General features: G+C 56.3%; 48 protein-coding genes and 1 pseudogene. 31 read left to right on the forward strand and 18 right to left on the reverse strand.

What is annotated here, in order from left to right:
- The first annotated feature begins 336 nt into the window (after positions 1–336).
- Positions 337–1,317 (forward strand): integron integrase, encoded by a 981-nt coding sequence (locus tag IQ254_RS10400; RefSeq protein ID WP_193966113.1) that lies wholly within the window; start codon positions 337–339, stop codon positions 1,315–1,317.
- A 444-nt stretch (positions 1,318–1,761) separates the two neighbouring features.
- Entirely contained in the window at positions 1,762–2,052 is a 291-nt protein-coding gene (locus IQ254_RS10405) for a hypothetical protein (protein WP_193966114.1), read from the forward strand.
- 190 nt (positions 2,053–2,242) lie between these two features.
- On the opposite strand, the gene dnaK is transcribed toward IQ254_RS10405, so the two are convergent.
- Both dnaK and IQ254_RS10415 read right to left on the reverse strand, forming a co-directional pair.
- On the reverse strand, positions 2,243–4,153 hold the full coding sequence (gene dnaK / locus IQ254_RS10410) for a molecular chaperone DnaK (RefSeq protein WP_193966115.1): 1,911 nt from the start codon (positions 4,151–4,153) through the stop codon (positions 2,243–2,245).
- A 318-nt stretch (positions 4,154–4,471) separates the two neighbouring features.
- On the reverse strand, positions 4,472–4,939 hold the full coding sequence (locus IQ254_RS10415) for a hypothetical protein (RefSeq protein ID WP_193966116.1): 468 nt from the start codon (positions 4,937–4,939) through the stop codon (positions 4,472–4,474).
- Between the two features lie 166 nt (positions 4,940–5,105).
- Between IQ254_RS10415 and IQ254_RS10420 the strand changes: the two genes are divergently transcribed.
- From IQ254_RS10420 to IQ254_RS10430, 3 genes are all read left to right on the forward strand, one after another.
- Positions 5,106–7,427 carry a tetratricopeptide repeat protein gene (locus IQ254_RS10420; RefSeq protein ID WP_193966117.1) on the forward strand — a complete coding sequence of 774 codons (2,322 nt, stop codon included), beginning with the start codon at positions 5,106–5,108 and terminating at the stop codon, positions 7,425–7,427.
- 182 nt (positions 7,428–7,609) lie between these two features.
- On the forward strand, positions 7,610–8,188 hold the full coding sequence (gene hemJ, locus IQ254_RS10425; protein WP_193966118.1) for a protoporphyrinogen oxidase HemJ: 579 nt from the start codon (positions 7,610–7,612) through the stop codon (positions 8,186–8,188).
- A gap of 188 nt (positions 8,189–8,376) precedes the next feature.
- The gene (locus IQ254_RS10430) at positions 8,377–9,108 is read left to right on the forward strand and encodes a TIR domain-containing protein (protein WP_193966119.1); all 732 of its coding nucleotides are present in this window, start codon (positions 8,377–8,379) and stop codon (positions 9,106–9,108) included.
- A 2-nt stretch (positions 9,109–9,110) separates the two neighbouring features.
- Here IQ254_RS10430 and IQ254_RS10435 read toward each other — a convergent pair whose 3' ends face one another.
- Both IQ254_RS10435 and IQ254_RS10440 read right to left on the reverse strand, forming a co-directional pair.
- Complete coding sequence (locus tag IQ254_RS10435; protein ID WP_193966155.1) at positions 9,111–9,893, reverse strand: ABC transporter permease; 783 nt, start codon at positions 9,891–9,893, stop codon at positions 9,111–9,113.
- Positions 9,893–10,651, reverse strand: a complete 759-nt coding sequence (locus tag IQ254_RS10440) for an ABC-2 family transporter protein (protein WP_193966156.1) — start codon at positions 10,649–10,651, stop codon at positions 9,893–9,895. Before IQ254_RS10440 ends, IQ254_RS10435 begins: the two co-directional genes overlap by 1 nt.
- A 344-nt stretch (positions 10,652–10,995) precedes the next feature.
- Between IQ254_RS10440 and IQ254_RS10445 the strand changes: the two genes are divergently transcribed.
- Complete coding sequence (locus tag IQ254_RS10445) at positions 10,996–11,964, forward strand: sialate O-acetylesterase (RefSeq protein ID WP_193966120.1); 969 nt, start codon at positions 10,996–10,998, stop codon at positions 11,962–11,964.
- 316 nt (positions 11,965–12,280) lie between these two features.
- Here IQ254_RS10445 and IQ254_RS10450 read toward each other — a convergent pair whose 3' ends face one another.
- Positions 12,281–12,955 (reverse strand): response regulator transcription factor, encoded by a 675-nt coding sequence (locus IQ254_RS10450; RefSeq protein WP_193966121.1) that lies wholly within the window; start codon positions 12,953–12,955, stop codon positions 12,281–12,283.
- Positions 12,956–13,000: 45 nt separating this feature from the next.
- The gene (locus tag IQ254_RS10455) at positions 13,001–14,458 is read right to left on the reverse strand and encodes a cell wall metabolism sensor histidine kinase WalK (RefSeq protein WP_193966122.1); all 1,458 of its coding nucleotides are present in this window, start codon (positions 14,456–14,458) and stop codon (positions 13,001–13,003) included.
- A 204-nt stretch (positions 14,459–14,662) separates the two neighbouring features.
- Between IQ254_RS10455 and IQ254_RS10460 the strand changes: the two genes are divergently transcribed.
- The 8 genes from IQ254_RS10460 to IQ254_RS10495 all read left to right on the forward strand — a co-directional run bounded on the left by IQ254_RS10460 (position 14,663) and on the right by IQ254_RS10495 (position 23,668).
- Complete coding sequence (locus tag IQ254_RS10460; RefSeq protein WP_228040484.1) at positions 14,663–15,496, forward strand: TVP38/TMEM64 family protein; 834 nt, start codon at positions 14,663–14,665, stop codon at positions 15,494–15,496.
- 30 nt (positions 15,497–15,526) lie between these two features.
- Positions 15,527–16,174 carry a TVP38/TMEM64 family protein gene (locus tag IQ254_RS10465; protein WP_193966123.1) on the forward strand — a complete coding sequence of 216 codons (648 nt, stop codon included), beginning with the start codon at positions 15,527–15,529 and terminating at the stop codon, positions 16,172–16,174.
- Between the two features lie 84 nt (positions 16,175–16,258).
- Entirely contained in the window at positions 16,259–17,899 is a 1,641-nt protein-coding gene (locus tag IQ254_RS10470) for a mechanosensitive ion channel family protein (protein WP_228040486.1), read from the forward strand.
- A gap of 206 nt (positions 17,900–18,105) precedes the next feature.
- Complete coding sequence (locus IQ254_RS10475; protein ID WP_193966124.1) at positions 18,106–19,287, forward strand: hypothetical protein; 1,182 nt, start codon at positions 18,106–18,108, stop codon at positions 19,285–19,287.
- Between the two features lie 255 nt (positions 19,288–19,542).
- Positions 19,543–21,021, forward strand: a complete 1,479-nt coding sequence (locus IQ254_RS10480; RefSeq protein WP_193966125.1) for an alpha-amylase — start codon at positions 19,543–19,545, stop codon at positions 21,019–21,021.
- Positions 21,022–21,186: 165 nt separating this feature from the next.
- On the forward strand, positions 21,187–22,329 hold the full coding sequence (locus IQ254_RS10485) for an acyl-CoA dehydrogenase family protein (RefSeq protein WP_313887419.1): 1,143 nt from the start codon (positions 21,187–21,189) through the stop codon (positions 22,327–22,329).
- Entirely contained in the window at positions 22,317–23,081 is a 765-nt protein-coding gene (locus IQ254_RS10490) for a PIG-L deacetylase family protein (RefSeq protein ID WP_193966126.1), read from the forward strand. Before IQ254_RS10485 ends, IQ254_RS10490 begins: the two co-directional genes overlap by 13 nt.
- Positions 23,078–23,668, forward strand: a complete 591-nt coding sequence (locus IQ254_RS10495; protein WP_193966127.1) for an SAM-dependent methyltransferase — start codon at positions 23,078–23,080, stop codon at positions 23,666–23,668. Before IQ254_RS10490 ends, IQ254_RS10495 begins: the two co-directional genes overlap by 4 nt.
- 296 nt (positions 23,669–23,964) lie before the next feature.
- Here the strand turns inward: IQ254_RS10495 and IQ254_RS10500 are convergent, their stop codons facing one another.
- The 3 genes from IQ254_RS10500 to msrA all read right to left on the reverse strand — a co-directional run bounded on the left by IQ254_RS10500 (position 23,965) and on the right by msrA (position 27,159).
- Complete coding sequence (locus IQ254_RS10500) at positions 23,965–25,221, reverse strand: glycosyltransferase family 2 protein (RefSeq protein ID WP_193966128.1); 1,257 nt, start codon at positions 25,219–25,221, stop codon at positions 23,965–23,967.
- A 377-nt stretch (positions 25,222–25,598) separates the two neighbouring features.
- Positions 25,599–26,507 carry a tRNA pseudouridine(55) synthase TruB gene (truB, locus tag IQ254_RS10505; protein ID WP_193966129.1) on the reverse strand — a complete coding sequence of 303 codons (909 nt, stop codon included), beginning with the start codon at positions 26,505–26,507 and terminating at the stop codon, positions 25,599–25,601.
- Positions 26,508–26,586: 79 nt separating this feature from the next.
- Positions 26,587–27,159: a peptide-methionine (S)-S-oxide reductase MsrA gene (gene msrA / locus IQ254_RS10510; protein WP_278000314.1), complete on the reverse strand. Its 573-nt coding sequence runs from the start codon at positions 27,157–27,159 to the stop codon at positions 26,587–26,589.
- A 510-nt stretch (positions 27,160–27,669) separates the two neighbouring features.
- Between msrA and IQ254_RS10515 the strand changes: the two genes are divergently transcribed.
- Positions 27,670–28,377: a GntR family transcriptional regulator gene (locus tag IQ254_RS10515; protein WP_193966131.1), complete on the forward strand. Its 708-nt coding sequence runs from the start codon at positions 27,670–27,672 to the stop codon at positions 28,375–28,377.
- Between the two features lie 59 nt (positions 28,378–28,436).
- Complete coding sequence (locus tag IQ254_RS10520; RefSeq protein WP_193966132.1) at positions 28,437–28,724, forward strand: DUF4090 family protein; 288 nt, start codon at positions 28,437–28,439, stop codon at positions 28,722–28,724.
- A gap of 833 nt (positions 28,725–29,557) precedes the next feature.
- Here IQ254_RS10520 and IQ254_RS10525 read toward each other — a convergent pair.
- Positions 29,558–29,812, reverse strand: a complete 255-nt coding sequence (locus IQ254_RS10525) for a hypothetical protein (RefSeq protein WP_193966133.1) — start codon at positions 29,810–29,812, stop codon at positions 29,558–29,560.
- Positions 29,813–29,934: 122 nt separating this feature from the next.
- Here IQ254_RS10525 and IQ254_RS10530 point away from each other — a divergent pair, with 122 nt between their 5' ends.
- The 5 genes from IQ254_RS10530 (at position 29,935) to IQ254_RS10550 (ending at position 33,428) form a co-directional block, all read left to right on the forward strand.
- On the forward strand, positions 29,935–30,456 hold the full coding sequence (locus tag IQ254_RS10530) for a helix-turn-helix transcriptional regulator (protein WP_228040490.1): 522 nt from the start codon (positions 29,935–29,937) through the stop codon (positions 30,454–30,456).
- Positions 30,457–30,586: 130 nt separating this feature from the next.
- Complete coding sequence (locus tag IQ254_RS10535) at positions 30,587–30,988, forward strand: hypothetical protein (protein ID WP_193966134.1); 402 nt, start codon at positions 30,587–30,589, stop codon at positions 30,986–30,988.
- A 14-nt stretch (positions 30,989–31,002) separates the two neighbouring features.
- Positions 31,003–31,635 carry a DUF1822 family protein gene (locus IQ254_RS10540; RefSeq protein WP_193966135.1) on the forward strand — a complete coding sequence of 211 codons (633 nt, stop codon included), beginning with the start codon at positions 31,003–31,005 and terminating at the stop codon, positions 31,633–31,635.
- A 30-nt stretch (positions 31,636–31,665) separates the two neighbouring features.
- The gene (locus tag IQ254_RS10545) at positions 31,666–33,009 is read left to right on the forward strand and encodes a CHAT domain-containing protein (protein WP_193966136.1); all 1,344 of its coding nucleotides are present in this window, start codon (positions 31,666–31,668) and stop codon (positions 33,007–33,009) included.
- Positions 33,010–33,143: 134 nt separating this feature from the next.
- A complete protein-coding gene (locus IQ254_RS10550; protein ID WP_193966137.1) occupies positions 33,144–33,428 on the forward strand; it encodes a hypothetical protein in 285 nt (94 codons plus the stop codon).
- A gap of 180 nt (positions 33,429–33,608) precedes the next feature.
- Here IQ254_RS10550 and IQ254_RS10555 read toward each other — a convergent pair whose 3' ends face one another.
- Together IQ254_RS10555 and IQ254_RS10560 are read right to left on the reverse strand one after the other, a co-directional pair.
- A complete protein-coding gene (locus IQ254_RS10555) occupies positions 33,609–34,433 on the reverse strand; it encodes a TlyA family RNA methyltransferase (RefSeq protein ID WP_193966138.1) in 825 nt (274 codons plus the stop codon).
- Between the two features lie 11 nt (positions 34,434–34,444).
- Complete coding sequence (locus tag IQ254_RS10560) at positions 34,445–34,882, reverse strand: hypothetical protein (protein WP_193966139.1); 438 nt, start codon at positions 34,880–34,882, stop codon at positions 34,445–34,447.
- Between the two features lie 196 nt (positions 34,883–35,078).
- Between IQ254_RS10560 and IQ254_RS10565 the strand changes: the two genes are divergently transcribed.
- Positions 35,079–35,840 carry a FecR domain-containing protein gene (locus IQ254_RS10565; protein WP_193966140.1) on the forward strand — a complete coding sequence of 254 codons (762 nt, stop codon included), beginning with the start codon at positions 35,079–35,081 and terminating at the stop codon, positions 35,838–35,840.
- A 309-nt stretch (positions 35,841–36,149) separates the two neighbouring features.
- Here the strand turns inward: IQ254_RS10565 and IQ254_RS10570 are convergent, their stop codons facing one another.
- The 3 genes from IQ254_RS10570 to IQ254_RS10580 all read right to left on the reverse strand — a co-directional run bounded on the left by IQ254_RS10570 (position 36,150) and on the right by IQ254_RS10580 (position 36,992).
- Positions 36,150–36,389 carry a hypothetical protein gene (locus tag IQ254_RS10570; protein ID WP_193966141.1) on the reverse strand — a complete coding sequence of 80 codons (240 nt, stop codon included), beginning with the start codon at positions 36,387–36,389 and terminating at the stop codon, positions 36,150–36,152.
- Positions 36,379–36,585: a hypothetical protein gene (locus IQ254_RS10575; RefSeq protein ID WP_193966142.1), complete on the reverse strand. Its 207-nt coding sequence runs from the start codon at positions 36,583–36,585 to the stop codon at positions 36,379–36,381. The genes IQ254_RS10570 and IQ254_RS10575 overlap by 11 nt, the downstream gene beginning before the upstream one ends.
- A 179-nt stretch (positions 36,586–36,764) precedes the next feature.
- A complete protein-coding gene (locus tag IQ254_RS10580) occupies positions 36,765–36,992 on the reverse strand; it encodes a hypothetical protein (protein WP_193966143.1) in 228 nt (75 codons plus the stop codon).
- A gap of 113 nt (positions 36,993–37,105) precedes the next feature.
- Between IQ254_RS10580 and IQ254_RS10585 the strand changes: the two genes are divergently transcribed.
- The 7 genes from IQ254_RS10585 to IQ254_RS10615 all read left to right on the forward strand — a co-directional run bounded on the left by IQ254_RS10585 (position 37,106) and on the right by IQ254_RS10615 (position 43,565).
- Positions 37,106–37,318: a DUF2283 domain-containing protein gene (locus IQ254_RS10585; RefSeq protein ID WP_193966144.1), complete on the forward strand. Its 213-nt coding sequence runs from the start codon at positions 37,106–37,108 to the stop codon at positions 37,316–37,318.
- 34 nt (positions 37,319–37,352) lie between these two features.
- Positions 37,353–37,562 carry a type II toxin-antitoxin system HicB family antitoxin gene (locus tag IQ254_RS10590; protein ID WP_193966145.1) on the forward strand — a complete coding sequence of 70 codons (210 nt, stop codon included), beginning with the start codon at positions 37,353–37,355 and terminating at the stop codon, positions 37,560–37,562.
- 349 nt (positions 37,563–37,911) lie between these two features.
- A complete protein-coding gene (locus IQ254_RS10595; RefSeq protein ID WP_193966146.1) occupies positions 37,912–38,169 on the forward strand; it encodes a hypothetical protein in 258 nt (85 codons plus the stop codon).
- Positions 38,170–38,405: 236 nt separating this feature from the next.
- Positions 38,406–38,669, forward strand: a complete 264-nt coding sequence (locus IQ254_RS10600; RefSeq protein WP_193966147.1) for a hypothetical protein — start codon at positions 38,406–38,408, stop codon at positions 38,667–38,669.
- A gap of 301 nt (positions 38,670–38,970) precedes the next feature.
- On the forward strand, positions 38,971–39,882 hold the full coding sequence (locus IQ254_RS10605) for an alpha/beta fold hydrolase (protein ID WP_193966148.1): 912 nt from the start codon (positions 38,971–38,973) through the stop codon (positions 39,880–39,882).
- Between the two features lie 78 nt (positions 39,883–39,960).
- Positions 39,961–40,167 carry a hypothetical protein gene (locus tag IQ254_RS10610; protein ID WP_193966149.1) on the forward strand — a complete coding sequence of 69 codons (207 nt, stop codon included), beginning with the start codon at positions 39,961–39,963 and terminating at the stop codon, positions 40,165–40,167.
- Between the two features lie 137 nt (positions 40,168–40,304).
- A complete protein-coding gene (locus tag IQ254_RS10615; RefSeq protein ID WP_193966150.1) occupies positions 40,305–43,565 on the forward strand; it encodes a glycoside hydrolase family 15 protein in 3,261 nt (1,086 codons plus the stop codon).
- Positions 43,566–43,631: 66 nt separating this feature from the next.
- Here the strand turns inward: IQ254_RS10615 and IQ254_RS10620 are convergent, their stop codons facing one another.
- Positions 43,632–44,855, reverse strand: a complete 1,224-nt coding sequence (locus IQ254_RS10620) for an MFS transporter (RefSeq protein WP_193966151.1) — start codon at positions 44,853–44,855, stop codon at positions 43,632–43,634.
- A gap of 13 nt (positions 44,856–44,868) precedes the next feature.
- Here IQ254_RS10620 and IQ254_RS10625 point away from each other — a divergent pair, with 13 nt between their 5' ends.
- Positions 44,869–45,861 carry an endonuclease/exonuclease/phosphatase family protein gene (locus IQ254_RS10625; protein WP_193966152.1) on the forward strand — a complete coding sequence of 331 codons (993 nt, stop codon included), beginning with the start codon at positions 44,869–44,871 and terminating at the stop codon, positions 45,859–45,861.
- Between the two features lie 63 nt (positions 45,862–45,924).
- Here the strand turns inward: IQ254_RS10625 and IQ254_RS10630 are convergent.
- Positions 45,925–46,089 (reverse strand): annotated as a pseudogene (locus IQ254_RS10630) (IS1 family transposase); the annotation flags it as partial.
- Between the two features lie 184 nt (positions 46,090–46,273).
- Here IQ254_RS10630 and IQ254_RS10635 point away from each other — a divergent pair.
- Complete coding sequence (locus IQ254_RS10635; RefSeq protein WP_193966153.1) at positions 46,274–46,762, forward strand: hypothetical protein; 489 nt, start codon at positions 46,274–46,276, stop codon at positions 46,760–46,762.
- Here the strand turns inward: IQ254_RS10635 and IQ254_RS10640 are convergent.
- Positions 46,753–47,134, reverse strand: a 382-nt coding sequence (locus IQ254_RS10640) for an IS30 family transposase (protein WP_193966154.1), incomplete at its 5' end; no start/stop codon positions are given. The genes IQ254_RS10635 and IQ254_RS10640 overlap by 10 nt on opposite strands.

Below are 47,134 nucleotides of genomic sequence, written 5' to 3' on the forward strand. Positions count from 1 at the left end.
AACCTCGTCTGCTGATGCTACCCTCCCATTACTGGTTGAATATTCCGATGCGGACATCTGCCTGAACACTGGCAGGGAAGGACTTTCAGGAGTCCTTCCAACTCCCCCGAACGACTTCGAGTCGCGCGGCTAACAATCTTATTAGAGAGAAAGTTTCCGTATATTATCCCTGTCAGGGTAGATAGGCAGAAAGTTTCGGTATATCTACCTCAATCTGCCAGATCGCGCGAAACTTTCCGTATATTATCCGGATCTGGGTGGATATCCGGAAACTTTCCGCATATCTTAGCCATAGTACGTATAGACTATAAGTAGCATTTATCACGTTGCCTACTGATGGCACATGAACCTTCCCTCCAGAAGAGACCCAAAAAGCTGTTAGATCAGGTCAGTGAGTCCATGCGGTTGAAGCATTATGCCTACCGTACAGAAGAAACCTATATCCAGTGGATTAGGCGATACATTCTGTTTCACAATAAGCGTCATCCTAGAGAGATGGGGCGGCCTGAGATTGAAGCTTTTTTGACGAACCTGGCTGTAAATCGGCAGGTTGCGGCCTCGACTCAAAACCAAGCACTTAACGCTGTATTGTTTCTGTACCGTGAGGTTTTAGGGATTGAGATTGCTGGCATCAACGCTGTTAGGGCTAACCAACCGCGCAATTTGCCGGTCGTTTTAACCAAGGCCGAAGCATTGGCCATCCTTGAGAGGATCGATGGTGCTCAGCAGCTTGTGGTCAAGCTTCTCTATGGCAGTGGCTTGCGACTCTCCGAAGCATTGCAATTGCGGATTAAAGATCTTGATTTTGCCCAACAGCAAATCATCGTCAGAGACGGTAAGGGGCGAAAGAATCGGGTCACGATGCTGCCAGTGAGCGCACTCGCAGAACTTCAGGACCATTTGGTCGGTATTCGGCGACAACACCAGCAAGACTTAGGACGTGGTTTTGGGTCGGTCTTTTTACCGTTTGCCTTAGAACGGAAGTATCCCAATGCTAATCGAGACTGGATATGGCAGTATGTTTTCCCAGCGGGCCGAATCGTGAGAGGCCCTCGAAGTGGAGAAATGCGGCGGCACCATTTGCATGAGAGCGGGATTCAAAAAGCAGTCAAGCAAGCCGTTCGGCAGGCACAAATTGCTAAGAAAGTCGGTTGTCATACATTTCGCCATAGCTTTGCGACTCACCTTTTAGAAGCTGGCTATGACATTCGCACGATACAGGAACTTCTGGGTCACAAAGACGTAAAGACAACCATGATTTATACCCACGTCTTAAACCGAGGCGGACGAGGGGTGAGAAGTCCGCTGGATAGTTAGTACAGCGGCCATGCCCTAATCATTCCAGTACGGTTGACTGAGGGCAGGTGCACCAGTACACTCAGACCTTAAGCCGCTCAGCAATGTGCGGTGACTCCACAGGACTCGAAAACTTTAGCGCTGCCGGAAGGTGTTAGCACCACCAACCGACAGCTGACCCCGCAAATCTAACAGGCAGATTGCGAGGCTACGGTCGATCGTACCCTAGCCCCCTCAGTTTGCACCTCAACTGCGGGCGGCTAGGGTTTTCGCGTTCTGTTTTCCTCAGCCTTTCCCCTCCACTGGAGGGGTGCCCGCAGGGCGGGGTGGGTCTGTCTCGGCATACACCAGTCGCTTACTGCGAGTAAGTGCTTGTCGCGCAGGTTTTACCCACCCCCTGCCCCTCCCGTTCAGGGATTTGCGGTTAGGGCTTGCTCACTGAAAACGCAAAAGGAAGCAGAACCGATGTTTGAATCTAAGGAAACTCCAGGGACCGGATCCCTGCCTGTACCGCCCAGTTCTGGGACTACAAATAGAGGGACTCGGTCCCTCAACCCAGAGAAAGTGCGCCACCTGCTCTACGGCAGCCTTGCCGGGATAGACCGCACCATCAAAAGCCTCCACGCTCTCGGCTACGCCGAGCCCAACGACTGGTCAGAGCCCATGCCCGTGCCGCCCAGCAGTGCCGAGCCCCGGTTGTCGAGCGAAGTCGAGACATGGATGGTGATACTGACCAAAACCTTGCTGCTGGAGTAAACAGTCGCTTACTTTTGCCCCAGAGCCCGCAATTTTCCGCATTCAGGGCTCGACCAGAAACCCGGTTTCGGTGGCCCGGTGACCCAGATGACCCATTTGGCCCAATCGCCCTCAACCACAAAAAAAGCGGATAGCGATCAGCTATCCGCCTCTTTGCTAGCCGGAGCAAGGCTGGGGGTTAGTTACCCCGTTAGTTAGAGCCAGGCTCAGAGAACTCGGCATCGATCACATCATCGCCACCGTCGCTATCGCCGGAGGTGGCATCGGGGCCGGGGGCGGCACCTTCGGCAGTGTCGCCGCCCGCCTGCTGATACAGGTTGGTGCTGATGCCGTAGAGGGTTTGCTGTAGCTCACTGGTGAGGGTTTTGATGGTGTCAAAGTCCTCGGCTTCGATCGCAGCCCGCAGATCCTTGATTTGCCCTTCGGCCTTCTCCTTGTCGGCGGCGGGCACCTTGTCACCCATGTCGGTCAGCTGCTTCTCAGCCTGGTACGAGAGCGAGTCGGCCTGGTTCTTGAGGTCGATACGCTCGCGCCGCTCTTTGTCGGCAGCGGAGTTAGCTTCGGCATCTTTCACCATGCGCTCGACTTCGTTTTCGTCGAGGGTAGAAGCACCCGAGATGGTGATGGTCTGCTCTTTGCCGGTGCCCTTATCTTTGGCGGTGACATTGAGAATGCCGTTGGCATCAATGTCGAAGATCACCTCGATTTGGGGCACGCCTCGGGGCGCCGGGGGAATGCCGGAGAGCTGGAAGGTACCGAGACTCTTGTTGTCGGTAGCCATTTCGCGCTCACCCTGGAGCACCTTGATCTCCACGTTGGTCTGGCCATCTTGGGCGGTGGAGAACACCTCCGACTTTTTGGTGGGGATGGTGGTGTTGCGGGTGATCAGCTTGGTCATGACGCCGCCCAGGGTTTCGACCCCCAGCGATAGCGGCGTGACATCTAGCAGCAGAATGTCTTTGACTTCCCCAGCCAGTACGCCGCCCTGAATCGCCGCACCGACAGCCACCACTTCGTCGGGGTTAACGGTTTCGTTGGGCTCTTTGTCAAGGGTGCGCTTGACCACGTCCTTAATGGCGGGGATGCGGGTGGAACCACCCACCAGCACCACTTCGTCGATGGCGGTCTTGGCGATTTTGGCATCTTTCAAGGCCTGCTCGACGGGGATGCGGCAGCGATCGATCAGATCGGCGCAGAGTTCTTCGAACTTGGCCCGGGTCAGGGTCATTTCCAGGTGCTTGGGGCCATCCTGGGTCGCGGTGATGAAGGGCAGGTTGATTTCGGCCTGGGTCACGCTCGACAGCTCAATTTTGGCTTTCTCAGCGGCTTCGGTCAGCCGCTGGAGAGCCTGCTTGTCTTTGCGCAGGTCGATGCCTTCGAGCTTTTGGAACTCACTGGCGAGATAATCGACGATCTTTTTGTCGAAGTCGTCGCCGCCCAGGTGGGTGTCACCGGAGGTGGCCAGCACTTCAAACACGCCGTCGCCCACTTCGAGAATGGAGACGTCGAAGGTACCACCGCCCAGGTCAAAGACCAGAATGGTTTCGTTGCTCTTGCGATCGAGGCCGTAGGCGAGCGACGCTGCCGTGGGCTCGTTGATAATGCGCAGGACTTCTAGACCGGCGATTTTACCGGCGTCTTTGGTGGCCTGGCGCTGGGAGTCGTTGAAGTAGGCGGGCACAGTGATCACCGCCTGGGTGACCTTCTCGCCGAGATACTTACCGGCGTCGTCGGCGAGCTTGCGCAGCACCTGGGCCGAAATCTCTTCGGGCGAAAACTGCTGGCCCGCTTGGGGACAGTCAATTTTGACGTTGTTGCCCACGTTCAGCACTTTGTAGGCCACTTCGGTAGACTCGGTTTTAACCTCGTCGTAGCGACGGCCAATAAAGCGCTTGACAGAATAAAAGGTGTTTTCGGTGTTCATCACCGCCTGGCGCTTGGCGATTTGACCCACCAGGCGATCGCCATTCTTAGCGTAGGCGACAACCGAGGGGGTAGTGCGAAAACCTTCGGCGTTAGCGATTACGGTAGGTTTACCCCCTTCCATAACGGCAACCACTGAGTTAGTGGTACCCAGGTCAATTCCAACTACTTTTCCCATATTTTTTGCTCCGGCTTGACAGATATTCCTATATTGCTGGCAAATCCCCTTTCTCTGAAGGGGGGGATACCGAACCGTTAGAGGCGTGGTTAACGCCGGAGAGGGGTTTGGGCTGGTGGATGGACAGGGGGCCTAGCTGAGGCTGGATGATCTCACGATAGCCACAGACACCGAGGTGATGATGGTTAGCGTTACGGCTTGTTTGGCTCTTGGCGCGTGAGTAAACAGCGATTAAAGGAGCGTTGGCTTTCGTTGCTGCGTCGGCCAGTCAACAGGCCTTCAATACCAATAGGCTCAATACCAATAGGCTCATTGAGGTCAGGCCATTCGATCGCATAGCCATCCCCGTCCTAGAGCCGTGAGGCGTAGGTTGACGATCGCACGTTTATAAACCACAATCAATCGCTGCTCGGCCAGCCCTTGCAGCAACCGCTGGCGATCGCCAGCTGGCACCCGCCGACGGATCTGGTCGGGGCCAATGCGGCCCCCAAGGCACGATCGCAGAATTAGCTTCTCATCGGGGGTGACGGGCCAGACCGAGCGATCGAGGTTGAGCAGGGTTTTGCCGGTAAGGGTGAGGCCAAACTGGCTGATATCGTGGTCATAGGTGAGCCAACCCCTAACCTGAAGGGTCTGACAGGCCTGGGTGCGCCGTTTGAACGAGCTTTTGAGCGCAGTCGGTAGCGCGGTGAGGGTGTCGCAGCGGCCGCCAGCCGCCTCAAGGTGGCTTAAAATATCCAGCTCAAGGGGAGTTGGTGCTGACGGCGTAGCGAGGGAGGCAGTCATTGGGACTGATAATGGAGCTGTTGTCCTGAAATGTTGGGCTTGGGCCTGAAATGTGATGAAAGGGGCGACGGTGATGGCCCCAGGATGTCAATCTTGTGGCATCGCTCTAGTTCATACTAACTAGTCTATACCTGTCGCCTGCATCTTACCCATTGTGACCGCTGCCGTGTCTTTGACGTCTCAAACCTATCTGGGCCACAACCAGGAAGCCTACCAGGAGCTGCGGTTGGCTCTACAGCTCAACCTGCGACGGCAGCTGCTGCTGGCGGTGTGCGATGACGCGGCCCTGCAAGAGCAGCTGGCCCAGCGCCTGGAGGTCCACTTTGCTCCCCTGCCCGATACGGTGCCCCTGGCCCCGGAGGTGCGATCGCGGCAGTTGACGTTAGCCACCCTGCGACTCAGCGGCGATCGCCCCGACCTGGTGCGCGAAGTCTTGCGCTGGCTCAAGCAGCAGCAGCGACTGCGGGGGACTGTGCCGACCACACCTGTCTTTCAAATTGTGGGCATCGACCAGCTCACCCGCCAGTCGCCCACGGTGCAAAATCGGTTTTTGGCCTCGCTGATTCGGGTCGATGCGCTGCTGACTCAGCTCGACTGTCGGCTGGTGGTGTGGGTACCGCGCCCCTGGCTGGGCAAAATTCGCCAGTCGGTGCCAGGGTTTTGGCGATCGCGCAGCGGTCTCTTTGAGTTTGTGGGCGACCCTGCCCCAGTTGTCCCGGCAGGGCAGGGGCCATCCGCTCCCAGTGCTGGCCCGTATCACGCGGCGGCCCCCAGGCTAACTCAGGCCGCACCAACTCAAGACGCCCCTGCCCAACCTGAACTGTGGCGGGTGCTCCGCGATGACCTGTCTACCTTTGAGCAGACTGCTCCCAGCGCCGCTGAGGTGACTTCACCGTCTGCCGCGCCGCCAGCCCCTACCGCGCCCGCGCCGCCGCCTGCCGCTACCGAACGACCGCCATTGCTTGACCTCCCTACCCTGTTGGGAACAGCAAATGCTCCAGATGCCTCCAAGCCAAGCGCTAATGCTGCTGGCACGGCTTTAAGACCGGGGGAATTTGCCAGTGTGGCGATGCCCCCGGTAGGCGCTACAGCCGCAGAGACCCTGGCGGCGCTGCAAGCGTCTCTGCCGATGCTACCCGACCTGGAGCAATCCTCGGCCTCGGCTTTGTCTACCGACCGTCCTTTTTCACAGACCCTACAACTACCGGTTGACTTAGCTGAAGATGCGGCTTTGGCAAACCTCTGGCACTACATTCAACAGCTGGCTGACCAGCAGGCCGGGCCCCTCACCCTGTCGCGCGCCTATCTCACCCTGGGGCAAATGGTGCGCGATCGCGCGGTGGTCAATGCCCCCACGGCGAATGCCCTAGGGTTTGCCGCTGCTGTCTACGACAGGGCGCTGGTGGGGCTGCCCGAAGGGGGAACCGATTGGTGTGACGCCCTCAACGACCTGGCCAGCCTCTACTGGCTTCAGGGGCAGCAGGGCGATATGGCCGCCGCCGCCCCCTGGCTAAAACGCAGCATTGAAACCTACGAAAAGGCCGTTAAAGGAAGTCAGAAAACGATTCCCGCCGACACCCTGGGGCGGATCTACGGCAACCTGGGCACCGTCTACGGGCTGTTGGCCAACCTAGACGATCCGGTGCTCTGTCTGGAGCAGGCGGTAGCGGCCTATCAGCGAGCGATCGAGCAATGCCCCGCAGCCCAGGCACCCCTGGACTATGCCAACCTGCAAAATAGTTTGGGCGCCATTCACTGGCGGCTGTCCCAATATGCTGACGCGGCCTCTCCAGGGGAGAACCGTGCTCAATACCACCTGACCCAGGCGGTTACGGCCTACGACGCAGCACTGCAGCACCGTACCGCTGAAGCTGCGCCCCTGGAGTATGCCATGGTGCAAAACAACCTGGGCATCGCCTACTGGAGTTTGGCCCAGCACCAGCAGCCGGTAGTGTTGCTCGAACGGGCGATCGCAGCCTATCGGTCGGCCCTCACCTACCGCACCCTGGATGTGGCTCCAGCGGGCTGTGCGGCCACCGCTAACAACCTGGGCACCGCCTACTGGGATCTGGCTCAGCAGGTGGCCCTCACTAGCGAGCACCGGATCGATGCTCTACAACAGGCGATCGAAGCCTACGAAGCCGCCCTGTCCGCCGCCGAAATTGCCCTGCAAGCGCCATCCTCCCCCGACCTCGGGTTTGACCTGTGGGCCACCTGCCACAGTGCTGGGGTAGTGCATGATCAGCTGGCTCAAGCCCTGCCCGCCGACCAGGCCGAAACCCGCCAGCGCCATCTGCAAGCAGCTTTACAGCATTACCTGTTAGCCTACCGAGGCTGGCGCGACAGCCCCCCTCAGCTGGAGGTGCTGATTACAGCCCTGGTCTACAACGCCCACCTCAATTTCGAAATCTTTGGCACTGCGGGGCAGCAGACGGTATTGTCAAAACTCCCTGGTGAACTGCTGCCTGAGGTGCTGCGACGGCTGTAGGAAAGAACGGGCTGGAGGTGACAAACACGCTGCTCCCTAAAATTCAAAATCTAAAATCTAAAACATTAAGAACCGTCGCGGCTGCCTTCTCAAGGACAAACCCTTGGATAACAATGAAAGGCGTATTAACGATTTGCAACATCTCGCCAGAGCAATGCTCTCGTTGAGATTAGAGGAGCTCTATGGCCTACTACTGGTTTAAAGCGTTTCACATCATTGGGGTGGTAGTGTGGTTCGCCGGGTTGTTTTACCTGGTGCGTCTGTTTATCTATCACGTCGAAGCCGAGGCCGAGCCAGAGCCTGCCCAGGGCATTCTCAAAAAGCAGTACACCATTATGGAAAAGCGCCTCTACGGCATTATCACGACCCCCGGCATGGTGGTGACGGTGGTGATGGCCATTGGGCTATTGGTGCAAATGCCCGAGTATCTAAAAGACGGCTGGATGCACATCAAGCTGGGCCTGGTGGCGGTGCTACTGGGCTATCACTTCTACTGTGGGCGGCTGATGCGCCAGCTTCACCGGGGTGAATGCGGCTGGTCGAGCCAGCGGCTGCGGGCGCTGAATGAAGCCCCGACCCTGCTGCTGGTGGTGATTGTCATGCTGGTGATCTTTAAGAACAACTTCCCCACAGGGGCCACCACCTGGTTGATAGCGGGGCTGGTGGTGGTGATGGCCGCAACGATTCAACTCTATGCTCGCAAGCGTCGGCTCGACCAAGAAAAAGAAGCCCTGGGCGCTGCCCCCGAGCCCCAGGCCTGACCCCATGGGTGAGGTAACTCCACGCTATTCATAGGCCACACCCGGGCAAACTACACCGAACTTTGCCTTTGAGAATGGGTACTCTCAGGCAGAGGACTGAGGGCAAAAGCTCAGGCAGAAGGACTAGTTGACCTGGGCATAGTTTGGTCGCACTGCTAGTGTGGGTGCCAGTTTTGCATAATTCCAATATGGCTGGTGACCTCCAGCACGCTACCAATCCGACAGCTCAGGTATTTTTGGCCTATGCTGCCGCAGACTGGCCGAGCCCGGGGAGGAATGACGGCGCTGCGATCGCCCCTGCTGCCATCGTCGAGGCTCTGCGCCAGTTGCTGACCGAGGCCCAGATGGCCTACTGGGAGTGCCCGACGCCATGGCCTACTGCTGTTGACTCCGAGTCAGCGATCTCTCGGGCGACCGAAGCGTGCGATAACTACCTGCTGGTGCTGACGCCCCGTGTTTTGGCCGACGCGCTTTGCCTACAGGGGCTGCTGTTTGCCCTCAGCATGAATAAGCGAATTGTGCCGGTGCTGGCCGCACCTGTCGCTGTCGAGCATTTGCCAGAGCCGCTGCAAACGCTAGGGATCATTGACTTGCGAAGGAGTGGTTTGCCGTTAGGGCAGACCACTGAAGGCCGTCAGCTGGTGCAAACCCTGAGCCACGAGGCTCACTATCACCAGACCCACACACAGCTATTGGTTAGAGCCTTGCAGTGGGAGCGGCAGCAGCGTGACCCTACCCTGCTCTCCAGGGGGGCAGAACTGGCCGGTTACCAACGCTGGCTGGCTAGGGCCCAGCGGCGATCGCGCCATCAGCCGATTCAGCTGCAAACCCTATACGTGGCCGAAAGTGCCCGCCACTGGGGCGATCGCGATAGTCCTATGGCGGGCACGACTCGCTGGCTCAAGGATTGGCTGCTGTAGCCCTAACTCGATGCGCTGGTGTAAAATCGCAGGGCAAAGCGCCAAAATTGGTTGGCCAGCACCAGCAGCACTACTGCCAGCAGGGCTGAGGCCAGCAGCCACCAGCCACTGCCCTCCCCCCGCATGGTTTGGGCCGGCACCGTGGTCAAAAACGCCACCGGCACCACAAAGGTAAAAAACACCCGATAGGCCACTGGATAGGCTGCGATCGGGAACCGCCCCGCCTCTAGCAGCCCCCGCAGTACCTCGGTAACATTGTAGATTTTGACAAACCAAATGCTGGTGGCCCCCAGCATAAACCACAGGCTGTAGAGGGTAATGGCCCCAAAGGTCAGGGGTAGCAGCGCCAGCCCGTAGTCGGCCCAGCCCAGACCCAGGCGACGACCCGCGTAGCCAATCATGGCCAGGCCAAATAGCACGTCGGGCAGGCCCCAGGGCGAAATCACGCGGGTCGAGAGCCAAAACTGGGAGCTGATGGGCTTGAGCAGCACAAAATCGAGGGTGCCCTGCTGCACCTGGGTGACAATTTTGTTCAGGTTGGGAATCAGGATCGTGGTCGAGAACCCTTGCAGCACGGTGAAGAGCCCCAGTACCAGCAGCGCGGCCTCCCAGTTCCAGCCCTCGAACTGGTAGCCGGTGCGATAGAACAAAAATAAGCCAAACAGGCTGCCCACCAACCCCCCCAGGCTAATCAGGGCAGTGACGATAAAGTTGAGCCGATACTCTAGTTCGGCGGCGATCGCCGTACCCCAAAACAGCCCCAGTACCCGCCAATAGCGCCGCATTATGCCCCCATACCTGAATACTGCTTCAGCCCCTGCCGCCAGAGCCAGCGGTTGAGCCCCCAAAACAGCGCTAACCATAGAATCATCGCCATAAATCCCTGGGCTACGTTTTCGGGCCGATTAATCAGCAAACTGGCCGGAAAGTAAATCAGGTAGGGGAAGGGCGTCCACAGCACCACCGCGCGCACCGCATCGGGAAACAACGCCAGCGGCGCTACCATGCCCGACAAAAAGGTGTAGAGCAAAAACCAAAACTGCTCCAGGGCGCTGGCCCGCTCAGTCCAAAACGCGGCCAGGGCAAAGGTGTACTGCATCAAAAACCGCAGACAAAAGGCCAGCACAATCGCCAGCAGCCCCAGCACGAGGTTGCCGAGGCTGGGTAGCCAGGCGGCGTAGGGGTAGAGCAGCAAAAACAGCCCCACCAGCAAAATGGCAAAGGGCAGCCGCGCAAACCGTTCTGACACATGGCTAAAGAAATGTCGCCACACCGGGTCAATGGGCTGCAGCAGGTAGGGCGACAGCCTGCCCTCCACCACCTCGCGCTCAAACTCCCAGATCACCCACACTACGGTGAACTGGCGCACCAAAAATACGGCCAAAAAGTATTGCACCAGCTCGGTGGGGGTGAGATCGAAGCGATCGCCCTGGGCCGCCTCGACCCACAGCCCCATCAGAATCAGCGGAAAGGTGCCTGAGAGCACCCAAAACACCAGCTCGGCCCGGTACTCCACCATGTAGGCGTAGTACACCGACAGCATGACGCGGGCGACTTTAAAGGCTTTTGGCACCACAGACCTCAGGGTGGTTTAACCCCTATCCTAGGCTGATTCCAGAGTTGATTGCCCTCTGGTTCAAGACTCGTCATCGCCAAAAGCGCCTGCCGTTTTTAGCCGAAATCCTATCTGTATACCCCCGGTTTGTAGGGGCATTGCAGTGCAATGCTCCCTACGAGGTATCGGTTTCGAATCGGGGTTGTATGACTCGGATTTGGGATTAGACGTTCAGCCCCTGCTCGATTGCTCCCTGCAATCGATTCGCCAGGAGTTTGATCTGCTGCCGCTGATGAAGTAGGTTGTAGCGGGCATAGGGCAAAATTTTTCGCATGATAGAAAGCATTCCGGTGACAGGGCTACTGGTGGCAAGTTTGCTGGCGATCGCCTATCTGGCGGGTTACAAAACCCGAGGACGTGGCCCCCTGCGGGAGCAGCTTTTGAGCCGCCTGCGACCCAACAACGAGCAGATCCTCGCTGGCTACAGGGCGGTCGACCGCCCCGCCAATGCCATTGTGATCGCCCAGTTTGGCCAGAGCAATGCCGCCAACTACGTTCAGCCGCAGGCCTCGATTGACCTCCCCAGCAGCCTGGTACAGTACGACTGGAAGAGCGATCAATTTTTTTGCTACCAAGAGCCCCTGCTGGGGGCAGATGGCTCGGGGGGCCATGTCTTGACCTATACCGCCGTCGCCATCGCCCGGGCCTCGAGTCGCCCGGTGATCGTAGTGTCGTGGGGAGTAGGGGGGGCATCGGTTTTAGACTGGGCCTACGGCAATTTGTCGTATCAGCACGACCTGGTTTTAGACCGTTTGCGGCAGCGCCACCTGGTGCCAGATATCGTCCTGTGGCACCAGGGAGAAAGTGATGCGGGCCCCCCTGGAGATGGGGAAGCCTGGGCCAGCCTTCCCTATTTTTCTGATCCCAGTTCCCTGGAGGTTGGCTTTGGCCTGACAACGGAGACCTATGCCGGGGCGCTCACGGCGATCATCCACAAAACCCTGCACGCTTTTCCTGAGACTCGCGTTGGCGTGGCCTTGGCCTCTCGCTGCGAAAGTCTAAACGCGAACCCCTGTGAGCGCGTGCGCCAGGGCCAGCAGCAGGCCACGGCAGTCGATCAGCGGGTCTTTGTGGTAGCCGATAGCGATCGCATCTGGGGGCCAGCCTATCGTTACGATGGCTGCCATTTTTCTGCCGTGGGGGCCCAACGGCTGGCTGACGACTATTACCGGGCGATCGCGCCGATTCTGGGTTTACCTGAGCTCACACCAACCCCTGACGACCACCCTGGCATCGCCTGAGGTGCTGGGGCTAGTACCGAATCCTGGTGACATATCCCCGATTGCCAGGGGCATAGCCTGCTATGCCCCTACGAGGTTCATCATCGTGAATCGGGATTTTCCAAAGCCGCCTGGCGCAGTATTTCCCGCTGACGACCCCGAGGAGATGTTTCAGCCGATCCTCCAGGGCTTAATCGATCATTAACCCAACGGGTGGTGACCGCCGCCATGATGAAGGAGAACCATTCATGCATTTTTAAATGCGGTTCGCACCTGACTCACATCCTCTAGCCCGGTCCACGATCGGGCTTTTTTTACGAACTTTTATCGCCACCCCTCAGTCGCGCAGCACATAGCCCACGCCCCGCATGGTCTGGATCAAACGGCTTTCGCCCTCGGCCTCAAGTTTGAGGCGCAGGTAGCGAACGTAGACTTCAATGATGTTGGAATCGCCCATGAAGTCGTAGCCCCAGACCTCTTCGAGGATGCGATCGCGGGTCAGTACCTGGCGCGAGTTGGTCATCAGGTAGTCGAGCAGGTCAAACTCTTTAGCGGTCAGCTCAATGGCCCGCTGGCCCCGGTGCACTTCGCGACTGCGGCGATCGAGGGTGAGATCGCCAAACACTAAAAGCTCGGCATCCTGGGGTTCAGTCCGGCGTAGATGGGCCCGCACTCGGGCCAGCAGTTCTTCGATGCTAAAGGGCTTGACGACGTAATCGTCGGCCCCGGCATCGAGCCCTTCGACCCGATCGCTGACATCATCCTTGGCGGTCAGCAAAATTACCGGGGTGGCATTGCCGGTTTGCCGCAGGCGACGGCAGACTTCCACCCCGCTCAGCCCCGGCATCATCCAATCGAGAATGATCAGATCGGGGATCTGGTCTCGGGCGGCCATCAATCCAGAGAGGCCGTCGTGGGCAACGGCGACCTCATAGCCTTCGTAGGACAGCTCCAGCTGCACAAACTTGGCCAGTTTTTCTTCGTCTTCAACCACTAAAATGCGAGCGCCCATAGCTATATCTCCTGAGGGGGTCAGTCTAAAACAGTGAAGCCATTGCTAAGTCGGAATGCGCAGGGTAAACACACTGCCCTGATTGAGCTGTGATTGGACGCTGACCTGGCCGCCCATGGCCTCTACCAGCGATCGCACCAGGGTCAGCCCCAGGCCAGTGCCGCCGCTGCTGCGCGAGCGATCCTCGTTCACGCGATAAAACGGATCAAATATATCGCCTTGGCAATGGTCGGGTATGCCCGCCCCGTAGTCTTGAATGGCCACGGTCGCCCAGCCAGCCTGTTGTTCGAGGGAGATTTGCACCGGCTGCTGGGGGTCGCTATAGCGCAGGGCATTGTCAATCAACTCGACCAGCACGGTACGCAGCTTTTGGCGATCGACTTTAGCGACCGCCGAGGCTAGGTCTACTACGTTGACCTGGCCGACTGGGTAGGGCTGGGTCTTGGTCGCCAATGCCACCGCCTCATAGACAATATCGCTCAGGTTGACTGGCTCTAAATTTAGCACCCCCTGCCCATTGCTCAGGCGGGCTAAATCCAAGATTTCGCTGAGCAGTCGGGCGGTGCGGCTGGTCTCAGCGGCGGCAATTTCTAACCCTTCTCGCTGGGCTGGGGTCAGGTTTTGCCCCCGGCGGAGCGTACTCTCCAGATAGCCCTGCACCAGGGAGAGGGGAGTGCGCAGCTCGTGGGAAATGTCGTTGACCAGCCGCTTTTGCTGCCCCCAAGCCTTAGACAGACGAGCCAGCATGAGATTGTAGGAGCGCAGCAGTTCTTGCAGCTCAGTGGGGGCAGTTGCCAGGCTGAGCGGCTGATCGAGCGTATCGGCGGTCACCTGGCCCGCCAGGCGGTTGAGCTGGCGAATGGGGCTGAGCGCACGGCGAATGTAGAGGGCAAAGGCGATCGCCAACAGACTAATCAGCCCCAGGCTGGTCAGTAGCAGCATGCGGATCAGCTGCTGGAGCCCCCGGTAGTCAGCGGTGATGTCGTCGGCGATGTATACCGTAGCGGCGGGCAAAGCAGCAATGTCGAGCGCTTCGGCGCAAACCACCAGCCGCCAATCGCCGACGGGCATGACCTCAGTCCCTGGCACAATGGGCATACTCAACAACGCGGCGCTGACCCCAGCCGCTTGCCACGACCCCATCGTCAGGATTTCTGACTGAGCCATTAATTCACCGTCTTCAGCCTCGACCCAAATGGCGAGATCGCCCGTAGAGCGATACTCAACCACCTTGTCCAGGGCCTCTTGAGGCGGCATCATGGTGCTGTAATACTGCACGTCCTCCCGCAGGCGATCGGCCACCAGGGCTGTGCGCTGGCGGTGGCTGTCGAGCACGATCTGCTGCATGCGCCAGCCCATCCAGGCGGTAACCGCCCCCACCCCCACCAGGGACGTGAGCACCACCCCGGCAGTGAGACGGGTTTGCAATGACCTCACGTCAATCTGCGGTTTGCCCAGCAGATTGTGCAATGGGGCAATCGATTTGTGCCAAAAAGACGCCATACAAAAAGCCTACAGGGAAAGCTAGGAGTCGCTCACTCCTAACTTTGTTTTTGACTTTAACAGCCGATTCTGAGAACAAGCTGATACGCCTTGTCGGCAAGACTTAATCGATTCTCAGGCCAGTCTCAGCGGACCGGGGTTGAATAAAGTCACTACCCAAGATTCTGGGTTTGCCGCCCGTTTGCCCTTCATCCCTCCGTTAGAATGATGTATACCAGACCCCGTACCAGCCTGGTTTCGACCCTACCGTTGCATGCTCTCCTATGGCGTTCTAAGTTGTTGCGCTTTTTGTTGTGGTTAGGCCTTGCCCTGATTTGCGTGCCTGCGGCCCCGGCGGTGGCGCAAACCCTGGCAGACACGGCGGCTGGCTCTGATTCTTCGTTTTTTGGCTCGCTACAGCAGCAGTTGGTGCAGGCGCTGGCCTGGATTGACGGGTTGGGGGCGATCGCACCGTTAGCCTTTATCTTGCTCTACATCGTCATTACCGTGGCCTTTGTGCCTGCCTCGGTGGTCACCCTGGGGGCAGGCGTCGTTTTTGGCGTCATTAAGGGGGCACTGCTGGTGTTTGTGGGGGCCATGCTGGGGGCTACCGCCGCGTTTTTGGTAGGGCGCTATCTAGCCCGGGGCTGGGTGGCTAGCAAAATTGAGGGCAACCCCAGGTTTCAGGCAATCGACGATGCGATCGCTAAAGAAGGCCGAAAAATCATCTTTTTGCTGCGGCTATCGCCGGTATTTCCGTTCAATTTGCTCAACTACGGCCTGGGGCTGAGCCAAATTTCGCTCAAGGACTACGTGGTAGGCACGGTGGGTATCTTCCCCGGCACCGTCATGTATGTCTATTTGGGCTCGCTGGTGGGCAACCTGGCGACCCTGGGTGCCGACAGTAGCCAATCTCCCGAAGCCGCCACTGTCCAATGGATCATTCGCATTGTGGGCCTAGTGGCCACCGTAGCCGTCACCCTGTATGTCACTCGCATTGCCCGTCAGGCTCTCAACGAGTCTCTCCCCAGCGAGCAGGCGGCCCCTGACCATCTTTAGGCAACGGTACTGGGCAAATTGGTAATGACGATGGCACGATTGCGCTGGGTGGGTCTGGGATTGGGATTGGCGATCGCGGTGAGCTGGCTGTGGCCCCACCGCGCCTTGCTGCTCGACCCCCAGGCGCTGGTGGCATACCTCAATCAACTGGGGCCCTGGCGCATTATTGGCTTTTTGGCCATCCATGTGGCGGCGGCAGCCCTGGCCCTGCCGGGGGCTGTGGTGGCGATCGCAGGGGGGGCCGTCTTTGGCACCCTCTGGGGCACCGTTTGGTCGGTACTGGGGGCCACCCTGGGGGCGGCAGTGGCCTTTTGCCTGGCGCGGTTGGTGGGTCAGCCCTGGTGTCGGGACTATGGCCGAAATCCGCGCCCGCTAGCCTGGCTCAACCAGCAACTGCAGGCCCAGGCGTTCTGGTGCGTGTTGACCCTGCGGCTGGCCCCCATTTCGCCCTTTAGCCTGATGAACGTGCTGTTGGGGCTGACCTCCGTGCGGTTTATGCCCTACCTGGGTGGTACCCTGTTGGGCATTGTGCCGGGCACCCTAGCCTATAGCTGGCTGGGAGCCGCCGGGTTGACCGCCCTCAGCGACGGTGTGTTTCTACCCCTGGTCGGTGCCCTGGGCCTGCTCGCCCTGCTCTCAATGCTGCCTTTGGTGCTAGGTCGGGCTCAATCAACTTAGCTAACCCCCTACACGCGTTACCTTCCTCAACCCCCAGCTCCTACCGAACGCTATGCTGGTGTCGGTGTTTAGGGTCAAAGGCACATGCGGGTAAGACTAAACCCAAGCCGTTGGCTGGCTCGCCTGGCTTGGGGGTTGGTGCTGGCATTAGTACTGCACGGAGTGGCAAAAACGCCGGGGTCGGCTCAGCCGATCGATACTGAGCCAGTGTTTGTCAGTGGGTTATATGTGTTTGACGTGCCCGCCGCCGGCGATCTCACGGCCGTAGAGCGGGCATTGGCCATTGAAAGTAATCTGGGCCCCCTGGTAACGGGCCCTGAGCCCGTGGCGGTGCGCACTGAAATGCGCAGCGGACAGGGGGATGATGGCACCGCTCAGGGCAGTAACCCGGTTATTTTGGCTAACGATCGCTACATCATGACCGTCACCACCACCGATGCGATCGTGGGCGGTGCCGGTAGCCCCGAGACCCAAGCCGAAGTGTGGACTGCCGACCTCACCGCCGTGCTTGAGCAGGCCCGCGCCGAGCAGCAGACGGGCTTTCTGACCCAGGCGTTGATCAAAGCACTCGTGGCCTTGGCTGTGGCTTTGACCTTTCACTGGCTAGCCGGTTGGGTTGGGCGCCGCTGGCTGAGCCCGCTGATCGATCGCTTCGCCTTTGCTGACCATGACGATGGCGGAGGAGGCGACGCGTCACCGACAGGGCTACGGCTGCTGTCTCGGCTGCTGCTGTTTTTAGTCCGGGGAAGCGTGTGGCTGGCGGCGCTCAGCTACATTGCCAACCTATTTCCCCTCACTCGTCAGTTCAGCTACCGGGTGGCTGAGGGGCTTCGCGACGGGCTGTTTGCCCGCAGCCTGGTGGTGGGCAGCCGGTCGTACTCGTTGCTAGATCTGCTGCTGGTGGTAGCCGCCCTACTGGGGTTGGTGATTTTGGCCAGCACCGTGACTAACCTGCTGCGATCGCGGGTGCTGCGGGCTACCGGCATTAGTGTGGCGGCCCAGGAGGCGATCGCAGTCCTCTCCAAATACGCCATCATCTTGCTGGGCACGGTTGTGATTCTTCAGGTGTGGGGCCTTGACCTCAGCTCGATCGCGCTGATCGCCAGCGGTCTAGGCATTGGGGTGGGCCTGGGCTTACAGGGTCTGGTCAAAGACTTCGTCAGCGGTCTGGTGCTGGTGTTTGAGCGCCCGGTGCAGGTGGGTGACTTTGTCGATTTTGGCGATGTTAGCGGCACCGTGGCCCGCATTGGCTCCCGCAGCACCGCCATTCGCACCATCGATCATGTGTCAATTATTGTGCCTAACTCCCGCTTTTTAGAATCAGAAGTAATCAACTGGAGCCACGACAACCCGGTGTCGCGCATTCGGCTGCCGGTGGGGGTGTCGTACAGCGCCGACCCTCAGCAGGTCAAATTGGCTTTGTTAGAGGCCTGCAAAAAAAACCAGGAAATTCTCTCAGCGCCAGCTCCCCAGGTGTTTTTTAAGGGATTCGGTGACAGTGCCCTTGAGTTTCAGCTGCTGGTGTGGATTGCGCAGCCCAACCGCCAGTTTGTGATTAAAAGCGATCTTTACTTTGCGATCGAGGCCAGTCTGCACCAGTACGGCATTGAGGTGCCCTTTCCCCAGCGCGACCTGCATATTCGCTCAGGGCAGCTGCCCATTGAACTGTCTACCGAAGCCCAAGAACTTCTGCGTCGTCTGAACGAGCTGTCTGGCGATCGCTAAGGGGTTTGCATTGTCAACGATCTCAGCTCCCGCAACGAGTAGTGGGGTGAAATATGCGGGCGACTCCAAAAAAAGAGAGCACTTTAGGGAAATTCAGCTAAAATTACAGCCGTATTTAGAGAGAAACCGGGTGTCTCTGCCCGCTGGCGCATCCAGATAGCGATCTGACGGGTTTCTCGAGTGAGGAGTTTAGGGAGCAAATTTCCATGAAACCAGCCTGGCCCAGTCTTCCCCTTAGCCGCTGGTTACAGCGGCGGCTAAAAGTACTTTCCCTGTTCATTGCCTCGGTGTTTCTCGTTACGGGCCTGGCAGTGCCGGCACAGGGAGCCTGGCAACCTGCCGCTATGGCTCCCACCCCAGACGGGCTCGACCTGTTGCTGGCCCAAGAACCCAACACCTCGGCCAATTCCGTCCTCTACTTCACCACCCCGACGTTTACCGTGAGCGTTCACCCGAGAAGCACGGCCCAGTTTATGAATGTCTATAACCGAGACACGCGGCAGTCTGAGCAACTCAACGCCCCCGTCAGTTTTCGCGGCTCACTCAATAACGACGGCTGGGTCAGCTACGACAGCTTCGGTTCGCGGGCCGGGCGCAACGTTATCTATCGCGCTAGCGCCAACCGCAACGCGTTTCAGGCCCGGCTCGAAGTTATTGATGCCGCCTCTAACTCCGTGCTGATCAGCCAAAATAGCACCAGCATTCAAGCTATGAATGTGCCAGGCGAAAACCCTGGACAAGGCAATCTTCTCAACCAGACGTTTGTCGGTTTTGATACCCAAAACCATTCGGTGCGGGTGTTTAACGACAATGGCGTGACTAAGATGAATGTCTTTAACAAAGTTTCTGGTCAGACGTTGGTCAATGGCCAGCCCGCCACCGCAGAAGCCGATGAAATTGGCCCCTACGAATGCTGGGTCAACTACTTTGGGGGGCAGAGCTTTGGTGGTGCCGCCGCCCGCTACTTTATCCGGGTCAGTGGCAGTGGCGAGGCGCTGCTGGAGGTGATTGCCGCCAACGGTGGGGTGCTGCTCACAGAGCCCAGGGTCAGTTCTGCACCGCTGGTAACCAATATTCCCCAGGCCGATCGCCCTGCCTGCTTTGGCGATAGCGGCAATGTCGGCAGCGGCTCCCTTGCCCCCTACATTGCGGCTGTATTTGGCAGCGACAGAGAGCTCGAGCAGACTCGTCAGGTGCTCGGTCAGGGCGGTCGGGGCGTGAGCGGGCTCAGCTGTGTGATCGATCCTCGCTTTGAGAGTGCGCGCCAGGGCCGCTTTATCAATGCCGCCGAGTGCAACGATCGCAACGATGCCGGTGCCGTGGTCAACTTCCTGCGCGGGCGCGGCCTCAATTCGCGGCTGGTCTACCGCAACTTTAGGTACCGCTAAAATAGGCCTGCTAAATGCCAGAAACTGGGTTTCTAGCGGCGGTTATCCATGGGGTCGCCGATGCTGGGAGCCCAGTTTTTGATGGTCACTATTAAATTCGCCAAGACAATTTTCTGACCGCACTAGTGTTGCCAAAGATGCTGTTCTAAGCCTGTCGGACTACTCGAAATATCCCAAAAGGTAGACCAGGTTCGCCGCCTGCATCTGCCATAATTTCGGAGCTAACATTTCGTCTTACCTTGGGGGCTCCGGGTTATGTCTGAACCTAACGGCGTCATGATGCAATATTTCCATTGGTATATTGAACCCGATGGCAATTTGTGGAATGAGTTGACCAAAAACGCAAAAGACCTGGCCGAGGTAGGCATTACCTCGGTTTGGCTCCCCCCTGCTTATAAAGGCAATGCGGGCGGTTACGACGTGGGCTACAGCGTTTACGACCTGTACGATTTAGGCGAGTTTGATCAAAAGGGCAGTGTTCGCACTAAATACGGCACTAAAGACGAATACATCGACGCCGTAAAAACTGCTAAAGAAGCAGGTATACGCGTCTATGCCGACGTAGTCTTTAACCACATGGTAGGCGGTGACGCGCTCGAAGCGGTCGAAGCCACGCCCCTTAGCCAAGACAATCGCAATGAAGCGATCGATGAAAATCGAACGGTCAACGTATGGACCCACTTTAAGTTTCCGGGCCGCCAGGGCAAATATTCTGATATGGAGTGGCACTGGTGGCATTTTGACGCCGTTGACTACGACGACTATAACCCCGATTACAACGCTATTTATTTGTTCAAAGGCAAATCCTTTGACGACAACGTTGACCTCGAAAAAGGCGCGTTTGACTACCTGATGGGCTGCGACCTCGACATGGAATTTGACGAGGTGCGCGACGCGCTTAAAGCTTGGGGTGCCTGGTATACCGATATGACTCAGGTCGATGGCTTTCGTTTTGATGCGGTTAAGCATGTGCGCGCCGGCTTCTTTCCCCAGTGGCTTCAGCACTGCCGCCGCGAAGCCGGGCGGCGGCTGTTTGCGGTGGGAGAATACTGGTCCTACGAAATAGAAGCACTTCACCACTTCATTGAGGTCACAGACGGCGACGTCCATCTGTTTGATGCGCCGCTACACTACAACTTCAGCGAAGCGAGCAAAGCGGGCGGCGACTACGACCTGACCAAAATTTTTGACAATACGTTGGTGCAACAACAGCCATCGTTGGCCGTTACCCTGGTCGATAACCACGACTCCCAGCCGCTGCAATCGCTCGAATCGGTGGTGGAGCCCTGGTTTAAGCCCCTGGCCTACGCGCTCATTCTGCTGCGCCAGGATGGCTACCCCTGCATCTTCTACGCCGACTACTACGGGGCCCACTACAAAGACACCGGCAACGACGGCGGCGAGTACGAAATCTGGCTCGACAGCCACCAGTGGCTAATCGACAAATTTTTGTATACGCGGCAGACCTATGCCTATGGCGACCAGTACGACTACTTCGACCACCCCAGCACCATTGGCTGGACCCGACTCGGCACCGAAGACAACCCTGGCGGCATGGCGGTGGTGCTCACCAACGGCGACAACGGCTGCAAGTGGATGCAGGTGGGCCAGCCTAACCGCACCTATTACGACATTACCGAGCATATTCAGGACCCTGTTACCACTGACGATGAGGGCTGGGCCGAGTTTAGCTGTAAAGCTGGCTCTGTCTCGGTGTGGGTGCCAAAAGACTAGCAGCGTTAGGGGCCTGGCTATCGGTTCAGAGCCGAGTACCGGGCCCCAGGCCGACAGCCCCAGAGCGGGGCTCAACCCAATGTCTACGCTATTTTCAGAGGTGTCGCTATCACTGCCGAACAAACGCTAACTCCCCTCTGTTCTCCGCCGTCGGCGGCAGCTTTGGTGCAGCGGGCGGTCCAGCTGGCCCAAACCTTTGCGGCCCAGGCCGCTGCGACAGATCGACCGGGCGCCTTTCCGGTTGACGCGTTTCAGCGACTGGCCGCCGAGGGGTTTTTGGCGGCGCCGCTCCGTCACGACCTGGGGGGCTGTGGCCTGGGTATTGCCTCCCACACCACCTACGATCTGCTGCGACTGCTCAAACAGGTGGGCTGGGGCAATTTGGCGGTAGGGCGGGTGTACGAAGGGCACGTCAACGCGCTTCAGCTAGTTCAAACCTTCGGCAGCGCCGAGCAGATTGAGCGCTACGGGCGAGAGGCGAGAGACTTGCAAAAGGTGTTTGGCGTTTGGAACGCCGAGGATGCTGACGGTCTGCAAATTGTCCCCCTGGCGGGCGATTGCTATCGGCTGGTGGGCGCTAAGACGTTTTGCTCTGGGGCCGGGTACGTGGACCGGCCCTTTGTCAACGGCAAAGGGCCCGACGGTGCTTGGCAGATGTGCATTGTGCCGATGGATGAGGTCAAAACCCGCTGCGATCGCGACTGGTGGCAGCCGATGGGTATGCGGGCCACCGCCAGCTACAAAATCGACTTTACGGGGGTAGAGCTGGGGGCAGACGATTTGATTGGGCCGCCGGGCAGCTACCTGCGCCAGCCCTGGCTGACCGCCGGGGTGGTGCGCTTTGCTGCCGTGCAGCTGGGTGGGGCAGAAGCCCTATTTGACCTCACCCGCTACTACCTGCAGGGGGAGAGCCGCACCGAGCACCCCTACCAGCAGGAGCGGCTGGGGCAGATGGCGATCGCGATCGAAACCGGTCAGCTCTGGCTGCGGGGCGCCGCCGATCGCCTGGCGGCCTATGACCCCCTGTTTGGCGGTGTACCCCAGGCCGATAGCCATCCCCAGCAGGCCCAGCTGCTGGCCTACGTCAACATGATGCGCACGGCGATCGAGCAAATCTGTATTGATACAATGCAGCTGTGTCAACGCTCGGTAGGCACCCGGGGGCTGCTGCCGCCTAACCCCATCGAGCGGGTGATGCGCGACCTGACGCTATACCTGCGGCAGCCCGCCTACGACGCCGCCATTGCTGGCGTCGGTACCTATGCCCTGTCCCGGCCGACCCCAGCCGACGCGCTATGGCAAGACTGAGTCCTAGCCCCGGCGGATCTTCTCCCTTTACGGCCCCCGAAACGCTGCCGCAGCGGCAGCTATCCGTTTCGGGGCCGGTGCTGGTGGTCGCCCCCCACCCCGACGACGAGACCCTGGGCTGCGGCGGTGCCCTGGCGCTGCTGCGAGCCCAGAGCCTGTCGGTGCGGGTATTGGTGGTCAGCGATGGGACCCAGTCCCATCCGCGATCGCGCTTGTACCCTGGGCCCCAACTGCGGCAGCTGCGGGAGGCAGAAACCCTAGCCGCCCTGGCGCTGCTGGGCGTGCCGCGTTCCCACGTTACCTTCCTCGGCCTGCCCGACGGCCGCGTTCCCCACCTAGGCCTAGCTTCACCCGGAGCTGCCGCTGCCGCCCTAGGGCAGTGCCAGCAGGTTGTGGAACGGGTTGCTCCCCGAACTATTTTCCTGCCCTACCAGTTTGACCCCCACCGTGACCATCGTGCCACCTGGAGTTTGGTGCAGAGGGCGATCGCGGTATTACCCCAGCCACCGCGCTTAATTGAATACCCGATCTGGGACTGGGATCTCCAGCGTCGCCAGCCGCTCAACGCCCAGTACCAGGCCTGGCGGCTAAATATCGCCCCCTACGTCGAGATCAAGCACCAGGCGATCGCCTGCTATCGCTCCCAAACCACCGATCTGATTGCCGATGACCCGACCGGGTTCCGGCTATCGTCGGCGATGATGGCCTGCTTTCTCAATCCCTGGGAAATTTTTCTGGAGCAAACCCCATGACCCATCCTTCCCTAGGCGCTGACTTTTTTGAGCCACTCTACCAGGCTGCCCCCGACCCCTGGCAGTTTGAAACCAGCACCTACGAAGCGGCCAAGTACGCCGCTACCCTAGCGGCCCTGCCCCGGCCCCAGTATCGTTCGGCCCTGGAGATTGGCGGCTCCATCGGAGTCCTAACGGAGCGGCTGGCAACCCGGTGCGCGGCCCTGCTCTCCGTGGATCTGTCTCCCACTGCCCAGGCCCAGGCCATAGCGCGCTGCCAGCACTTGCCCCAGGTGGGCTTCGATATCATGAACGTGCCCCACGACTATCCCGCGGCCCGCTTCGATTTAATTCTGTTGTCCGAGGTCGGTTACTACTGGTGCTGGGACGATCTGCGTCTGGCCCAGCAAAAAATTTACGCTTCCCTAGAGCCCGGTGGCCAGCTGCTGCTAGTGCACTGGCTCCACGATGCCCCCAGCTATCCGCTCCGGGGCGATGATGTGCACAATGCCTTTAGTGAGTTCGCCGTCGCCTCGCAACTCACCCATCTCAGCGGCAGCCGCAACACAGATTACCGTCTGGATCTGTACGAACGCCCTTCAGGGTGAAGACCGGTGTTTCGCTGCGGCGAAAAGAGCTGTCCAGACGCCAGCATCTGTCCGTTCCCTGCTGCTCCCTGCCTTCGCCACCGCGCGATCGCTGGGGAAATAAATAGTCCACCGCTCCGGCTCGCTTAGCTCCCTGGCGGCCCTGCTCCCTAGCAGTAGCTAAACTTGCGCTGTGGAATGTTCTACGAAATCTGATTTGGAAAACCCCAGTTCACGATGATGAACCTCGCCGGGGCATAGCCTGCTATGCCCCTAGCAATTGGGGTATATCAGCAGGATTCGGTATTGGCCTATCCCTAGGTCGCCGCGCTCTGGCGCAGACTGTGGAGCCGCAGGCGCAGAGCGGCAATAGCCTCCTCAATGGGTACGGTACCCCACTGCTGCTGCCACCAACCGGTCACCTGCTGGCAGCGTTCCACCTGCTGGTAAATGTCTCCCCAGGAGGATGCCTGCTCGAGGATGGGCTGGAACTCGGCTAGGGGGACGGCCAGCGCAGTCGCCAGCTGCACCAACCGCTGAGGCGCAAAAACCGACAGGGGATGCCCCATGGCGAACTGCTGCCAGTAGCTGCGCAGGTCGCGTCGGGCTATGAGCCTAGCTTCGATCGCCGCCGCTGGTTCCACCAAAAAGGGCTGCTGGTGCTGGCTCAGGGTTTGGAACTGGGTGAGGCGATCGGCTAGGCCCAGGGAAGCCCGGCCCTGCTGACGGGCCGAGGTCGTGACCCGCATCAGCGGGCTGTGGCGCACCTTGGCACCGACCCTCACTAAAGCCTCTCGAAAGGCAACATCTTCAGAGGTGTGAACCGGCGGCATGCCGCCTACCGAGGCATACATCTCGTGGGTCACAGCAAAGTTGGCGCCAAAAAACTGGTAGTGACGGGGCGCTCGATCAAACGGGTCAGGATCTAGCACGTCCTCTAACTGTCTAATCAAATAGCGATAGCCCACGAAGCTCAGGTAGGTGGCTCGGGTGTGAGCATCGAGCGCCGCCCGCTCGGCCCCGTCGATGACGGTACGCCCCCCCACAGCGTCGGCCCCCTGTCCTAGCTCATACAAAATTGCCGCAATCCACCGTCGGTCGACCTGGCTATCCCCATCGGTGGAGGCGATCATTCCGTGGGGCTTGCCCAGCCAGCTGAGGCGTCGATAGGCTTCATCCATCAGCAGCTGGCGGACTCGACCGATGTAGGCATCCGATGGCGGCAGATCTTGCTCAACGATGTGGAGCTGAAAGTCGGAATGTCGTCGGGCAAATTTCTCGGCGATCGCAGCGGACTCGTCGGTGCAGTTGTTAGCAAAAACAATCACCTCGTAGGAGCTAGAGTCGAGCGTTTTGTCCTGAAAATCGACTTGATTCGCGAGGGCTGACAGGGTTTTTTCTAGGGTTTCGGCTTCGTTGCGAACAGGGACAATAACCGAGACTCGGCAGGTTGCCAGTGGGGGTTCTGGTATAGATATTCGGGTTTGTGACTGAATCGCACCGACGACTGCACCAGCTGCTGAAAAATCAGTTGACTGATCCCAGCAGCTGGTCACTGAGCTGCGCTTTTCCATGGAAAGCTTTGAGCCTGAGCCCAAAGATAAATGTTTGATTTGGCCTATTCTTAAAATAGGGTTTTCGTTTTGAATAGAAATCCTTCCTTGGGCAGGTATGACCCAGACCCTCAAGGTCAAATTTAGGGGGATCAAATCAGAGCAAGACCGGGCTGTCGCCAGGTGGCCAGGAGCCAGAAGGCTGGTCGATCCTGACTGTTGGCGCCTGACTCAACCGGCCAGGTCCTACCAGTGGCCCGGCTCAAGCGTATACCCAGATTGAGTTCAATATTATGCGTAATATAGATAAAAAATCTGCTTAAAAAGTCTCTTGAAGCGCTATTTTTTTGCCCTCCAATCTGAATTGATGGAAGCTTTCCGGGGCATTGATCCGGTTTCTAGGCCTCGGTCGAGCCGTGGTAAAACACCATTTTTGCCTTTAAGATAGGCTCGCCGTCGCGTTCTTCAAGCTGGCCAATGCCCAAAAACCTCTCCTGGTTGGCAGCGATCACGCGGTAGGGGGTCGCCGGGGCGATCGCCTCGGGGGGCGGAAATTTCTGCCCCTGCTGCCAGCGGCAGGCCAGGTCAGCGGATAGGGCGATCGCCGGTAAATGGCTCAGGGCTGCGGCTGGATCGACCAGCGCCAGACTCCCCTGCTCGGCTCGCGCCGTCACGGTCTCTAGGCTGAGACTGTCGGCCAGTTCAAAGCCGCCACTGCGGGTGCGCGTCAGGTGGGCCAGGGTGGCTCCGGTGCCGACGCGATCGCCCAGATCCCGAGCGATCGAGCGAATGTAGGTACCAGGGCCGCAGCTGATATCGAGAGTGAGTTCGGGCCGATCGCCGGGCTGCCAGTGGTGTACCACCAGGGTGTGAATTGTCACGGTGCGGGCGGGCGGCGTTACCACCTTGCCCTTACGGGCCAAGTCGTAGAGCCGCTGGCCCTGTACCTGAATGGCGCTAAAGGCGGGTGGCACCTGCTCGATGGTGCCCTCAAAGGCTGACAGCGCCGCCGTCACGCTCTCCACCGTTAGGTGATCGGCGGGTTGCTGCGCCAGCACCTCCCCCTCTAGGTCGTCGGTCGTGGTCGCAATGCCAAAGCGAATCACCGCCCGGTAGGCCTTGCCCTCGGGCAGGTAGGGCAGCAGCCGGGTAGCCCGCCCCACCGCAATGGGCAACACACCCTCGGCTAGGGGGTCGAGGGTGCCGCCGTGGCCCACTTTTTTGACCTCCAACAGTCGCCGCACCGCGCCCACACAGTCGTGGGAACTGATGCCCTGGGGCTTATGGAAGTTCAGAAATCCCAGCACAATCGCAAATCCTGCTTTCCAAGACACTTCTAGAGCATCGGTACAGTATGGCTAAAACATTCACCGGCCCATTTCCGCGTCAGGGATGGGCAGCCGCCTCACCCCAGACCTCGGCCAGGCGGCGATCGCGGCCACAGCCTGTGCGGTAAACCTTATAGCGCAGCGGATGCTTGAGGTAGTAGTCCTGGTGATAGTCTTCGGCGGGGTAGAAGGTCTGGGCTGGCTCAATAGCCGTCACAATTGGCTGCTGCTGAAATTTAGCCTGGGCGCTTAGCGCCTGCCTCGCCTGCTCGGCCAGTTGGCGCTGTTCGTCGGTATGGGCGAAGATTTTGGCCTGGTACTGGCTACCTTGGTCGCAAAACTGGCCCCGATCATCCACCGGATCTACATTGCGCCAAAACACCTCCAGCAGCTTGTCGTAGCTCACTTTTGTAGAGTCGTAAACCACCTGTACCGCCTCTACATGGCCTGTGCCCCCAGCGGACACCTCATAATAGCTGGGGTCAACCGCAGTGCCCCCGGTATAGCCCGAGGTGGTAGACAAGACACCCTCTAACTCATCAAAGGGCTTTTCCATACACCAAAAGCAGCCGCCGGCAAAGGTGGCGATCGCCTGGTTGGCGGCAGGAACCTCATCAGTGGCCTCGGGCATAGAGTCGGCGGTGGCGTAAAAAGGCAGGGCATCCCAAACCAACCCGAGGGTGGCAAACAGTAGTAGACCCAGTAACAACCTGCGCATCATCGATTTATCACACTTTCTCGTCATTCATCAGCTTACGGCAATGAGCTGAGAATCGCCTTAGCGCGGCCCGGCACTGAGGCGAATAACACCTTACCAGTCGGGGTTATCGGGGATCGAGCGTCACAACTGCCGTACTCTGTGGTGGCTTTGTCCTGCCCATTCCTGGTCGGTCATACAGTCAAAAGAACAACATCGCTACCGGTAAAAATACTAAGCTGCGGCTGCTATAAAAAGATTGACCTGAGCATTTCTAGTGATCAGACGGTATTTTGAGCCGCTTGCACAACTGGAAAAGGGCGATAAAAATCCTCTTTTTTGACTCACTTTGTATGATTAGGAGGATTGCTGTTAGGTTAGTAGGCCCAGGCACAGCGATTGCGGTAGATCACCGTTTATTCTGCTTCAGAGGTTTAGCCCCCTGTGATTTTGTCGTCCCCCCCCTCTATTAATCGTGGTAAGTCTCTCTACGAGCAGGTTTATCAGGCGTTGCGATCGGCAATTTTGGCGGGCTCGCTGCCGCCCGGCGATCGCTTAGTCGAAACCCAGCTGGCCGAGTGGCTCCAGGTGAGTCGTACCCCATTGCGAGAGGCGCTGCGCCAGCTTCAGCAGGATGGGTTGGTGACCGCCGATGTCAGCGGTGGCCTGCGGGTAACGACCATTACCGCTGACGACGCTGAAGAGCTCTACGACTGTCGGTTGGCCCTGGAGGCGCTGGCGGTAGCGGGAGCCTGCGCAAATGCCACCCCCAAGCAGCTGGAGGCAATCGCCGCCTGCGTGGTCAAGGCCGAAGGCGCTATCGCCAACAGCCACGGCAGCCTACCGCCCGAGAGTTTGCTCGATGTCGACTACCAATTTCACCACCTGATTGCCGAAAGCTCGGGCAACCGACGCCTGGTGTCGCTGCTCGATTCGCTGTTTGATGCGATGGCGCTGCTGAGGATTCAAACGCTCCAGCAAAACCCCAACGTGCTGGATATTCGCCTGGAACATCGGCAGATTTACGAGGCTATTCTCACAGGTGACCCGGCGGTGGCGGTGGCGGCTATTACCGAGCATTTGAAGGCCAGTAAAGTTAGAGTGGTTACCGAGATTGAGAGCACCCAGGCCGCCACAGTAGCGAAGGCCTGAGGGGAGCGCAGTCTGGTAGGATTTTTTGAGGCCAGAACCATTACTCAGGACTTGTCGCTATGTCTCAGCCTTCTACTACCGGGGCCGATGCTGTCGATGCCGCGATCGCCCAGGGGATTGACCTCGACGGTACGCCAATTCCGGCGGCTAAGCTCGATCTGTACAATACGGTGATGGCGAAGGAGGCGGCACGGCAGCGGAGTGGGGTGATCACTTCGATGCGATCGCGCATCGTGCGCATTGGGGCGAAGCATTTTTCCCAGGATGAGCTGAATGCAATGCTGGCGGAAGCAGAGTTTCCGCCGCTGAAAGATAAGGAGATCGCCTATTTTTACGGCGGCAAGTAACGGCAAACGGTTGTTTGCTCATACAGGGCTCTGTTTTGAATCGGGGCCGTTGGGGTTGGGTTCAGTTTAATGACAAGGGTTGATCTAACAGACACAAGCCCTTGGTGGTGCAGAAAACTCCTGAAACCCCTATGAATCAAGGATTCTCACTGAGACAGCGATCTTGAGGGCTCTCAGGCAAACGAACGAGGGCAATAGGTTTCAGCCGCTGTTTTTGTCGTCTAGGTCATCCATCATGAGACTCAAAAAAATTTTCTGCACCACTCAGGACACAAGCCTATCGCGAAGGCATTCCGATGCTCCTCAGATTCTGTCGACTAGAGACCGTTACCCCTGATAGGTACCAACAAAACCCTGCCGCCCTGGACCCAGGGGATGTCAAATCACTATGGTGAGTAATGGGTAGAGCAGCCCTAGCAGATATAAAGCCCTATACGCCAAACAACACTAGCCAAGGTACGCAAATTCGTTGAGTTATAACAAACCCTAGATTTTCCCCTATTGTCCAAGATATAGCTATTGGTAATGCGCTCAGCGGATAGATTCTTACCTGGAAATCCTTGGCTGTTTACCTAAGGCATCTTACTCCAGGTACGTCGGGCATTCTACGAAAAGGCTAAGTAACCGAGTGCCTTGCTCTACATTATGACTGCCACCCGCATCCTCACTATCCGAGAAACCTCGGCCTCGCTTGCGACCGTTGTTGGTAGAGCAAACATCAGCGTTCTACCTCTATTGACTCTGACACAGATAGCAAAGAAACGTGTTCACAATAAGAAAAGGGCTTGAGCCAATTTAGACTCAAGCCCTAGATCTCAAGCGGCGGGCAACTTCTACAGCAGAGCAAAAAGAAAGATAACTCCAAAAAATGCTGCAATAAAGCCGCCAGGGCCACCCCCATTCCCCGAAACATCGTGGCGAAAACCACATTGTTGATCAAGGCAGACATAAGTGCTGTCGCCATGCAAAACGACAGTTCTTTTACCACACCGGGGGCAGACGAGCCCTTCGTGATCATGATGGGGCCGATACTCAGCAAGCATCATCAGAAGCCTCCTTAATAAATGCAGGGCAAAAACCTCATCCATGAATAACTATAACACGATTTACCTAAAGTTCTTTAGGGTAAATTATTTGCGCACGAATCTTTACTTAAAGCCAGGTAGGGTTTATACTGTCTATAAGATCCTTTAGGCAAAGGAGCGCTATCATGCCTCCTAGAGGTTATAGCGATAGAGGTTATTCAATGGATTGGGAGTGTACTTCGAAAATTGAGGCTTTAAGAAAAAGCAAAAAACTAACCCAGTTAGAACTAGCCCAGCAAGTGGGAGTGACAGAGACCACCATCGCCAATTGGGAGAAGGGAAGAAGCGGTATTGAGTGGATAGATAGACTTATCCGTCTATGTGCTGCCCTTGAATGCACTCCTGAAGATCTACTGAACTACATTCCCAAGCCTACAGAAGGTGAAGGTTCATTTAGCGAAATAGTCCAACTTATAGCAGGTATACAGCGAGATGACCAACACTCTTCTAGTGCTATAGAGAACAGTCTTAGTTCAGAAGCCATTAAAAAAATTGAAGCAAAGGGAGGAAGTTTCTCAGAAATTGTTAGCCTCATCCAGACTGGACAGAAAGCACAAGCTATGCAATTCACCGTGCGCACAATACCTACCCCAGTCAAGAACTCAGCAAGACATCAAACGACTGAGGGCACAACCTCCAAATCTTAGTATCTTGGCCGTCTTAATCGAGAATCCAGTTTCATGCTTTCTCCTGACTGCCTAAACAGCTAGCTCAAATATCCCAAATTAGCTTGGAGTGTCACAGATAATTAGCCTCTATCAGCGAATAGGAGTTCCTATGAACATTCTGGCTCACTACACAACTCTGCTCAACATCCTGTTTCAATATGGCACTCAACCGCCGATGGAGCTTATGGATAGGCTCTGGGAAGAGCTTAAAGCTAGCGATTTAAAAGTTTATATTTCTAAACGGGGACTTGAAATCATTGAGCATGAGATTTCCGTTGCGAAAGGTAAGCGCCTTTCTCAAGAAGTTATGACAAAGCTTATGCGTGGCTTTAAGGTTTGCCCAAGACCCAACGACCAAAAAATAAAAGAGTTCCTCCCTGTCTATGGCGGAAAAAACTACGAAGAAGCATTAGAAATCGGCAGTGCCCATTTAAATTTTATAGACTATATCCTTTCTGATATTCCTTATTCCTTTCATTCATTTGGGCTGGAAGAAATTAAATTAAATTAAATCAAAACATTGGGATGATTCTATCAGAAAGACACAATACTTTGTCACCGTTTCCTATTCTATTGAGAGGCGATTTCTCAGATATTTGGTTGCTTATTAATGCTATGCAAGGGGCAGGTAAGTCTGATTCTGGTCAAGAACCGATGAGTCCTGATAAAACAACTAGAGCTTTGAAGGAAAATGTTGCTAATCAACAAAAACGAGCCCTAACAAATTTAGATTTAGTTGGCCTAAGCCAGTGGTTTTATAGTAGCAGTTCTGAAGAAGACTGGCACTCTCCTCAATCTATTGGCGTACAGTCTCATGTTGAAGCTGTATCTAGAAGTAGAGTGTTTAGCCGTGCCAAGCTTATTCGCTTAACGGTACTAGGTCAGCAAGATCCTATTACTGTAGGTCTAATCATTTCAGTTGGCAACCCTTCACGAGATTTTAATGTAACTGTGGAACTTGTGCCTGTCAATGACAGTTTAGTGCTTCCGAATTCTCTAAGATTTCAAATCCTAGACGCGATGGGAGCATGCGTTGAAGAAGAAGTTGCTTATAATACGCCAAATATTGCAATGCAGATAGAAGGAGAAGAGACTGAAACATTCAATATTCTTCTTCAATATTATGGCTTTGAACATAGAGAAAGCTTCGTCCTTTAAGTAATCTTTTAGCAAGCTTAGGTGTTTCTTATGAATAAGCTAGTTGTTTTAAGGATTAGCTGCCAATCAAGTAATGGCCAATATCAGGTCATTGCTGAAATCGGTAACGAAAGAAAAGCTTCTGATCTTGAAGTTACAGGTTGGCTGCCTAAGCTTTCGAATAGTTTTTTGCAAGCACTAAAAGACTGGAAGCTAGCTTTCAGAAATTTAGACACTCCAAGGCGACTTAAGGTAAAAAAGCTTTCTATAGATAAATCTGTTATAGGTGATTCTAAAAATCTATTATATTCAGACTTGGATGAGCCAAGGATTTCATGGAATGAGATTTGTGGAGAACTTGCTGAAAAACTAAATATAGAAATGAATTCTTGGTTGAGCTTTGGTGGCTTTCAGAAAATCATAGATAAACTAAGTCAAGAACTCAGTCCTGAAGACAACATCCAAATCATTGTTTGCACTAATGAAGAAGTAATTTATAATTTGCCTTGGAATTGTTGGAGCATTTTAAAGAACCTTAAAAAATCAGAGGTTTGTTTCAGCTTGGCGGACGAAAGCTGTTCTGCATCTTCAAGACAAGAAAACCGACTTGAAGGCTTGAAAATATTAGTTGCATTGGGAGATGATGAAGGGATTGATCTAGAAAGAGACAAATGGATATTAGGTGATCAGCTTTCTGGTAAGACAGATATCTTCACAAAACTACTAGTGCAACCTTCTAAAGCAGAACTTGAAACAGCTCTAGAAACTGGCACCTGGGACTTGTTGTTTTTCTCTGGCCACAGTGAAACATTCAAAAACGAAGGGGTTTTATACCTGAAAGGCGGAAACCCTATATATTTATCTAAACTTGAATTTAGCTTTAAAAGAGCAATATCAAATGGTTTGAAGTTAGCCATCTTTAATTCCTGTGATGGTGTAGGAATTGCTAGAACACTTCAGAAGTTACAGATTCCTCAGATTATTGTCATGCGTGAACCTATTCCGGACAAAGTGGCGCATGATTTTCTGACTAGCTACATCGAAAGTCTTCAATCTCTTGATAGCGGTTCGCCCTTATATCTGGCAGAAAGATATGCCAGAGAGAGTGTGAAAAGCAGTATGACCTGTGCTGATTGGCTACCAGTCGTATTTCAGAACCACAAGGTAGCATCTCCAGTTCGAGGGTTTATTGAGAAATCAAGTTTTAGCATGTCTAACGATAAGATACCAAGCTTGCATGCTTCAATTGGTATTGTGCCTGAGCTTCAATTTGAAGAACGAATCTACGGGAGCAAGAAAAGTTATAAGGTTACAGTTATTGACCCCATCAGCGAGAACTCAATTGGAAAGATTCAATATAGGGGGGGCTATGGAAAGCCAAAATATTTCCCCTAAATAGGTTCTCGATTGACACCCATAAGACAACCATCTCAATTTTCCCTGGTGATGATGTTTGTGTTGTTGCTAGAGAAGGCAGTATTTACTTCGTTTTGCCTCGGGATCTGGCTGCCTCAAGTTCATTGAGTCAGATGAAGGCAAGCATAGGAGCTGGCATTCAACAAGGTGGAAAAGGTCAGATAAGAGAGTCTCACAAATTTCTGAAGCATAAGACCAAAGGAAAACAGCTAAGAAAGCCTTACACGTTTCTCGGCAGTGAAAATAAATTTTCTGATCGCATTAGACCTTTACTTCTGGGTTGGTTCTTGGCATTTTTCTTCCTAGGATGTGCTCTTAATTTAACGTCAGTTGGAGGCGGAAATAGGCTAAATATACCTGAGGCAAGAAATTCTGTCGGCTTACAAAATGATTTGTAACTCAAAGAAATATGCCTTGAATAACTTAATAGATCCTAGATAAAGCAACTTTTTTGCTTAGCACTCCTAACAAGCTGGAAGTGTTCAATGTGTGCTTAGACAGGGGCTATATATGCCGCCTAGCATCGAAGCTATAGTCATATGAGGTTCATCTGCCCAGTGATGTACCGTTTAGGGATCTCAATCTCCCAAAGCCAGCCGAGCACCAATGGCAAGAGCCTTGAGGTCATCCAAGGTAGGCACTTCATTCTCCTGCCCCTCTCCCGCCTCTACCAGCCACAGCAGATACTCAATATTGCCAGCCGGGCCAACCAGGGGCGACCAGGTGAGGCCACGGTAGGCCCAGCCGAGGGTTTGGGCGGTTTCCAGAACGGCGGCGATCGCACCGGCCTGATCCCCAGGGTCGCGGACGACGCCTTTCTTGCCGACGCGATCGCGCCCCACCTCAAACTGCGGTTTCACCAGCAGCACGGCTTCGCGGGGGGGCATCAGCAGCGCCCAAAATGCAGGCAGCACTTTGGTGAGGGAAATAAACGACAGGTCCATGACGCCCAGGTCGGGGCGGCGATCGTTCTCGCCATAGAGCTGTTCAGGGGTGAGGTGGCGCAGGTTGGTGCGCTCGCGCAACACCACGCGGGAATCCTGGCGCAGGGCCCAGGCCACCTGGCCGTAGCCCACATCAATGCCGTAGACCCGCTCGGCCCCGGCCTGGAGCAGGCAGTCGGTGAAGCCGCCGGTCGAAATGCCGCCGTCTAGCGCAATTCTGCCGGGGATGACGATGGGAAACTCAGTCAGGGCCTTGGCCAGCTTTTCGCCGCCGCGTGAGACAAAGGGCGATCGCGCCTTTACCAGTACATCCACATCCGCCGTGAAGGCAGTGCCGGGTTTATCGACCACCGCGTGGTTGACCTGCACGTCTCCGGCCCGAATCAACCGCTGGGCCTGCTGGCGCGAGTCGCACAGGCCCCGTTCCACCAGCAGAGCATCTAGACGCTGTTTGGCCATTGCCCCCGCTCCTAGTCCTTGGCGCCAGGTTTGACGCCCCGCCGCCCAGCGATCTGTTCGAGCTGCTGTTTGACCAGGTCGAGGCGGGGTTTGGTGCCCTGGCGATCGTAGCGATCGCTGGCTTTGAGCAATCCCTGTACGGCCATGCTGTCGGTGCCCATATTGGCGTAGGCCAAACCGCCATTGTGAAAGGCCTCGGCACAGTCAGGCTCGGCCACCATCACGTTGGTGAACTGATCGATCGCCGCCGGGTAGCGGCCCGCCGCAAAGGCGGCGCAGCCCGCTTCAAACTGGGCTCTAGCCCCATCGCTAATCGGCACCGATAGCTCCGTTACCGGCGTCGGAAACAGGGCACTATTGCCCAGGGGGCGACGGTAGGCCCACACCATCGCCCCCATGCCCAGGCCGAGGATGGTGAGTACAACCGAGAGCCAAATCACCAGTTCCACAGGGTTCGATCTCCAAATAGATAAAACAAAACTGCCCACATGCTGGTGCTAACCGCCCTGGTCAACACCACCCGCACTGGCGGGCATGGCTGATTAATCGCCACTATTACCTTACGCCTGACCGGATTGTTGGTGCACCGGGCTGAAGAAATTAGAGAATACCGCGGCTTTTATCTCCCTGAATGACACTATCACCATGTACTCTCTCCCCAATCCGATCGCGCCTACCGTCAACCTGAGGGCGTTTGCCCTACCGCTGCTATTGGTGATAGGCGTGATGGGCTGCCAAGCCACCCCGCCACCAGCGCCGCTCCCGGGGGATTCAACTACTACAGTTACCGACGACGCAGCGGCCAACATCGCCACCATTCAAGCCATTGTTGCCGAGCCGGTCTCGGTCACGCTGGGCCAGAATGCCCCGGCTCCGGCCCAGCTGAACCAGGCCCTTGCCTACGGCGATCGCATTCGCACCGTAGACCAGGCCCTCGCCGAGGTAGGGCTAGAGACTGGCCCAGTATTCCGCATTGGCGGCGATGCAACCTTAACCCTACAACCCAACCAGCTCGTGCTCAATACTGGGCAAATGATCACCTGGGTAGAGGGTAAAGCGGCAGAACCGGTGGAGATCGTCACCCCCGCTGGCATCGCTGGCATTCGCGGCACCACGGTGTTTGTCAATATTATTGATGCCCCGGCGGCCCCCATCGAAATTTTTTCCTGGGAGGGCGAGGTGGCATTTCGGCTGCCCGGCAGTGCCGAGGAAATCGTTCTGAACAGTGGTGAACAGCTGTTTATCACCCCTGGCGAGCAAGATATCGCCTCCCTCAGGCAGCGGGTGCAGACCCTCGATCGCGCTACGGCATTGCAGCGCCTGGAGAATAGCGAGTTAATCAATGGCTTTAACCGCCCCATACCGACCCGAGATGCGATCGAAGCCACGGTAGAGGAGCTGCAATAACGCAAGCGCCCGACCCGCAGGGCAGATAGCATGGCTTGATTGTAGGCCTATTTTCTCTAAAGCCTCCCCCCGGTAGATTGTGCCTACTGGGGGGATGTTGGCGTTTAGCCCGTGCTGGTTTGCCCCCTCGCGGCGTCGAAGCTGGCTGCGGCTAGAAACCGGGTTTCTTTGGCGGGTGCAGGCACGATTTGATTTGGCCTCTGATACCGAATCCTGGTTGGCGAAAGGAGATTTTGCCCCAGCTCCCTGAACCAGGTTTTAGGGTTGTGCAAAGTGTCTACCCTCAAGGCTGCGATCGCCCCGGTCAAATTAGATGATCACGTCCGCAGGTTGACCTTGTTGACTCAGCTCATCAACAACAGCGCCGATTTGGCGATACTCTAGCGAAAACTTACGTTTCAAGGTATTGACAGTTTCATTCAAAACCTGCGTGCTAATCCATGATTCATGAGTTTGAGTACATTCACGGGCTTGTTGCTGTTTGTCTGGCTCATCTTGGGAATAGCCGTAGATAACAATGTTGGTATCGAGAAATGCTTTAGCGCTCATTGGCTTCATCTCGGTTGAATTTGAAGCCTTTAGTATTTAGAGATACGGCTTGAAATCTGGCACCGTTGGAAATGGTCTGCGCAGACGAGCTGGCTAAAGCACGTTGATGAATAAACTCAGCAAACACCAGAACTAGGCTGGCCTCTGCTTCAGGTAGCGTTTTTACCAGTTCATAAATGCTTTCTGCTGTGCTCATTAGTCTCTCCTATTTGAAAAGTAGGGTGGGCATTGCCCACCGTCCAACTGTTACGTGAAACTATCTCAGCTTTTCTTCATCGTAGGATTTTTTAGTGATCGGGCAAGGGCAGAGCTAGAGGGGCATAGCGTTATCAGAGAGATAGTGGTTTGTGCCTTGGATGAGCGGTGGGCAATGCCCTACGGCGATCGCTTGACGCCCAGTGCAGCCCCCAGTACACCGCCATGGAATGGGTTTCTGGCTCTGGCATCGAGCCCCTGCCCACGGTGCCAGAGCGCCGCCCATAGGCCAGCCACAGCCGCTACAACAATGGTAGTTTGTTGCCATATGGGTATGCTGCCCAGGGGAGAAACCTGAGCGAGAAAGTCGTAGAGCGCCCAGGTGCCCAGGGTAGTGACAATTGGCAACCAGCAAAACCAGGGAAACGCGAAGAGAGCCAGCACCTGCAACCACTTTTTCTCAGGCGTTAATTTAAGCTGATGCCAAGCACCAAGGCCAGCGCCAGCGAAAGCGAAGTTTTATGGACAGGCTGAAAATTCTGCAAGCATCCAATCAAACCAGCTGGGACTATGACGATGAAGCGGATATCTTGTATCTATCGGTTGGTGAGCCTCGCCCTGCAGTTGGGATCGGCATTGGCGATGGTGTGGTACTTTGCTATGACGAAGCCACTCAAGAAGCAGTCGGACTAACGGTTGTTGGGGCGCGGGCTAAGCTTGCAAAAGCTGCCTAGCACAGGATCTGTTGCAGCAAGGGAATTAGAGATAATGAGCAACCTGCGTTATGAGATGATTATTGTCTGGTCAGAAGAGGAGGATTGCTTTCTGGTGCATCTGCCCGATTTTCCTGAACAGACCTATCGCACCCACGGCAGCAGCTACGAAGAAGCGGTCCGCAACGGGCGAGAGGTTTTACAGCTTCTGCTAGAGGAAGATGGGCTGCCCCTGCCAGAACCTAAATTTTCTGTTGCTCAATAGCTAATGGTGGGTACTGCTCAACCTACGGCACATCAAGGCTTTTGGCGATTCGCCAGATTTCTTATTTGCGGTTTGCAGATAAGCACTGAGGATACTCCTGCTGAAATCTGAGTGCGAAGCTTCGATGCAAGCATTAGAGCAGGGTCGTGAGGGGGGAGCCTTTGTCTAAGAAGAAGTTTCGCAAGTCCGTTGAAAGTATTCGTAGACAGGTTGAGATTCACTACGAGAAAATAGCCACTGAACAACAGAAGCCAGCACCAGATGAAAACTTGATTAGATATTGGCACAAAGAAATCTCAGGGCTTCAGAAAAGTTTGGCTAGAGCAGAAAAGCGATTGAGGCGAGGGCAATGATTTCTAATATTCAACAGCCTTTACAGGTAAATCCAACTCTTTCAACGATTCTGACCGAATTAGGTGAAGAATGTGAGAAGGTGACGTTCTTGCTCAGTCAACTTAAGTTAGCCAACTTAACTGATGATCAAAAGGGAGACATTCTTGCGGAACTTACGGGCTCCGTTAGCCACCTGCACGTCCATACCGAAGATTTACCAGAGCTTATTCAAGACGAAATTTTCGCATTACCGAGTGACTTGGAAAACGACTAGCTGTAGGTTGAGTTGAGCGCGCGAAACCCGTCACATACTCAGAATTTTCACCCCGTACCAACCGTCTCCGGCAACAAATCTCATCTCTGATTTCTGGGTTACTAAAGATACATCTCTTGCTCAAGATAGCGATAAAAGCTTAAAACGGGCCAATCTCGAGAGGCGTTTACCCAGCCAATGCTGAGCCTCAGGTTTCGCCAACTCAACCCAGCCTATGAGCTGCTAGCATAGACCCTATGAGCGTTCTACTTCCCCCTCACCTTCAAACCCTCCCGGCCTCTCTACCCGTCGAGGGTGCCGTTAATATTGTGGTTGAAGAAGGTATTCCTATCTTTCGAGCCTCTCAAATTGTTCAGCAGCGTATAGAAGCCTTACTTGATAAGCAAGTAGATAATAGTCTTAGCTCAGAAGAAGTCGCCGAACTAGATCGCTACGAAGAGATAGACGACTATTTGAGCTTCGTAAACCGCACCATTCGCAACCTTTACCTCAAACGGTAGGTCGCCATCCCCCTACGGACGATCCTGTCCAAAACTAGTAAATTCATCACTGTTCTCATCGGCTTCAAACGCTTGACACCCCTGATGTTCAAAGGTCAGCAAACTGGCTCTGGGGCTGGCAGGGTTCGCGCAAACGCCCCAAGCCATACCCAGTTGCCCCTCATAACGGCAGAAAATACTTGCAGCCGCAACAACCGAGGCCCCAGTCATGATCGCGATCGCAGTTGATCAGCATCTTAAACAATGGCCAGAGCTAACCCTGTATTATAGGAATTAGTTACATGTCGTTACATTACTGACTATGGTCGCTGAACTGGTTCCCCTGTCGCTGACAGCCATCGAAAAGCACACCTGGGTATGGCAGGGCCACACCATTGCCTACACCGTTACCGAAGAGGGCACCGGAAACGGCACGCCCATCGTCCTGATCCACGGCTTCGGCGCATCGCTGGGCCACTGGCGCAAGAATATCCCGGCCCTGGCGGCAGCAGGCAACCGGGTCTATGCCATCGACCTGCTGGGCTTTGGCGACTCCGACCAGCCCGAGCTACCCTACACCCTCGACCTCTGGCAAGACCTGCTGGCCGACTTTTGGAGCGAGTTCATTGGCACTCCCGCCATCTACGTCGGCAACTCCATCGGCGGCCTGCTCACCCTCATGCTGCTGGCCAACCACCCCGACAAAGCCCAGGCCGGGGCCGTGCTCAACTGCGCCGGGGGCCTCAACCACCGCCCCGAAGAGCTGCACCCGCCCCTGAACTGGGTAATGGGGGCCTTTACCTGGCTGGTCAGTTCACCCACGGTGGGGCCGATCGTCTTTAACCAGGTGCGCCGCAAAGGCCGCATTCGCAGCTCGCTCAAGCAGGTTTACCGCAACCCCGAGGCGATCACCGACGAGCTGGTCGATATGCTCTACACCCCGGCCTGTCGGCCCACCGCTCAGAAGGTGTTTGCCTCGGTCGTCACCGCGCCGCCGGGGCCAAAACCCGAAGACCTGCTGCCCCATATTGCCCAGCCCCTCTTGGTGTTGTGGGGTGAAAATGATCCCTGGACGCCGATCGCAGGAGCCAAAATCTACGGTGATTTGGCCGCAGAGAGCGATCGCGTCACGTTCCACAGCATTGCCGACACCGGCCACTGCCCCCACGACGAGCGCCCTGAGGTGGTCAATCCGCTGTTGCTAGACTGGCTGGGCAGCTTGTCTAGCCAATAGCCGTATGATCACAGTCGAATCAACTTGGGTTTAGGGGGAATGCTGGTGTCTACCTGTTTCTAACCTGGAGATAGACCGATGTCTGCAAGCCGCGCCAACGCCAACGCGAGTTTTCAAGCCGCCCTGAAGGAGGTTGAATCGCTATTTGATACAGCCTGTGGGGTATCTGGCTGTACCGATCTGGAAACCTGCAATACCGCGATCGCCCCTCACGCAGAAGCCAATGGTGACAAGAACCTCAAGGCTGCCACCAAACCTGACCACGACGAACCCAATCCAGCCTAGCAATCCGTCATACTGCATCGAGCCACCGATCTGAGAATTCTGCCATGTCTCTTTCGCTGGTCTGGTCAATTGCCCCTAGAGTAGGTTACAACCCGATTAACTCTGACCTGCCGTTGCTCCTATAGCCATAATTGCTTATGTCTTCAGCCTCCCTCCAGGAACGGCTCGATCGCTACTATCACGAGATCAAAACCGTGATTTTGGCTCGTCAGCATCCGGTTAGCGGCCTGCTGCCCGCCAGTACGGCGGTGAATGTGCATGGCGACTACACCGATGCCTGGGTGCGCGACAACGTCTACAGCATTTTGGCGGTGTGGGGGGTAGCGCTGGCCTACCGCCACCTCGACGACGACCAGGGCCGCACTGTTGAGCTTGAGCAGAGCGTCGTCAAGCTGATGCGGGGGCTGCTCATGGCCATGACTCGTCAGGCGGAGAAGGTCGAGCAATTCAAAGAACGGCAAGATCCACTCCAAGCACTCCATGCCAAGTACGACACCGGCAGCGGGCTACCGGTGGTGGGCGACGACGAATGGGGGCACTTGCAAATTGACGCCACCTCGGTGTTTTTGCTGATGCTGGCGCAGATGACGGCCTCGGGGCTGCAAATCATCTTCACCCAGGATGAAGTCAACGTTGTGCAAAACCTGGTCTATTACATTGGCCGGGCCTACCGTACCCCCGACTACGGTATTTGGGAGCGGGGCAACAAAATCAACCACGGCAAGCCCGAGCTCAACGCCAGTTCGGTGGGTATGGCCAAGGCGGCCCTAGAGGCGCTGCGGGGCTTCAACCTCTTTGGCATGCGTGGTGGGCAGGCCTCGATGATTCACGTGCTCACCGATGAGATCGCCCGAGCTCGAATTACGTTAGAGTCGCTGCTGCCCCGCGAGTCGGGCTCTAAAGAAGTGGATGCGGCGCTGTTGAGTATTGTGGGCTATCCCGGCTTTGCCATCGACGACGACCAACTGGCTCGCAAGACGCGGCAGAAAATTATCGACAAGCTGCAGGGCAACTACGGCTGCAAACGGTTTTTGCGCGATGGCCACCAGACCGTGATCGAAGACACCACTCGCCTCCATTACGAGCCCGAAGAGCTGAAGCAATTTGAGCACATTGAGTGCGAATGGCCGCTGTTTTTCACCTACCTGTGGCTAGATAGCTTGTTTGCCGGCGACAAAGACCAAATTCGCGTTTACCAAGAGCGGCTGGCGGCGCTCACGGTCGATCGCGATGGTCTGGGATTGCTGCCCGAGCTATACTACGTGCCCGAAGACGGCCTGGAGGCCGAGCGCGAAACGCCCGGCAGTCAATCTCGGTTGCCCAATGAGAACCTGCCCCTGGTCTGGGCCCAGAGCCTCTATTTGTTGGGGCAATTGCTGCAAGACGGGCTGCTCAAACCCAGCGATATCGACCCCCTGGGGCGGTACCGCGTTTTGGGCGATCACCGCTATCCGGTGGTGCAGGTGGCCCTGCTGGCCGAAGACAAGGCCCTGCAAACGGAGCTAGCCACCTACGGCCTAGCCACCCAAACCCTAGAAGAAATTGACCCGGTACAGGTCTATCCAGCCAGTGAACTGTCGTCGATCTATGCCGAGATTGGCAAAAACGACAAGCTGGGCCTCAGCGGTCGCCCGGTGCGGCGGCTGCGCAGCCTGACCACCTCGCGGATGTTTCGCATTCAGGGCGAGTCGGTGGTGTTTTTGCCGTCATTCTTAGACCAGCAGCGGTTTTACCTCACCCTCGACTACCACTTTTTGGTGGCTCAGATGCGCAGCGAGCTGGCCTATATCTACGACCACTGGCGCGAGCCGGGGCGACCCACGGTGACGCTGCTGCTCACCCACGCCATGTTTCAGCTGGGTCATAAGCCGATCTACGAATCGCCGCTGATGGCGCTGATGAAGGAGCTAATGGGCGATCGCTGCGATCACGTGCCGGTCAAAATCGGCCCTCTGCACCAGCTGATGATGACCACCAGCCTAGAGCGCATTGACAACGTCAACGCCTATCAGTTGGGTCACGCCTCCATTGGCTACTCGCCTCTGTGGACGGCCTATCTGGGCTTTGAACCCGGCCACGATGGCCCCCTGTCGCTGCTCGAAGAGTACGACGTCGAGCACGAAACTGACCTCGATCGCCTGCTTACTCAGCTGGGCGAATCGAACAATGTCTACGAGCAAATTGAACTACTCAGCACCCTCAAGCACCTGCATGGCTTGAATTTCAACACCGGCTTGGGCGGCTCTAGTCGAGCCGTTACCGTTGAGAATTTGCTGAATGAGGTCTATGCCAAGGCCAGCCAGCTCGAGCAGTGGGGCATTTTGCGCCGCGCCGCCGGGCTGCTGGGCAAGGCCGACATTACCCTGTCAGATGCAGTGACCGAGCTGCTGGTACGCCAGAAGCAGATCTCGGTAGGCAAGGCCTACAGCGAGGCATCGCTAATCACCGAGCCTATGAGCCACAGCGAGATCATCGAAACAATTCGCGCCCTCTGCGGCGACGATGTGCGCGACCATGTGCTCAACCAGGAGGTGCTGATCGATCTGAGCATTTTGATCAAGGCCGAGCCCAGCCTGTTTGACGGGCTGCTGACCCTGCGGGTGGGCTACCTGCTGCTGTTGATTACCAGCGAGTTGGCCCGCGAGCGCCACATTCCCCAAGATGAGGCCTACGCCCAGCTGGTTGACCTCAGCCCCTTTGAACTCAAAACCCGCCTGCGCCAGGTGCTAGCCGGGTTTGACGGACTCAACCAGTCGATCTTTCGCCGCGAGTCGCTACACGTTAAGCCCCATAACCCGATTAACTGGCAAGTGGTGCCCGACGCCGCTGCTCTAGAGCTTGAACCCACCGAGCCAGTCCAAGACTGGTTGCGCAAGCGTATGATCGATGGCGAGATTGCTCGCATTCCGCCAGAGTTTTATACCCAGGTATGGGAGGTGCTGAAGCACTCTAAGGGCATCGTCATCGGCAATAAGTTTGACCGCAAAAACCGAATCGACAGCGATCGCATTCTCTCGGAGATGACCCCCGGCGAACAAAACTTTGAGCGCCGCATCACCCACCTGCTGAACAAAATCCAGGCCCCAGAGTATCGCCACGTCAACCTCGAAGCTCTGCGAGAAATGGGCGAGATCTTTAAGGTCAACCCCGACCTGTACTTCGAAGATTATCTCTACCTAGACGTGCTGATTGGCCACGCGGTGCGCCTGGGCTGGCTCGACCAGCAGCCCGATCGCATCTCCCACTACGATGCCGATCGGGCCGCTGCCTGGCACTCGTTTTACCAGTTGCCGCCGACCCAGTGCGCCATCTATATTGCCATGGCGCTCCAGTTTCTCACGGTACTGGGTGAGACCGAGCCCGAGCCCGAGCCCGAGATGGTGGAAGAGGTGGTTTAGGGGACTGGGACTTGAGGCATACTCTCTAGCTCCCCATTTCCCCTGCCCCCAGCAACAGTTGTAAGTCTATAAATGAAATCCTTTAGCCGTGCCGCGCCCCGAGAGCGTCATGGCAAACCAGGCGGTCAATAGCGTCAGCGCTCCGGCAATCCAAAACGGGAAGCTGTAGCTGACGCTGACCAGCAGCCCTGCCGTCGCCGGGCCGATGGCATTGGAAATACTCAGGTACGAGGCATTTAGCCCCAGCACCTCGCCCTGTTCGCGGGGACCGCTGGTGAGCGATAGCAGCGCATCGATCAGTGGCATGGGGAAGGCATTGACGACGCTAAACACCACGGCGATCGCCGCAAAGGCGACGATGCTCGGGAACGTCGGCATCAGCAGAAACAAAATGCCCCGCATAGCCAGCGCCCCCACCAGCAGCTGCACCAGGCCAAAGCGCCGCCGCATCGGTTCGAGGGCAAACACCTGGGTGACAAAGCCGATAACGCCGACCGCTGCAAACATAATCGCCAGGTTGCGGGCATCTTGCCCCAGCACCTTGAGAAAGAAGGGCTGAAAGGCAAAGGTGAAGATCGTAAAGGTGAAGCCGCTGAAAAACGTCAGCCAGAAAATGCGGCTAAACCGCGTATCGGTGGCGGAACGGGCCAGCCGCCCAAAGCCAAAATCTCGCCAGGAGAGCTGAAAGGTCTCGCAGCAGTTTTCCAGGGTTTCAGGCAGCAGCACCAGGCAGAGCAGGGTGGCGATCAGGGCGATCGCCGCTGAAAACAAAAACCCCATGCCCAGGCTGGTAAACCCCGGCAGCGGTGGCACCAGCTGGGCTACGTAGCTCAAGGGCGGCCCCACCACAAACCCGAGTCGAAACATCGCCCCAAAAATGCCGTAGGCCCGCGCCCGTTGGTCAGGAGTCGTAATGTCGCTGACAATCGCCTGGGCAATGGAGGTATTGCCGCCAGTGATTCCGTCGAGCAGCCGGGCCGCAAACAGCACCCAGGCCACCGGGGCCAGCCCCGCCATTAGGTTGGCTGCCACCGTGCCCAGCAGGCTGACAATCAGCAGCGGTTTGCGCCCGATGCGGTCAGACAGACGGCCCAAAATTGGCGTGGCCAAAAACTGCGCAGCGGCGTAGGCGGTCGTCAGCAGGCTAGCCTGAAAATCGCTGAGGCCAAATTCCACCGCGTAGGGGTAAATCAGTGGAATAATCAGCGTAAACCCCACCGCGTTGATAAACGCCACCAGAGCGGCAATCCAAAACCGCAGCGGCAAGCGCGACGAATTGGCAGAAGTCATACAGTAAAACCCTATGAAAAAAATCTTGTTGGTGGTAGGTCTGGCCCTAGGGCTACCCGTAGCCGCATTGGTGGGCACGTTCTTTTATATCAGCGCGCCCAACTGGGCTGAGGCCGACTACGACAATCTGATCACCTACGACACCTACAGCCCTGGCGTTGCCAACCCTGAGCAGCTTAGCGTAGTCAGCTACAACATTGGCTATCTGTCGGGACTGACCAACCAGCAGGCGGTCGTGCGCGATCGCACCCTCTACGACACCAACCAGGCCACCGCCATTCAGGCCCTAGGAGCCCTAGAACCCGACATTCTGGCGCTGCAAGAAATTGACTTTGATGCCTACCGATCCTTCAACGTCAACCAGCAGTACGCAGTATCCGCAGCGCTGGAAATGAGCTACGGTGCGATCGCCGTCAACTGGGACAAGCGCTACGTGCCCTTTCCCTACTGGCCACCCCAGGCCCACTATCGGCAGCTAATCTCCGGACAGGCCGTGTTGAGTCGCTACCCCATTACCCGCAACGAGCGTCTGGTGCTCGAAAAAGTACCCTCTAACCCCTTCTTCTACAACGCCCTCTACCTCGACCGGGTAGCCCAGGTCAGCGAAATTGATCTCTCAGGCCAATCCTTAGTCGTCATCAACGCTCACCTCGAAGCCTTCGACGGCCCTACCCGCACCCGTCAAACCCAGGTGGTACGCGACCTGGCTGAGGGCTATGCCGAAGATTCTCCGGTGCTGCTGCTGGGCGACTTCAACAGCAGCCTTAGCCGCGATGCGGAGGCTGAACCCCGCTCAATCCAACTGTTGCTCGACTCCCCGGTGCTGGCCTCGGCCATAGACCCAGAACCCACCGTCCCAACCTTTCCCTCTGACCAGCCCAAATACACCCTCGACTATATCTTTTACACCCCCGCCACCCTGGAGGTGGTCGAGGCTGGGATCGTCACCCAGGCTGCCCAGGCCTCTGACCACCTGCCGATCCAGGCCCAGGTCAAGCTGCGTTGATCGTTACGTAGATGCCACCGTTTCAATGGGTGTCATTTATGACACCCATTGGGCGTTGCTGAATTAAGGGATGAACCCGGCAGGGACTGGAACATCGTCGAACTTGAGGTAGTGAAGTAACAATCGAACGGAGTGAGCCAGCATTTCTACGGACTTGGAATAGCAGAGCGTTTTGCGATGCAGCCGAGCCAGATAGTGAGTTAATCATTGGCTTTCTCTAGAGAGCCTGAACGCAGATTAGATTACCTGTCCACTTTATTGAGTCAAGATCAGTTCAAGATAGCCCTACCCACATCAGTATTCTGCCAAGCGCTACAATGCTTTTAGAGAAATACGAGGCAGCACTGGCAAATACCCAGAACGATTGGGAAAGAGTTGAGTAGTCTGATATCGACACCTGGAGCCCATTGTGATGGCATGGATATTTAGTCTATCGGCAGAATGCGGTTCAGATGAAATCAAGGCAAAGCTATTCGCCGAGTATTTTGAGGGAGCGACTTGGAGCCTCTCCAATGGGCACCCATGCCAATGTCGAACCGCCACTTTCCAGGATATTGATGAGAACTGGTGGTGCAGGGTCTGTCCTAACAATATTAGTGAGATTGGGATCGAGTCTCCTGAAAGTGCCTATCTAATGACAGAGTTAGGCATTCTCTTTTGCCAACATCTGCGTTCCGCTCCCGAATTTCGATATGCCCTGGTTGGGGTCGAAGTCGATGAATTCAGGACTTACAGCGAGTTGTTGGAAGATTTTTCTGAGTTGTCTGTTCCAGGCTTAGTTTTAGCCATTGAGGTTGGACAAAAGATGGAATTATCTCCAGCTTATCGCCCCTTCAGTCCTGGCTACATTTGGCTGCCGTATGAGAGTGAAATTTATAATCCACCGCCAATTCAAATCTGAAGTGCATCAGCGTCTGATTTATCTGAATAGAATACTTCAAATGGCGTTTTATAGTCAAGCGATTTTCTTGGTCTTTTGTTAATCAACATGACGGCTCTTTCTAATGTCTCCGGTTTGACGATTTTGAAATTTGTCTGCTTTGGAAAAAACTGTCTTAATAATCCATTCGTATGTTCATTGAGACCTCGCTCCCAGGAATGATAAGGATTAGCAAAGTAACACAATAGTTCCAACTCCTTACTCAGCTCTGCATGATTACTAAACTCTTTGCCATTGTCGAATGTCATCGTTTTTCGCTGGGTCTTTGGAATCTCTGTGAAGCGCCTAATCGTTACCTGATTAACTTCAGAAGACGTTTTATTTTTACCTAAA

The organism is Nodosilinea sp. LEGE 07088, assembly GCF_015207395.1.
Taxonomy (GTDB): domain Bacteria; phylum Cyanobacteriota; class Cyanobacteriia; order Phormidesmidales; family Phormidesmidaceae; genus Nodosilinea.

Coding starts and splice junctions, on each gene's coding strand:
- IQ254_RS10400 (WP_193966113.1), top strand. CDS start 337: ATGGCACATGAACCTTCCCTCCAGAAGAGACCCAAAAAGCTGTTAGAT.
- IQ254_RS10405 (WP_193966114.1), top strand. CDS start 1,762: ATGTTTGAATCTAAGGAAACTCCAGGGACCGGATCCCTGCCTGTACCG.
- dnaK (WP_193966115.1), bottom strand. CDS start 4,153: ATGGGAAAAGTAGTTGGAATTGACCTGGGTACCACTAACTCAGTGGTT.
- IQ254_RS10415 (WP_193966116.1), bottom strand. CDS start 4,939: ATGACTGCCTCCCTCGCTACGCCGTCAGCACCAACTCCCCTTGAGCTG.
- hemJ (WP_193966118.1), top strand. CDS start 7,610: ATGGCCTACTACTGGTTTAAAGCGTTTCACATCATTGGGGTGGTAGTG.
- IQ254_RS10430 (WP_193966119.1), top strand. CDS start 8,377: ATGGCTGGTGACCTCCAGCACGCTACCAATCCGACAGCTCAGGTATTT.
- IQ254_RS10435 (WP_193966155.1), bottom strand. CDS start 9,893: ATGCGGCGCTATTGGCGGGTACTGGGGCTGTTTTGGGGTACGGCGATC.
- IQ254_RS10440 (WP_193966156.1), bottom strand. CDS start 10,651: ATGCTGTCGGTGTACTACGCCTACATGGTGGAGTACCGGGCCGAGCTG.
- IQ254_RS10445 (WP_193966120.1), top strand. CDS start 10,996: ATGATAGAAAGCATTCCGGTGACAGGGCTACTGGTGGCAAGTTTGCTG.
- IQ254_RS10450 (WP_193966121.1), bottom strand. CDS start 12,955: ATGGGCGCTCGCATTTTAGTGGTTGAAGACGAAGAAAAACTGGCCAAG.
- IQ254_RS10455 (WP_193966122.1), bottom strand. CDS start 14,458: ATGGCGTCTTTTTGGCACAAATCGATTGCCCCATTGCACAATCTGCTG.
- IQ254_RS10460 (WP_228040484.1), top strand. CDS start 14,663: ATGATGTATACCAGACCCCGTACCAGCCTGGTTTCGACCCTACCGTTG.
- IQ254_RS10465 (WP_193966123.1), top strand. CDS start 15,527: ATGGCACGATTGCGCTGGGTGGGTCTGGGATTGGGATTGGCGATCGCG.
- IQ254_RS10470 (WP_228040486.1), top strand. CDS start 16,259: ATGCGGGTAAGACTAAACCCAAGCCGTTGGCTGGCTCGCCTGGCTTGG.
- IQ254_RS10475 (WP_193966124.1), top strand. CDS start 18,106: ATGAAACCAGCCTGGCCCAGTCTTCCCCTTAGCCGCTGGTTACAGCGG.
- IQ254_RS10480 (WP_193966125.1), top strand. CDS start 19,543: ATGTCTGAACCTAACGGCGTCATGATGCAATATTTCCATTGGTATATT.
- IQ254_RS10490 (WP_193966126.1), top strand. CDS start 22,317: ATGGCAAGACTGAGTCCTAGCCCCGGCGGATCTTCTCCCTTTACGGCC.
- IQ254_RS10495 (WP_193966127.1), top strand. CDS start 23,078: ATGACCCATCCTTCCCTAGGCGCTGACTTTTTTGAGCCACTCTACCAG.
- IQ254_RS10500 (WP_193966128.1), bottom strand. CDS start 25,221: ATGGAAAAGCGCAGCTCAGTGACCAGCTGCTGGGATCAGTCAACTGAT.
- msrA (WP_278000314.1), bottom strand. CDS start 27,159: ATGCCCGAGGCCACTGATGAGGTTCCTGCCGCCAACCAGGCGATCGCC.
- IQ254_RS10520 (WP_193966132.1), top strand. CDS start 28,437: ATGTCTCAGCCTTCTACTACCGGGGCCGATGCTGTCGATGCCGCGATC.
- IQ254_RS10525 (WP_193966133.1), bottom strand. CDS start 29,812: ATGGATGAGGTTTTTGCCCTGCATTTATTAAGGAGGCTTCTGATGATG.
- IQ254_RS10530 (WP_228040490.1), top strand. CDS start 29,935: ATGCCTCCTAGAGGTTATAGCGATAGAGGTTATTCAATGGATTGGGAG.
- IQ254_RS10535 (WP_193966134.1), top strand. CDS start 30,587: ATGAACATTCTGGCTCACTACACAACTCTGCTCAACATCCTGTTTCAA.
- IQ254_RS10540 (WP_193966135.1), top strand. CDS start 31,003: ATGATTCTATCAGAAAGACACAATACTTTGTCACCGTTTCCTATTCTA.
- IQ254_RS10545 (WP_193966136.1), top strand. CDS start 31,666: ATGAATAAGCTAGTTGTTTTAAGGATTAGCTGCCAATCAAGTAATGGC.
- IQ254_RS10550 (WP_193966137.1), top strand. CDS start 33,144: ATGAAGGCAAGCATAGGAGCTGGCATTCAACAAGGTGGAAAAGGTCAG.
- IQ254_RS10555 (WP_193966138.1), bottom strand. CDS start 34,433: ATGGCCAAACAGCGTCTAGATGCTCTGCTGGTGGAACGGGGCCTGTGC.
- IQ254_RS10565 (WP_193966140.1), top strand. CDS start 35,079: ATGTACTCTCTCCCCAATCCGATCGCGCCTACCGTCAACCTGAGGGCG.
- IQ254_RS10570 (WP_193966141.1), bottom strand. CDS start 36,389: ATGAGCGCTAAAGCATTTCTCGATACCAACATTGTTATCTACGGCTAT.
- IQ254_RS10575 (WP_193966142.1), bottom strand. CDS start 36,585: ATGAGCACAGCAGAAAGCATTTATGAACTGGTAAAAACGCTACCTGAA.
- IQ254_RS10585 (WP_193966144.1), top strand. CDS start 37,106: ATGGACAGGCTGAAAATTCTGCAAGCATCCAATCAAACCAGCTGGGAC.
- IQ254_RS10590 (WP_193966145.1), top strand. CDS start 37,353: ATGAGCAACCTGCGTTATGAGATGATTATTGTCTGGTCAGAAGAGGAG.
- IQ254_RS10595 (WP_193966146.1), top strand. CDS start 37,912: ATGATTTCTAATATTCAACAGCCTTTACAGGTAAATCCAACTCTTTCA.
- IQ254_RS10600 (WP_193966147.1), top strand. CDS start 38,406: ATGAGCGTTCTACTTCCCCCTCACCTTCAAACCCTCCCGGCCTCTCTA.
- IQ254_RS10605 (WP_193966148.1), top strand. CDS start 38,971: ATGGTCGCTGAACTGGTTCCCCTGTCGCTGACAGCCATCGAAAAGCAC.
- IQ254_RS10610 (WP_193966149.1), top strand. CDS start 39,961: ATGTCTGCAAGCCGCGCCAACGCCAACGCGAGTTTTCAAGCCGCCCTG.
- IQ254_RS10615 (WP_193966150.1), top strand. CDS start 40,305: ATGTCTTCAGCCTCCCTCCAGGAACGGCTCGATCGCTACTATCACGAG.
- IQ254_RS10620 (WP_193966151.1), bottom strand. CDS start 44,855: ATGACTTCTGCCAATTCGTCGCGCTTGCCGCTGCGGTTTTGGATTGCC.
- IQ254_RS10625 (WP_193966152.1), top strand. CDS start 44,869: ATGAAAAAAATCTTGTTGGTGGTAGGTCTGGCCCTAGGGCTACCCGTA.
- IQ254_RS10635 (WP_193966153.1), top strand. CDS start 46,274: ATGGCATGGATATTTAGTCTATCGGCAGAATGCGGTTCAGATGAAATC.